Below are 55,675 nucleotides of genomic sequence, written 5' to 3' on the forward strand. Positions count from 1 at the left end.
GCGACCTCGACCGTATGACCGACTCCCTGCTTCGTCAGGGTCCGCGGCTCATGCCCGTCGACCTCTTCCGTGACGGCGACCACTATGTCCTGTCGGCCGACCTGCCCGGTGTCGACCCGGGGTCAGTCGACATCGACGTTGACGGCCAGCTGCTGACCATTCGTGCCGAGCGCACCCTGACCGCTGGGGACGGCATGAAGTGGCTGTCCCGCGAACGAATGACCGGTTCGTTCCTGCGCCAGATCAGCCTTGGCCAGGGAATCGACACCGAGCGCATCGAGGCCAGCTACACCAACGGTGTGCTGACGGTCACCATCCCGGTGTCCGAGCGCGCCAAGCCGCGCAAGATCGAGGTGTCGCTGGCGAACGAGCCGCAAGACACCCTTCAGGTGTCCGAAACGCAGGGCGCCGTCGCGAGCTGAGTTGCTCGAAAGGAAGGGCCGGGACTTCTGTCCCGGCCCTTTTTCCTTAACGGATGGCTATTGTCCGTGAACGGATGCCTGGGGCTGAGCTGGCTGCGCACCCTCGACACCCAGCGCGACGGCGACGCGAGCGGCGATGGCGCGCCGATCCGGTTTGCCCGACGGCAGCACAGGCATCGCATCAAAAAGCATCACGTGTGCGGGACGTGCGGGTTTTCCGAGAACCGAGCCGACGGCATCCGCTATTTCTGTCAATTCGGGATGCGGACCGACGGTAACGACAACGGGCACCTCTCCCCACCGATCGTCTCTGACCGGAACGACGACGGACTCGGCCAGGCCGGGCAGGCCACGCACGATCCGCTCGACGCGATCGAGAGAAACATTGACGCCGCCCGAGATGATGACGTTGTCTGAGCGACCGGTGACGCGGAGAACGCCGTTCTCGAACTCACCGATGTCGCCTGTGCGATACCACCGCAGGCCATCGTCGACCACGAAGGTGCGCTCTGTCAGGGCATCGTCGCCGAGGTAGCCGTCGGCGAGCATCGGCCCCGCGAGTTCGACCACGCCGTCCACAATGCGAACGCGAACACCGGGGAGCGGAGAGCCGTTGTAGACGCAACCGCCTGACGTTTCGCTCGACCCGTAGGTGCGGTAGATGGGCAGGCCCAGTTGCTCGACCCGGCTGAGCAGGGACAGCGGCATGGCCTGACCGCCGACGAGGATGCCGTCAAACCGGCGCAGGGCCATCAGCCCGGCACGTGATTCAAGCAGTCGCGCCACCTGAAGCGGAACGAGCGAGGTGTAGTGGCTCTCACCGGTGAGCCGTTTGGACGCGTCGGCGAACGCGAGCGGGTCGAAGTGGCCATCCGGCAGCGCGACCGGTGTCGTTCCAGCGGCGATCGAACGGACGAGGACCTGGATTCCGGCGATGTAGTGCGATGGCAGGGCGAGGAGCCACTGGCCCTGGCCGTTGAGGACCGTCGCTGAGGCGGCGGCGCTCGCGAGGAGCGCGTCGCAACTGAGCGCGACACGTTTGGGAACACCGGTGGATCCGGAGGTCTCGACCACGACGCCGACGGGCTGTGGAACCTCCTCGCCTGTTGCGCCGAGGTCACCCCCACCAGCGACAGGGGTGACGGCTGGTCCTGATCGATCGAGTGCCCGTCGCAGGTCGACCATGAGTTCGAGCGGGTCGACCGCTGACACCCGGGTGAGTGGCCTCGTCATGGTTTCAGTGTATGCGCGTGCCGTCGCGCCGGGTCGGTGTGCCTGGCCGCACCACCCCGTTGACAGCCGCAACCCTCGGCGTACTGTGAAACGCATGGGACCCACAACGGAAGTGATCATCGTCGGCGGAGGGTTCGCCGGCGTCGCCTGCGCGAGAGAACTCAGCCGACGAGGAATCCGGACGCTGATCTTCGACAAGAACAGCTATCACCAGTTCCAACCCCTGCTGTACCAGGTGGCGGCGTCGCAGATCGGCGTCTCAGAGGTGACGCGCCCCCTCCGGGCGATCTTCCACCGCACGAACAAGGTCAAAGTTTTCACGGCCGAAGTTGCGTCAATCGACACAGCGAACCACAGTGTCACGACGACGGACGGGCACAGCTACCGCGCCAGGGTGCTCGTCCTGGCGAATGGCGCCGAGCCGAACTTCTTCGACACGCCTGGAGCGCGAGAGCACACGTACCCGCTGTATTCAGTTCGCGATGCAACCCGACTGGGAACGGCACTTGTCGCCGCGCTCAACACCGCCAACAACGAGCCCGAAATGGAACACGGTGTTCGGGTCGTAGTCGTCGGCGGAGGGCCAACCGGTGTTGAGATTGCCGGGGCGATCGCCGAGAACTTCCGGTACATCGTGCCCGGCTACTTCTCACCGGAGGTCGCGGAGAAGTGCTCGGTGCACCTTGTCGACATGTTGCCCAACCTGCTCACCCCGTTCGACGACAAATCGAAGGCATACGCGGTCAAACGGCTGACCCGAATGGGAGTGAAGCTCAAGCTGGGTTCGGGGGTCACCGAGGTCACCCCGGGGAGCCTCACCTTTGCGGACGGTGCACATCTCCCCGCGGACATTGTGGTGTGGGCCGGCGGGCTGAAAGCAGGCAAACTCGTCGGCGACTCCGGACTGTCACTCGGGCGCGGTGGCCGCGTCGACGTAACCGCCGACCTGAAGGCGCCAGGCGCTGGGGGTGTCTACGTTCTCGGCGACACTGCCAATATGACCGATGCACGCGGGAACACACTGCCTCAGCTCGGCTCGAGCGCCCAACAGGCTGGCAAGTGGGCGGCGAGAAACATTGCCGCCGAACTCACCGGTAATCCGACGAAGCCGTTCAAATACGTCGATAAGGGCTACATGGCCATGATCGGGAGAGGTGCGGCCGTCGCCGAGCTTGGACCGAAGCGGCGCCTCGTGCACGGGCCCATCGCGTTCGCCGCGTGGCTCGCCGTTCACCTCGTTCTCCTGTCCGGCTGGCGTCAACGTGCGTCTGCGCTGTTCTCCTGGGCGGAGGATTTCCTCAGCCACAGCCGTTCACACGTTGTGCTCGGCCGCGCTGATTGAGAAGAGCTTTGCAGTCAGCGCGCCCGCCACGGTATTGCCGTGAGCTCCGTGGCATCCGCTCAAAAACCGGATCGAGGAGTTACTGTTCGTTTCGTCGCGCAGAGATCGCTCTCTGCAACGGCTTGTAGTGCTCAACGACCGCCCGGCGATAACCCTCAACGTCGCCTCGCAGTGCGGAAGCGAGCATGTCTCCATGCGCCTCTGCCGTGCGCTGGATGTCGGCGGGCACCGTTATGCCCAGTTGCGGAATGACCGCGGTGTGGATGTCCCAGAAGGCGCCAACCAGCTGAGCGGCGAGGCGATTGCCGGTCACAGCGAAAAGTTTTGTGTGGAAAGCGCGGTCGGCTTCCAGGAACATTTCACCGCGCGACGCCTTGTCGACCATGTCATCGACCAGGGCGGACAGTTCGTCCGAGTCATCGTCAATCGCGCCGTCGACGATGTTGTCTGCCATCGCAAGGTCAAGCGCGAGCCGCACATCGACGACCTCTCGAAGCGCGGCTAGCGAACCGTCAGGCGAGAGCACGCCACGAAACACGAGGGCCTCGACCATGGGGTCGAGCGACATTGCTCCAACGTAGGTGCCGTGTCCGTGCCTCACGTCAACGATGTCGAGGGTTGAGAGCGTGCGGATTGCTTCGCGAACCGATGAACGCGATACATCCAGCGTCTCGCAGAGCTCGGTCTCGGTTGGGAGCAGATCGCCTGGTTTGAGTTCGCGAGTGAGAATGAGTTTCTTGATCTCATCCGCCACTGTGGTTCGCCGCATACGCGATGCACGCCTGTCTGACTCAGTCACGAAGCCCCCTCCCTTCGACCGCTCAAATGTTACGAGTCGGTTTCTCTCATTGCGTTCCCGCTCAACTTGTGTTTATAGTACATCGGACGTCTGATGTCCTGCAAGGCCTTCACCTAACTGGAGAATTCATGAATCGAACACTCACCCGCCGCCGTGTGGCTCGCCTCACGGGCGCGGTTGCTGGCACCGTCGCCACCGCTATGGTGCTCGTCGGTTGCGGCGCAACCCCCAACAACACAGAGAAGGACACCGCTGCTGCGGAGGTCGACCCCAATGGCGTCATCGAGGCGGGAATTTCCTACGCCCTGAGCGGAAGCTTCGACCCGATGATCGCTTCGGGAGCCGTCACGGTCTCTGCCAACTGGCACGTCTTTGAGGGACTGGTCGACCTCGACCCGGTCACCAAGAAGCCTTACGCCGCACTCGCAGCTGAGATGCCGACGAAGGTCGACGACACCACATTCGAAGTTGATCTTCGTGAAGGAGCGACGTTCCAGAACGGCGACCCCGTCACCGCGGAAGACGTCGTCTACAGCTACGAACGCGTCCTCAACCCGGAGAGCGGATCGCTCTTCACCACCTACATCGACTTCATTGACACGGTCACGGCCGTCGATGAAGACACGGTGCAGATCACCACCGACTTCCCCTTCTCGCTGACCAACGATCGTCTTGGCATCGTGAAGATCGTCCCGAAGGCCCTGGTCGAGGCAGACCCTGAGGCGTTCGGAACGAACCCCGTCGGTTCGGGCCCGTACTCGCTGACCTCCGCTGTCCCCGAGGACAAGCTGGTCTTCGAGCGAGCTGACACATACAACGGTCCACGCCCGGCCCTCGCGGCAGGCATGAACTGGAACCTCCTGTCTGATGCAGCCGCACGCGTTACGGCCATGTCCTCCGGCACGATCCAGGCCATGGAAGACGTCCCGTACATCGACGTCGACACACTCGCATCGGCATCGGACGTTGAAAGCGTCCAGTCGTTCGGCCTGCTCTTCATGATGTTCAACACGAAGGCGGCTCCGTTCGACGACCCCCGCGTGCGTCAGGCGTTCTTCTACGCGCTCGACATGGACAAGATCATCGAGACCGGCATGCTCGGAAACGCTACGGCTGCCACCTCGTTCCTTCCTGAGGACTACGAGAACTACAACGAGGCATCCACCGTCTACGAATACGACGTAGACAAGGCGAAGGACCTCCTCAAGGACGCTGGCGTCTCCGATCTCTCGATCACGCTGCTGACAACCGACACCGGCTGGGTGAAGGAAGTTGCGCCGCTGATCAAGGAGTCTCTTGACGCCATCGGTGTCGACGTGACACTGGACATCGGCCAGTCGGCCGCCGCGTACGCCAAGGTCGACTCAGGTGACTACACAGTCATGGTTGCACCAGGTGACCCGTCTGTCTTCGGTAGCGACCCGGACCTGCTCATGAACTGGTGGTACGGCGAGAACGTGTGGACCAAGACCCGCACCAACTGGGCAGACAGCCCTGAGTACGCCGAGCTGAAGGGCCTGCTCGACTCCGCTGTGCAGACCGAAGGCGAAGAGCAGCAGAAGACCTGGAACGAAGCCTTCGACCTGATCTCCGAGCAGGCCGTGCTGTACCCGCTGTTCCACCGCAAGCTCCCCACCGCGTGGAGCAGCGAAGAACTGGTCGGCTTCAAGCCGGTGCCAACCACGGGACTGTCGTTCCTTGACGTTGGTGTAGCCGCGGGCTAATCCACCCCAACCACAAGTGCGGGAGGGGCGCCATAAAGGCCCCCTCCCGCATTTACGTTCAGAAAGGAGCGGCTCGTGTCTAACACTCTCCGCCTCATCGGTCGCCGGTTACTCCAGCTGCCGCTCATGATCCTGGGAATTACATTCCTTGTCTTCTTCGTAATGTCCTTTTCCCCGGTAGACCCCGCACGCACCGCTCTCGGTGAGACAGCGTCGCCGGAAGCGCTCGAGGCGTACCGCGAAGCACAGGGCCTCAACGAACCGTTGTTCGTCCGGTACCTCGACTTCCTGGCCGGCCTGCTCCGCGGCGACCTGGGAACCTACTCCGCTCGCAGCCTTCCGGTTGTTGAAGAAGTCGCTCGCGCTTTCCCCGTCACTCTCTCCCTGACTTTCCTCGGTTTGCTGATCGCCGTTGTTGTCGCCCTGATCCTCGGCGTCGTCGCCGCGGTCTACCGTGACCGCTGGCCAGACAAAGCGATCCGCATTCTGGGTGTCGCGTCACTCTCGACCCCATCGTTCTGGCTCGCCATCCTCCTCATCCAGCTCTTCACACTGCAGTTGGGGATCCTTCCCGCCTCTGGCCGACTCCCCGACTTCGCGTCGGACCCCGCCGGGTGGCTCGCCCGTATGGCCCTTCCTGCCATCGCTCTCGCTGTGCCGGTCATCGGTCAGCTGTCTCGAGTCGTTCGCACCTCCATGGTCGAGGAACTTGACCGTGACTATGTCCGGACGGCGCTCGGCGCCGGCGTTCCGCGCAGCGTTGTGGTCTCCCGGAACGTGCTTCGCAACGCGTTGATCACCCCGGTCACCGTGCTCGGCCTCCGTGTCGGCTACCTCATTGGTGGCGCTGTCGTGATCGAGGTCATCTTTGCCATCCCCGGCATGGGAACCCTGATCCTCAACGGCGTGACCAACAACGAACCAAACCTCGTGCAGGGGGTGACCCTCGCGGTCGCCCTGGCGTTCGTCGTGATCAACATCATCGTTGATCTCCTCTACGTGCTCATCAATCCCCGAATCAGGGCGGTCTGAAATTATGCGACGCAATCTGACCCAACGACTCTCTGCACCGGGCCTTCGGCTCGGGGCTTTGTCCCTCGGATCGAAAGTCTGTCTGGCGATCATCACGGTGATCACGCTGGCCGCGGTTTTCGCACCGTTGGTCGCACCATACGATCCGCTCGCTACCGGCGCGCCGGTGCAGCCGCCTAGTGTCGACCACTGGTTCGGCACCGATCGTCAGGGCCGCGACATCTTCTCGCGGCTGGTGTACGGCGGGCGCTACTCGCTCGCGATCGGTCTCGGCGCGACACTGAGCGCCCTCGCGGTCGCCTCTGTGCTCGGAGCAGTCGCCGCAACGGCGCCCAAGTGGATCGCCGAGACGCTCATGCGGGTCATGGACGTCGTCATGTCCTTCCCCGGCATCGCGCTGGCCGCAGTGTTCGTAGCGGTCTTCGGCAAGTCCCTGCCCGTACTGATTCTGACCATCGCCTTCCTTTATGTTCCCCAGCTGACTCGCATCGTGCGCGCGAACATTCTCGACCAGTACGGCGATGACTATGTCGCAGCTGTGCGAGTCATGGGATCGTCCACACCGCGGATCATCGTCAAGCACGTGGCCCGAAACACCATGGCACCCGTGCTGGTGTTCGCCACGGTCCTCGTCGCAGACGCCATCGTCTTCGAAGCGTCACTGTCGTTCCTGCAGGCCGGCGTCCCGGACCCTGAACCCTCGTGGGGCAACGTGATCGCCGCTGGGCGGAACCTGCTGATGAGCGGCGCCTGGTGGGCAACGTTCTTCCCCGGCCTGCTCATCATGATTTCGGTGCTCTGCCTGAACATCCTGTCTGAGGGCATGACCGACGCCATGCTCACCCCGAAGTCTCGCAAGGTCACGGCCGACGCCGCAGCCACCGAGGAGTCCACCAGCGCTCTCGAGGCACAGCAGGCTGCAACCGGTAACGACTCATCAGCTGCCGCTCTCAGTGATGGCAGCGCTTTTGACCAGGTCGAAGTGCCCGTTGTCACGGTTTCGATGCCCGTTCTCGAAGCGACAACAGCGGTTGTACCGCTGGAAGAGCGGCTCGCAGCTCTGCGCACCGTGGAACTCGCTCGTACCGATCGACTTCAGTACACCCTCGACGCGGAACCGTTGCTCCAGGTGAAAGACCTGTCAATTTCGTTCCCCCGTCACGGCGATGTCAATGTCGTGGACAACGTCAACTTCACGGTGCGCCCGGGCGAGACGATGGCCATCGTCGGCGAGTCAGGATGCGGTAAGTCGATCACGTCGCTCGCGATCATGGGCTTGTTGGACCCCCGCGCCAAGATCAGCGGCGAGATCCTCTTCGACGGGAAGAACCTGCTGGAGATGCCGCAGAAGGAGCGCAACGCGCTGCGCGGCAACGACATTGCAATGATCTACCAGGACGCGTTGAGCTCTCTGAACCCTGCGATGCTCATCCGTTCGCAGATGAAGCAGCTCACCTCGCGAGGCGGAACCCGCACAGCGGAAGACCTGTTGCACCTGGTGGGACTCGAGCCGAAACGCATCCTCTCGTCATACCCGCACGAGCTGTCAGGCGGCCAGCGCCAGCGCGTACTCATCGCGATGGCACTGACCAGGGACCCGCGTCTTGTTATCGCGGACGAGCCAACGACAGCCCTCGATGTGACAGTTCAGGCTCAGGTCATCGACCTGTTGAACTCGTTGCGTGAGGAACTCGGTTTCGCCATGGTGTTCGTGTCCCACGACCTCGCCCTGGTGGCTGAACTCGCGCACCGCGTCACGGTGATGTACGCCGGCCAGGTTGTCGAACAGGGTACGACTCGTGAGCTGCTCACCCAGCCTCTGCACGAGTACACCCGTGGTCTGCTCGGCGCGGTGCTTTCGATCGAATCCGGTTCAGACCGGCTCCACCAGGTGCCGGGCACCGTTCCCTCGCCTCGGGACTTCCCTGCTGGTGACCGCTTCGCACCCCGGTCGTCGAACCCTGCCAGGGGCCGCGGGGTCACCCCGGTACGCCGTCGCCTCGAAGGCACAGACCACTACTACGCCGCCCACCCGGACGACGCACCGATCACCTCAGTCGGAGGTACACGATGAACGAAACAATCGTCGAGCTTCAGGATGTCCATGTGCGCTTCAAAACGCGGTCATCAGGGCTCTTCAAGAAGAGCTATGTTGACGCATTGGCTGGAGTCTCACTGACCGTCAAGCGCGGACAAACGCTTGGCATCGTTGGTGAGTCGGGATCCGGCAAGTCCACCGCCGCCAAGGTGCTCGTGGGGCTTGAGCAACCGACATCAGGTCAGGTGATCTTCGATGGAAAGCCGGTGCGGACCTTCAACACTCGCATTCGCCGTGAGCTCGGCAGCATCCTCTCTGTCGTCTTCCAGGACCCCGCGACCGCGCTGAACGCACGAATGACCGTGCGGGACGCGCTGATGGATCCCATGCAGGTGCACCGGGTTGGTGAGCCATCTCAGCGCGAACGTCGGGTGAAGCAGCTCATCGGGCTGGTCGGACTCCCCACTTCCGCCCTGGATGCGCTTCCTGCGCAGCTTTCTGGCGGCCAGCGTCAGCGCGTCGCAATCGCTCGCGCGCTTGCACTCGACCCGCAGATCATCGTCGCCGACGAGCCGACTTCAGCCCTCGACGTCTCGGTGAGAGCTCAGATCCTGAACCTGCTCACCGACCTCAAGAACGAGCTGGGCCTCGGGATGGTGTTCATCTCGCACGACATTCAGACCGTGCGCTACCTCTCGGACGAAATCGCCGTGATGAACAAGGGGCGCGTCGTCGAATTCGGTAACGCGGCACGCGTCTTCGACGACCCGGCTGATCCGTACACCCGCAGCCTCCTGGGCGCTGCACCCTCCCTGCTGCACCCGTAACCTCTTCCGCTTCACACAATTTTCGCTAGGAAACACACATGACAATCTCTGCCTCCACCGCCACCGTCCGTTTTGCGGGAGTCGTTCCTCCAGTGGCAACGCCGCTGAACCAGGACGGCACCGTCGACCACGCGTCCCTGGCGCGCCTCGTCGAGTACCTGATCGGCGCGGGCTGCTCCGGCCTGTTCGCTCTCGGTTCGACCGGCGAGACCGCGTACTTCACGGACGCACAGCGCGTCGAGATCGCACGCACCATCGTCGAAACCACCGCGGGCCGCGTGCCCATCATCGGCGGCGCCATCGAACTGACTTCTGTACGCGTCATCGAAATCGCCCGCCAACTCGTTGAGGTTGGAATCGATGCGATTGTGGCGACCGCGCCGCTGTACACGCTGAACTCCCCCACCGAGATCGCCACGCACTTCCGCGCGATCGCTGCTGCCATCGACGCGCCCCTCTGGGCGTACGACGTTCCGGTCCGTGTGCACTCCAAGCTCGGCGTTGACCTGCTCATGCAGCTTGCGTCAGAGGGTGTGCTGCACGGCGTGAAGGACTCCTCCGGTGACGATGTCGGATTCCGCCGCCTCCTCGCCGCCAACGCAGCTGCCGGGCACCCGCTGCAGCTGCTCACCGGTCACGAGATGGTCGTCGACGCCATGCTTCTCGCCGGTGCAGACGGAGTTGTCCCTGGGTTCGCCAACGTTGAGGCTGAAGGATACGTGCGCCTGTACGAGGCCGCCGCCAAGGGAGACTGGGACACCGCTCGCACCGAGCAGGAGCGCATCAACCAGCTGTTCGAGGTTGTCTTCCAGCCGTCCGGTCTTTCCGGCGACGCAACAGGGGTTGGCGCTTTCAAGGCAGCAATGGCTGCGCGCGGTCTGATCGACAACGCCACTGTGGCAACTGGCGTCGAGTCCCTCGACGAGGCTGCGGTCACCAGCATCCGTGCGATCCTCGATTCGCACGGCCTCCTGTCGGCGCGATAGCCGTCGCGGCCTCTCCGGCGTTGTCGGCGAGGCAAGATTTGCCGTTGGCCCGGGCCGACGTTGATGTGATTCTCGAGCTTCCCGCCCGCGCGGTACATCCGCAGGCGGGACCGCACGGGACTACGCCTCAACGTCGGCCCTGGCCGCTTTGAAAAGGACAACCATGAGTACACTTTCCTCAGACATTTCCGACCGGCTCGCCGGGGGACTCATCGTCTCCTGCCAGGCATACCCAGGCGAGCCCATGCGCGACCCGCGCACGATGGCGCAGATCGCCCGCGCCGCTGTGATCGGCGGAGCCGTCGCCGTGCGCCTGCAAGGAATTGAGGACATTCGTGCCGCCGCCGGTCTCGATGTTCCGATCGTGGGACTGTGGAAGGACGGTGATGCCGACGTCTTCATCACGCCGACTCTCGACCATGCCCGCGCAGTCGCGGATGCTGGTGCGGATGTCGTCGCGATCGACGGAACCCGCCGGCCACGTCCCGATGGTTTGACTCTTGCGGCGACCGTTGCCGGCCTGCGCGATACGCATCCGCGCGCACTGATCATGGCCGACTGCGGGTCACTCGATGACGCTATCGCCAGTGAAGAGGCAGGCGTTGACTTCCTCGGAACAACGCTCTCGGGTTACTCGGGTGAACGAGAGAAGACGGTCGGCCCCGACATCGAACTCATTCAGCAGATAGCCAAACGCTGCACCCTGCCCGTCATTGCGGAGGGACGCATCCATTCACCGGCACATGCCGCCTCAGCCAGGCAGGCAGGAGCTCACGCGGTGTGCGTCGGTACGGCGATCACCCACCCATCAACCATCACGGGCTGGTTCGTTTCGGCTCTCGCGGATGTGTCAGGAGAGCTGGCCTGATGGAAGTCATCATCACCCGGGAAGACCAGATTGGCGAGCTCGTTGCCGAGGAGATAGCCGCGCTGATCGCGCGCAAGCCCAACGCGGTACTTGGCCTCGCGACCGGCTCGAGCCCGTTGCGGATCTACGACGCAGTGGCGGCCCGTGTCGCCAGCGGAGAGTTCTCACTCGCGCACGCCAGCGCGTTCACCCTCGATGAGTACGTGGGGCTGCCAGACGGCCACCCGTGCGGCTATCGAACGGTGATCGAGGAAGACTTCGTCTCGCGGGTGGATCTGCCCACTGAAGCCGTGCAGGGCCCCGACGGTGGCTCCTCTGACCTTGACGGGGCTTGCGCGTCATACGAGGAGGCGATTCGCAAGGCGGGCGGTGTCGATCTGCAGATTCTCGGGATCGGAACCGATGGTCACATCGCCTTCAACGAGCCAGGTTCGTCGTTCGCATCGCGGACCCGGCCAAAGACCCTGACCGCTCAGACGCGGCGGGACAACGCGCGTTTCTTCGACGGGAACATCGACGCGGTTCCCGTGCACTGTTTGACCCAGGGCCTTGGCACGATCATGGAAGCTCGTCACGTCGTTCTTGTGGCGACGGGCGAGGGCAAGGCCGAAGCCGTGAAACATCTCGTTGAAGGTGCCGTCTCTGCCTTCTGGCCAGGCACCATCCTCCAGCACCACCCTCACGTGACAGTTTTCGTCGACGATGCCGCAGCCTCGAAGCTGCAGCTGGCCGACTACTACCGTCACACGTATGCCCACCGGCACCTGGTGACCCGATGACGATCGCAGTGCAGGCGGGATCCGTCGGGCGCGAGGGGATCCTCATCAGCTCGTACGCGGCGTCACCCGCGCACAGCAGCTGGGATCCGGAACTCGAGGGTGAACTGCTCCCGGCGCTGTGCTCCCTGCCCGGTGTCGTCGGGCTTGAGGTGCCCTGGCTCGGTCGGGTGCACCCGCACGACGATGCCTGGTTCCTGCGAAATGTCCCCGCTGGCGCTCGGCTGGCTCTTACCCCTCTGCCTTACGTCATGCGGCGGTGTGCCGCAGATCCTCAGTATGGGATCGCCTCTCGGAACGCGGCTGGGCGGGCGTCCGCCCTTGAAGATATGCAACGCCTCGCCGCCGACGTCCGGATGCTCACCGAGCAGTCGGGAGCGGAGGTAGCCCTCGTCGCCCTGCACACTGCCCCATCCGCGGCAGCCGACGGAGCAGCTCTGCAGGATTCGCTGCACGAGATCGCGGGCTACGACTGGTCTGGCGCACAACTCGTCATCGAGCACTGCGACACCATCATGCCGGATCGTCCCTTTGAGAAGGGTTTTCTGCCTCTCGCGGACGAGATCGAAGCGATCAGCGCGACGAACACACCGATCGGTATGTGGTTGAACTGGGGACGCTCAATCATCGAACTGCGTGACGCGGATGCGGTGACCGCGCAGATCTCCGCTGTGGCCGACTCGGGCTACCTGACGGGTCTCACCTTCTCGGGCGCCGCTGCGAGCGACGGCCCATACGGCGCAGCCTGGCTGGATGCACACCTGCCAGTGCTCAGCGCTGACCCGGAGTCCGGCTCCCTTCTCGATGACGCTCACGTCGGAACGGCGATTTCCGCGGCGGGTGCCGTTCCGTGGCTGGGAATGAAGGTCAGTCGGCGACCCTCGGACCGTTCGGCGGCAGACGTGACCCGCACGGTGGCCAGCAACCTCGGGGTGCTCGAGCGGATGCGAGCGGCCGGCTCACGCGCCTGAACCTTCGCATCACCGCGCCACTGAGTGCCCTGATTTGAGACGAGCCTCCGGGCGCCGTGGGATTGTTGGAATTCCGCGCACCCGGAGGTTCAGTTCAGCGTGTCGCAGCCTGGCCAGGATGCCCACTCGCGGTGAACACTACTCGGTCGGCGCTGCCCCGGTCCCGCCTGTGCCCGCGTTCCCGCCCGGTTTCCCTCTACGCGGTCGTATCAGATCGCCGAGAATCAGCACGAGTGCCGCGGCCTTCCACCACATCGAACCGAAGTCCTCACCGGCCGCGAAGCTCAGTGCGACGTTCGCTCCGAGCAGGACAACCGCCGTGCCGTTGATGGCCAGGTAGACAGCGGATCGACGCTGCCGATGTCCTTCCCACTTCGTGAGCGGGCTCGCCCAAGCGGGATATTCCGTCGGACGCTGCACCTCATCGCGAACGACCTCTTTCAGCGATCCCCACAGCGTGTCCGGTTTCACGAGCTTCGCGCCCTCTGCGTCAGTGATGGACACACGCTCTGTGGCCACGTCCGCGAGCAACGAAGGCAGGCCAACCGCTCGAACCAGCCGATCAAACGACCTATCGTCGCTCGATTCGGCGCGAAGAACAACCCGGAGCTCCTGAGCCTGCGCCCCGTCCAACCGGAAATTTGTCGTCCACGGTTCGGTTTCCACCTCCGGCTCAAAGAACTGCAGATAGTCGCGAACGTGCCGCCCCTCGCCGTCCATCTCCCAGCGCTGAGAAGGATCGACCAGCCGAATCTTCTCGTCCCACCAGTGGACGACGAGCGGCTCGTCCTTCGAGTGGAACCCCGCACCCCTGCGCTCACCGGACCGGGCCAAGAAGAGGCCTCCCCTTGCCGCCCATGCCCCGCTCTCAAACACGGCTTCCGGAGACATCGATGCTTGCCCGATGATTCCGCGCCCGGCTCGGCAGATGTGGAGGCTCTCCCCCGCCCGAGCAGCCGAGACGCTCAGACCGTCGGAGTTGCCTGGCTGGTACCAGGTCAGCGTGTCAAGCGAGAAAGCGCCGCTCAGCGCTGCGCGCTCCTCCACTGTCAACGGATCTGCACCGGGTTTCTCATCCCTGGCCGCTGACCCGCCGAACAGCCCACCGTTTGCATCCACGACGGCACCGAGCTCGGCACTGAGTTCAGCCATCAGATCGACCGGCCGCACCGGTTCCCACCCGTGTTGCCCCGGCCCGAACGAAACCCAGCGCAGCGGCGACAGGTCCTCGTCCGTAAGCAGCCGCGCCATTATCGCCTGACGGCCGTTTCGCGGGGAATCCTCAAGCAGCAGGCCGGGCAGCCCTCGCCGGATCAGCGCCGCCTCCAGGCGAGACCGGAAGCTCTCGCCTGACCCGACGAGAAGAACGGGCAGCAGGTCAGTCGGCTCCACCGTCGTCGGCTTTCTTTCTGTCGACATCGGCCCATACTGTCAGCAGTGCCGCGCCAGCGGCGAACAAACTCGCCCCCAGTTACGGCGTCACGTCGCCCGTGCTCGCGCTAGTACTGCCAGGGGTACGGACCCCAGTCAGGATCACGCTTCTCCAGGAAAGAATCACGCCCTTCGACCGCCTCGTCAGTGCCATAGGCGAGGCGGGTCGCCTCTCCCGCGAAAACCTGCTGACCGACCATGCCGTCATCGACGGCGTTAAATGCAAATTTGAGCATACGGATGGCTGTGGGCGACTTGGTCAGGATGGTACGAGCCCAGTCCAAGGCCGTCGACTCCAACTCCTCGTGTGGGACCACAGCGTTCACAGCACCCATTTGGTGGGCGCGATCGGCGGAATACTCTTCGGCCAGGAAGAAGATTTCCCGAGCGAACTTCTGCCCGATCTGGCGGGCGAAGTAAGCACTTCCGTAACCGGCGTCGAAAGAGCCGACATCGGCATCCGTCTGCTTGAATTTGCCATGCTCACGGCTCGCGATCGTGAGGTCGCAAACGACATGGAGTGAGTGCCCACCGCCGGCAGCCCAGCCGGGAACAACGGCGATGACAACCTTGGGCATGAACCGAATCAGCCGTTGCACCTCGAGGATGTGCAACCGCCCACCGCGCGCAGGATCAACTCCGCCTGCCGAGTCAGTGTCGGAGTACTTGTAGCCGTCCCGACCACGAATGCGCTGGTCTCCGCCGGAGCAGAACGCCCACCCGCCGTCTTTCGGGCTCGGACCGTTGCCCGTGAGCAGAACAACCCCGATACGCGAGTTGGTTCGAGCGTCTTCGAGCACCCGATACAGCTCGTCGACGGTGTGCGGACGGAAGGCGTTGCGAACCTCGGGCCGGTTAAAGGCGACCCGAGCGACCCTGCCCGCAGTGTCGTGGTGGTAGGTCACATCTGTGAGGGAATCGAACCCGGGCACGTCGGCCCACTGGGTCTCGTCGAAGATTTCTGACACGGTCATGACTCCAGCCTAACGACGGCGAGAACCGGTGCCAGACTGGAGGTATGCGTCCAGAGCTGAACGACCTCCTCGACACGGCGCGCGTCGTCGCGCTTCCCCTCGCCACGCGGTTTCGCGGTATCGAAGAACGTGAGGCGCTCCTTTTCGAAGGCCCAAACGGCTGGAGCGAGTTCTCACCGTTTGTCGAGTACGGCGACGCGGAGAGCGCTACCTGGCTTCGCGCGGCTATCGAATTTGCGTTCGGTGACCTGCCAACTCCCCTGCGCTCGAGCATCCCGGTGAACGCCACGGTGCCGTCGGTGCACGTCGACCGCGTCGCCGGCATCCTCAAGCGATTCGACGGGTGCCGCACCGCGAAAGTGAAGGTCGCCGAGCGCGGCCAGGGGCTCGCCGAGGACGTCGCCCGTGTTCGCGCTGTCAGGGAGCTTCTCGGCCCCGAAGCCCGCATTCGCATCGACGCGAACGGTGGCTGGAACATCGATGAGGCCGAGCGCGCTATCCACGCTCTCGCGGAATATGACCTCGAGTACGTCGAGCAGCCGTGCGCCTCTGTCGGCGAGCTGGTCGAGATCCGGCGCCGCACCAAGTACATGGGTGTGCCGATTGCCGCAGATGAGAGTGTGCGCAAGGCAGCCGATCCGATTCTCGTTGCGCGGGCCGGTGCCGCAGATATCCTCGTGCTGAAAGCGCAGCCGCTTGGTGGCATCCGTCGTTCCCTTGACATCATCGAAGAGGCCGGCCTGCCGGTCGTGGTCTCGAGTGCGCTGGACACCTCGGTTGGCCTGTCGATGGGAGCGTGGCTCGCCTCGGTCATTCCTGAACTGGAATACGACTGCGGGCTGGGAACGGCGTCCCTGCTGTCCGCAGATGTAACGGATGCTCCGATGCAAGCTTCAGGGGGATCGATCGACGTGCGTCGGGTCACCCCTACCCCGCGCATGCTCGACGGCTACGCGGCATCCGCATCGCGACGCCAGTGGTGGCTTGAGCGCGTTTCGCGCTGCTACGAGGTGCTCGCCGAGGCCGATGCGTCGCCGGCCACGATGTGACTCTCGCCGAGCTGTCGCTGGCCGAACGTAGTTGCGGATTGGCTACTGTCGACCCGAGCGGTCGCTGTTACCGGCGACCCAGGCGTCAGACCCAGCCGCGATGCTCCGCAGTGCCCTGACGTGATCGTCGAATGCCTCTCGACCCGCGGCAGTGAGTCGCAGCCAGGTGATGCGCCGGGAATCAGCGCGGGCCTCTGACGCCACCTTCACGGTCTCGAGAAGACCGGCCGCTGCCAGCACTTTGAGGTGCTTCGACAGGGCAGCATCGCTGATGCCGATGGTGTCACGCACGACCGCGAAGTCGAGCTCATCCACTCCGCGCAGCATCCCGCAGATCCGCAGCCGCACTGGCTCATGCACGACGGGGTGAAAGACCCCGTCAGGCGACATCACGAAGGCGTTCCCGCAGTGAGGCCGTGATGCGGTTCACGAGTCCGGCCACGACGACGAATCCTGCCAGCGCTGAGGCGAGGACCCACCAGCTGAGTCCTGACGCCGCGAGACCGAGTGAGACGCTGAAAAAGAATAGCGAGGTCACGATGGCCGCGACGAACAACGCACCCTCGACGAATCCAAAGCGGGAGAGCTTGACGCCCGTGACGCGCCGATATTCACCTAGCAGGAGCACACTCGCCACGATGGCCGCGACTAGGACCAAGCTTCGACCGCCCTCCCCGGGAAGAATCGGCGTCGCAATGTACGCTGCGGCGATCAGTGCGAACGCCGGTGCCAACCAACGCGCCCTGTCGAGACGCTGGGCGAGGTGGTTGCGGTCGGATTCGAGCTCGTTCAAGAGTTCCGATGCGTGCGCGCGTTCGGCGCCCACCGAGTGAAAGTCGTTTTCCATAGAGGCAACTCTATGATTAACTTCCCTCAGAGGCAAGTCAGTTTGAAACGCCGGTTTCTACAGGCCCGAGTAGGCGTGCAGGCCCTTGAAGAAGAGGTTCACGACGGAGAAGTTGAACATCACGGCCGCGAAACCGATGATCGACAACCACGCCGAGCGGGAGCCGCGCCAGCCGCGGGTTGCGCGCGCGTGAATGTAGCCGGCGTAGATCACCCAGATGATGAAGGTCCACACCTCTTTGGTGTCCCAACCCCAGTAGCGGCCCCACGCGCGCTCCGCCCAGATCGCACCGGCGATCAGCGTGAAGGTCCAGAGGATGAACGCGACAATGTTCGCACGGTACGCCAGGTTCTCGAGGCGCGCAGCGGACGGCAGCGTTGCGACAAACTTCAGTTTGAGCTTCGAGAGGTCGGCTCCGATCGACTCTCGGCGGTGCTGGACCAGTTGGAGCACAGAGAGCGCGAAACCGAGAGCGAAGAGGGCGGTTCCGATGGACGCGACGAACACGTGGATGACCAGCCACGCCGACTGCAGGGCCGGCGGAAGCGGCACGATCTCGACATAGAAGTTGACGGCTGCGATCCCGAGGAACACCAGCACGAGGCCCACAATGAAAGTGCCGAGGAAACGCAGGTCGACGCGAGTGAGCACGACCAGGAAGGTGGCGATGATGAGCATGGCACCCGTCATGGCGAACTCATACATGTTGGCCCACGGCACACGCTCGGCGGCGACACCACGGGTGATGGTCGCTGTCAGGTGGAGCAGGAAGCCCAGGACGGTGAGCGCAACGGCCACTCGAAGCACAGCTGATCGCTTTGGTTGCACCTGGGGCGCGTCAGGGTCTGCCCGGGTGAGGGTCGTGACGCCGGCACGTCCCGCGGCCGCTGTCGTGTTTGCCGCAGCGCCAGCCGTCGCGCTCGCGGATGCCGTCAGTTCACTTGCGGCGCTCACCTCGGCGGAGCGCTTGGCCAGGTCGATCGCGAACGCGATGAACGCGATCGCGTAGATCGCCATGGCGGACCAGAGGGCGAGGACGGACAGTTCGTTGAGATCCACGGTTTAACAGTACCTCTCGGGGTTCACGCTGAAGGCGTGCTGGTCAGGGTGCGACGGCGGACAAGAGTGGCGATCGCGCGCCACCCGATCAGCAGAATGCCGAGCGCGATGGTCGCGACGATCACGAAGGCCAGGGCCGTTCCCTGGCCGGACAGGGTGCGGAAAAGCATGCCACCGCCTACAGTGACGATCCACAATCCGACGCCGGGCCAGAGCGGACCGAACGGCCTGCGCCAGGCAACCGTGAGAATCCAGCCGAGCGCCAGCGCCGCAAGGAACGGCCACCAGCTGGAGAGCAGCCCGGCCAGCGTTGGGTCCGCGTTGTGAGTTCCGCGGCCGATGACCACAAAGACCAGCGTCGCGACCACATCGATCGCAACCGCGGTTGCGACGGTTCGAACGCTGGCGGTCATCGTTCGAGGCCAAGCGCCGTGCCGTGGCGGTACGCGATAGCGTCGACGGCCTCCACCAGCCCCGGGTCCTCACCACGCGCCAGGCCGGCGTACTGTACGCGCACGGTTCCGTCGGGATTGTCCGTCGCCTTGATCCAGACCCGGCGTCGTGGCACGAACAGGGAGGTGAGCAGCCCGCCGAGGATCAGCATGGCGAAGAGGAACACCCAGCCCTGCGTCGGGTCACGGTGCACGTCGAACGACGCAAATCGGGGAACCGCCTGATCGAAGCTTGCGGTACTGACTGTTGCAGGTCCGTCGCCAGCCGTGGCATCCGTTGGAAGTGGTTCTGCATTCGGGTTTGCGTTTTCGAAGGTGATGCTGCCGTACCCGCCGGGGAGTTGCTGGCTCTGCCCAGGCATCAGCTCGATCGAATCGACGCCGGTGTCGCCACCGGTGAGCTGGGTCATGTCGTCTGTGTTGAGCTCGTAGACCGACTTCGGTGCTCCATCGTCGATGCCGAGATCGCCCTTGTACACGTTGAGGGTGAGCACAGGGAAAACCAGGTCGGGGTAGGTGGAGGTGTACGCACCGTTGTCGAGGAGCTGGGCCGTCGGGTAGAAGAAGCCGATCATGCCGAGCTGCTCTTCCAACCCGTCGGGGATCTTCACGACGCCGAGCGATGTGAGGTTCGCGTCCTGCGGGAGGAACGGCACAGAGTCGGTGAAGACCACGGTTCCGTCGGAGTCCCGCACGGTGATCGTTGGTGCGTATCCGTTTCCGAGGAGGTACACGTCTGTGCCCTCGTATCGAAGGGGATCGTTCACCTTGACGGTGCGTTCAGCGAGCTCGCCACCAGGCGTTTGGGTTGTGACGTATGCCGTGAAGTCGATCGGCTGGCCGTAAGCATCGAGGTTCGTCTGCTCGTACTTCACGTCGAATCGGTCGAGCGACAGCGAGTACGGCGCGAGGTCGTCCGGGTTGTAGAAACGCCCGGGATTGAAGGAGTTGTAGTCGAGCAGGGTGTTGACGAAAGTCTGCCCTTCGACAACGACACGTTGCCCGGCGTAGCCGAGGCCACCGCCGACCGCGACGGTGACGAGCATTCCAACCAGTGCGGAGTGGAAAACGAGGTTTCCAGTTTCGCGCAGGTACCCGCGTTCGGCCGAAATCGAGATGTCGCCGTTTTTGCCCTGGTAGAGCTCGGTGCGGTAGCGGGACTTCTTGAGGAGCGATTGTGCTGCATCGATGGCGGCTCCGGCATCACCGCCCTCGAGCGTCTGCTCGGTGTGCGCCGGGAGCCGTTCGAGCCGGGCTGGTGTGCGCGGCGGACGAGCGCGCATGGCATCGAAGTGGTGCTTGGTGCGCGGAATCACGCAGCCGATCAGCGAGATGAAGAGCAGAAGGTAGATGCTCGAGAACCAGACGGAGCCGTAAACGTCGAACATCTGGATGTTGTCGAGGACCGGCGCGAGCTTGGGGTTGTCGCTGAAGTACTGGATGACACCGTTGGGATCGGAGCTGCGCTGCGGCACGAGTGATCCGGGCACCGCGGCAATAGCAAGCAGAAGCAGCAAGAGCAGCGCGGTGCGCATGCTGGTCAGCTGGCGCCAGATGAACCGGAGGGTTCCGGCGAAGCCGAGCTTGGGCTGCTGAATGTTCGAGTTCTCAGCGTCGGGGCGCTGCCGGTCGCTTTCGGGGGCTCCTGCGTCGACGTAGTCAGATGGCCGGGACAAATCCGCTGATCACCACCCCGAGCTTTGACATGAGAACTCCCCATATCCCGGTGACCATGAGCGCGCCGATGATTACGAGCAGGATGCCGCCTCCGATATTGATTGCGCGAATATGCCGTTTCAAGAATGCGACGGATCCAGTGACCCAGTTGAGGCCGGCGGCCACGAGCAGGAAGGGAATTCCGAGCCCGAGACAGTAGAACAGGGCCAGGATGGCACCGCGACCGGTCGAACCGGTTTCAAAGCTCAGCGCGTTGATAGCGATGAGCGTTGGGCCGAGGCACGGGGTCCACCCGACGGCGAAAACGATGCCGAGGATCGGCGCTCCCGCAAGGCCAGTTGCCGGTCGGAAGTTTGACTTCACCGTGCGCTGCAGGAAGGAGAGCTGGCCGATGAAGACCAGGCCCATGACGATGACCACGACCCCGAGCACCCTCGTGATGATGTCTTCCCACCGCACAACAAAAGCGCCGACGGTGCCGGCGAACGCTCCGATGAGCACGAACACGAGCGAGAAACCGAGTACGAACAACACAGCACCGAGCATCACCCTTGACCGTGCCGGAGCGGTTTTTCCCCTGGCACCGTTCGACATTCCACTGACATAGCCGAGGTACCCGGGAACAAGAGGGAGCACACACGGAGACGCGAATGACACAAGACCGGCAAGCAACGCGATGGGCACGGCCGCAAGCAGTTGGCCGTTGAAGATGATTTCGCCGGGGTTCACGAGAGGTTACTCAGCGATCGTGTCGCGGATGAGAGTGCCGAGAATCGACGCTTCTTTCACCTGGCCGAGGATGCGCGCAGCAACGCGGCCTTCCTTGTCGAGCACGAGCGTGGTTGGAACAGCCTTCGGCGGCACGCTTCCGGTAAACGCGAGCTTCACAGCTCCGTCCTGCACGTCCATGATCGACGGGTATGTGATGCCGTAGGTGTCGTTGAACGACTGCGCGGTGTCTGCCTGGTCGTAGACGTTGACGCCGATGAACTGCGCGTTCTGGCCCTCATATTCGACACTCAGCTCCTGAAGCAGCGGTGCTTCCGCACGACACGGTGCGCACGCGGCGTACCAGAAGTTGACGACGAGAACGTCGCCAGCGAAGTCCTCGGACGAGACCTCTTCGCCGGTGTCGGCGATGCCAGCAAAGCTGATCGATTCGCCCCGCTCGCTCTCGGCAATCTCGGTGACGCTGCCGTCGCCCGCGATGTATCCCTTGTTGCTGCCCTCTTTGTATTGCTCAGCCAACGGATCGCTGGAACACCCGGTCAACAGTAAAGCCGTGGCGATCATGGCCGCGACCGCAGGCATCCGTCGTCTCATACCGCACCCACGTCCGTCGCATCCGATGCCAGAGCAGCTGCCGGGTCTGTGTAGCCCACCTCAACAAACACACCGTCGCGACGCTCAAGCGTCGTGATGCTCGAGAGCGCACAGCGGCGGTGGCGAGGGTCGTGCGGAAGCGCGGTTCCGGTCAGGGAGGAGTGCACCATCCAGATCGGCAACTGGTGACTCACGAGCACAACATCACCACTCTCGGTCGTTTCCCACGCGTCGCGGACAGCGTCGAGCATGCGGGCGACGATCGACACGTATGGCTCGCCCCAACTGGGCCTCTGCGGGTTGCGAAGCGCCGGCCAGTTCAGCGGGTTGCGCAGCGCAACACGCATAATCTTTCCCTCAAAGTGATTGGTGGGCTCGATGATGCGCTCGTCAGTTGCGATGTCGAGGCTGAACCGCTCGGACACCGGGGCCGCTGATTCCTGCGCACGCTGAAGAGGGGATGCCACGAGGCGCGTGATCTCTCGATCTCGCGCTGCGAGGTCATCAGCTGCTGCGGCTGCCATGCGGGCGCCCAGTTCGGAGAGTCGGAAACCAGGGAGTCGACCATAGAGGACTCGTGAAGGATTGTGCACTTCGCCATGACGGACGAGGTGTATCTGGCTGGCTACCACACGTCCCAGTCTACGTTCGGTAGAACTCCGAAAACGCCGAGAGCCGGGGAGCCGCTTCGTTCCCGATGTTCAGCTGTTTCCGAACGGGCGGGATGGGAGCACCCGGGGTCAGGAGATGCGCAGCGGGACGCGGGTAAGCTTGTCCCTCGTGACCACACGCGTATTGATCAAGAATTTGGCTGACCTTCCCGAGGGTCCCGTCTCCGTCTCCGGATGGGTCGAGACTGTCCGTGACCAGAAGAAGGTGCAGTTCATCGTCGTGCGCGACGAGTCCGGCGCTGCGCAGCTGGTCAATCCAGCCACCAGGGAGCTGAACCCGGAAGATGAGGCATCGGCCTCAAAGCTCGCCATTACCGAGTCAATCTCGGCCTTGGCGCACGGTTCGTTCATTACCGTGACCGGCACCCTGAAGCACGACGAGCGCGTCAAGCTCGGTGGACTAGAGATCAAGCTCGAGTCGCTCGAGGTCGTCGGCGAGGCACTGCCCGAGACGCCCATCGCCGCGGATTCCAGCCTGGACAAGCGCATGGACTGGCGCTTCCTCGACCTGCGCAACCCCAAGCAGAACCTGATCTTCCGCATCCAGACCACGTTCGAGCACGCGCTGCGCACCTACTGGATCGACAACGACTTCATCGAGATTCACACCCCGAAGCTGATGGCCTCGGCAAGTGAGTCGCGCGCCGAACTCTTCGAGGTCGATTACTTCGACACGAAGGCGTACCTGGCGCAGAGCCCGCAGTTCTTCAAGCAGATGGCCCAGCCGGCCGGCTTTGGCAAGGTCTTCGAAGTCGGACCCGCTTTCCGCGCCGACCCGTCGTTCACGTCCCGTCACGCCACCGAGTTCACCTCGATCGACTCAGAGGTCAGCTGGATCGATTCGCACGAAGACGTCATGAAGCTGCACGAAGACCTGATCGTCGCCGGCTTCAGCGCGGTCAAGGAGAAGCACGGGGAGGAGATTAAGGCCCTGTTCGATCTCGACGTCGTTGTGCCTTCGACTCCGTTCCCCCGTATTCCTCTCGCCGAAGCCAAGCAGATCGTCGCCGACCGCGGCTACGAGGTTCCGCGTGCCGATGACGACATGGACCCTGAGGGTGAGCGCCAGATCGCTGCATACGTAGCCGAGAAGTTCGGGCACGAGTTCGTGTTCCTGACGGACTACGCATCCAGCATCCGCCCGTTCTACCACATGCGCCACGAGGGCGATGGGTCGATCACCAAGAGCTACGACCTCATCTTCAACGGTGTGGAGATCTCGACAGGAGCCCAACGCGAACACCGCGTTGACGTTCTCATTGAGCAGGCGAAGGAAAAAGGCCTCGATCCTGAGGAACTCGAGTTCTACCTCGACTTCTTCCGCTACGGTGTGCCGCCGCACGGTGGATTCGGAATGGGGCTCGCTCGCGTCCTGATGCTCATGCTGCACGAGACATCGATCCGCGAGGTCACCTACCTCTTCCGCGGCCCAACCCGCCTGCTGCCGTAGGGTTTCGACACTTTCGATATCACCAGAGTCACTGGTTCCCGCAGGGCCGCTTTGCGGATTCCTGATTGAACTAGTGACTTTGGTGTATCTCCGGCAATAGGATTCGGCCAGACGGCCGCGCTGCCGAGCTCGACCGCATCGGGAAAGGGAACCGCTGTGGACTTCATTCGGAACATCTGGGACCTGTTGTGGGTCTTCTTCTGGGGTTTCGCGTTCATCGCGTACCTCGTCGCCCTTTTCTCGATCATCGCAGACATCTTCCGCGACCGGCACCTCAATGGCTGGTTGAAGGCGATCTGGCTCATCTTCCTGGTGTTTTTGCCGTTTCTCACAGCCCTCGTCTACTTGATAGCGCGGGGTCGAGGAATGGCTGAGCGATCTTTGGAGCGAGCGCAGAGCGCACAAGTCGCAACTGACGCTTATATCCGTGAAGCGGCAGGTAAGACGTCGCCGAGCGATGAGATTGCGACAGCGAAGTCACTTTTGGACTCAGGCGCGATCTCGCAGCCCGAGTACGAGACTTTGAAGGCCAAGGCACTGGCGCGAGCATAGCCCGCAATCAGGGGCGGCTGCGGGGTCTGAGAACTCGGGGTCTGAGAACTCGGGGTCTGAGAACTCTCAGACCTCGAAGTCGACGGCGACCCGATCTGAGCGAACTTCGCCGATAAACTTTCCGACCCTCTGGTGTTCGGGGTGCGCCGCATAGCGTTCAAGCGCGGCGGCATCCTCGAAGTCAGCGATCAGGACCAGGTCCCAGTTAACCTCGGAGTACAGCGCGTTGGTTCCCACCTCAAGGGAGAGAATCTCCGGGATGAGAGCGGGCAGCTCCGCCATTTCCCTTGAGATGCGGGCGGCATGTTCAGCTTTGACGGCTTCATCCGTTGCGGAAAGCTTCCAGCAGACAATGTGACGAATCATGAGAGCTCCAAAAGTGCTGATGTCAGGCGAGTCGGGTCGATGCGCCAGTAGTTGTGGACACGTCCGTTGATCAGGAGAACGGGAATCTCTTCGGCATATCGCTCGTGCAGCTCGGCGTCGTCGAGGATCGACACCTCGTCAAGGGTGACTTCGGGCGCATCGGCACTCGTGCTGATATCAGCCATCACACGGGCAACCACGGCTCGGGCGTCATCGCAGAGATGACAGCCCGGTTTGGAAATGAGGGTGAGGGATGCCGTTGCCACAGTTCCAGCCTAATCGGCTAGCCGAAGTGAGCGACGAGAGAGTCGCTGACGTTGTGCCAGTGTCCAAGCATCATTCGACGTTCGTCGCGGTCCGCGAGCTCTTCCTGGCGGAACTCGATCGTCGCCCCCGCACCGGCGGGCGCGTTGGCTACAGTCACCTGAAGCGTGGTCTCGTGCGGCCAGTCTTCCGGCTGCCACGTCATTCGAACCTGCTTGCCGTTTGTGAATGAGCGGATCGTTCCCCTCACTCCATCATTCGTCCGGTAACGGACGCCCTTCTTCGAAGGCAGAGACTCAATTTCGCCGAGCCACATCGGAAGTCCGTCACCGAGAAGGAACTTCCACACCGCGTCGGGAGAGGCGGCTACCGTCTTGCGTACGCCCACGTCCCAGCCTGCGTCGTTCTTCTGGGCGGGGGTGCTGCGCGATTCACTCATGAGGTCAAGAGTACGCGTCCGGCGATGTCCCAATCTCTCCTGGGCGCTCGGTCTCTACTGGAAGTAGGGTTTGCGGCGGAGCCATGCGGCGATGGTGACCTTGGGTTTCCTGTTGACCATCTCGACGGTGAACGCACCGGTTTGGATCGCGCGGTGGTGGTACCAACAGAACAGTGCCCCGTTGTCGATATGTGTGGGGCCGCCCTCGCTGTACTCGATGACGTGATGCGCTTCACAACCGGTGGCCGGGATCTGGCAGTCGGGCATGGAGCAAGTCGGGCCGTCCCTGGCGATCATGCCCATGCGCTGGGTGCGGTTGAAACCTCGCTGGGTGTTACCGAGGGCAACGATCGCGCCATCGGGGTCCAAAAATATCGGGACGATATCGGCGTCGGAGAGGATTTGTTTGATGGTGGAATACGCCACCGGGGTGTTGATGCCGACAATCTGTCCGGTGCCCTTCTGCCGTTCCAGAACATCAGCGGTCACGGACACCACAACGGTGGGCGATGCTCCGGTCACGGTAGGGACGTCGTCGGAGCGGGCGAGAGCGTCGATCATCGCCGCGAACACGTCCGCTCGCTTCTGCCCGGCCGTGCGACGGTCCCGCGACTGGACCTCTTCGCCCTCATCCACGGCACCCTCAACGGCGGGACCTGCCGGGTCGGCGCCGTCGACTGCGGGACTTGCATGGCCGGTGTCCGTGTCGGTGGGCAGGTAACGGTCGTCGGTTCGGGGGCTGAGGATCGCGTCGAGTAGGGCGTGTAGTTTGCCTCCGACGTCGACGGTGACCTGGCCGCCGAACTTCACGAGTCCGTCGGGGGTGGTGGTGCGGGAGATCCAGAAGTCGCGTTTTTGGAATGCTTTCTCGGTGCGGGGTTCGATGCCGTCTTCGTCGAGCCGTTCTCGCCACTGCCGTGCTTGTATCGCGATCAGGTCCGCTGAGAGTGGGAGTCCGTCACGCCATCCTGCGCCGGTGGCCTGTTCCACGAGCGCGGTTTCCGCGATCGCGAGGTGCTCCACCTCGGCTCGGGGTGCGGCGAGAGAGAGTTCACGGGTGATGTTCTCCGCAGCGTCCACTCCGATCAAACCCTCATGCAACGCTTTGCTGACGGCCGGGAACAGGGGCGGCAGCGGCAGTCCGGCGTCGCTGACGCGTTGGGTGGTGCGTTGCCCGACCCGGATCAACCGGCCCGCTGTCGCTGACGACAGCCCGGTGATCACCTCGATCAACTGCGACGGACGCTGATAGGTGTGCTTCGCGGCAAGGCCCTCCCCACCCCGGACCGGGTCGGACCGCACCGCCACTTCCGCGCTCATCGCCGCGAGCGCGGCTTCACTGCCGCGCAGCACATGAGCAACCTGACTCATCTGCGTCAACAACTGGTCCCCGCTCAACCGGTCCAGATGATCCAAATCCAGAACAGTGAGCACATCACCGACGTGCTGCAACAGGCTGGTGAGCGCAGCCTCTCCCTCCGACCCTAAGGCCGGGAGAAGATCACTCACCGCGAGAGTCATAACACCCGGTCACCACCGAACACCGAACCCGCAGCACAACCCGGAAAGCAGCGGCACGGCGGGGCGCCCGCGAAGGTGCGGAACCCTGGGTGTCGAACTGCTTCGTTCATGACTTCAGTACACCACCCACCTCCGACATTGACGTCGGCGTCGGCGTCGGCATCGGCATCGGTATCGACCCCGACAGTTGTGAGCAGACGAGGGAGCGGCCGCCAGTCGCGGACCAGAAAATCCTGCCCAGAGCCCTCATGGAAAGAGTGAAACACCCATCACCGACATCAATACTGAGGAGTCCTCGGTTGCCCCAGAAGCCGCCAAGGAAGCCGGGCATCGGGTAGCCTCGAAGCAAAACAGCCCTACCCGAGGAACCGATGCGAGCGATTCACAAGAACCTGGTCATGGTCTTGACCGTGTCGTTCCTTGTGCTCGCTGTTGCTCAGGCCGAGCCATCAGCGATGCTCGTGGCGGTAGTCGCCGTGCTGGCAGCATCCGCTCTTCTTGGAGCTCGCTACCTCGCCGTCACCATCATTGCGCTACAGCTCATGGTGGGTTCGCGCTCGCGTGAGCACCGGGAATCGCTCACCCGCATTCCCGCGCCGAGCCATCCAAACACAGCTGGACGTCCACAGCCCCGAGCACCCGGCCTGGCAGAGGCGGTCGCGTAGCCCTGCGGTAACGGAGGGGTTCGCGACCATTCGCGACCTTTCCCTCTGACCGTAAGGACTCCCCTGTGGACATCTATTCGTTCGCGCCCGTCGCGATCGTGCTCGACTTCGCCTACTCCCTCGTCTCCGGCATCGCCGACCTGCTACTCCCGCTCACCGGTTCACTCAGCACCGCTGTAGCAATCGTCGCCATCACTCTGCTCGTGCGCACTGCACTGATGCCGGTCGGTCGCTCCCAGGTTCGAGCCGAGTTCACCCGCCGTCGCCTCGCACCACAGCTCGCAGAGCTGCAACGGCGCTACAAAAAGAAACCAGAACTGTTGCAGCAGAAAACCATGGAGCTGTACACAGCCGAGAAGGCATCGCCGCTGGCCGGCTGCTTTCCCACTCTGCTGCAGGCTCCGGTGATCTCAACGGTGTACGGCCTGTTCATCCTTCAGGTCATCAACGGACACCCCAACTCGCTGCTCACCGAACAGGTATTTGGGGTGCAACTCGGTACACCGCTCGTGGCGTTTCTCACCGCCGGCACCGCGTGGCCGGGCGTGCTCGTCTACGCCACCTTCCTCGGCATCATCGCGACCGTGGCATGGCTCTCGCGTCGTGCTGCATTGCGCAACGCACCTCCCCCGGCTGAGGGCCTGCCAGCCAATATGCAGAACTTGACAGGAATTTTGAGCTGGATGCCATTTATCACCGTCATATTTGCGGCTATCGTTCCGCTCGCCGCAACCCTGTACCTCGCGGTGACGACAAGCTGGACACTCGTCGAGCGCGCTGTCCTTCGGCGCCGTTACGAGAAAACGACGACGGGATAACCCGGGAACGGGCCCCCGGGAACGCCAAAAAGCGCCAGTCCCGAGGGCCCGGCGCTTAACTGGTGCGTTTCGCTACTTCTTGTTGCGACGCTGGTGACGAGTCTTGCGAAGCAACTTGCGGTGCTTCTTCTTCGCCATACGCTTGCGGCGCTTCTTGATTACAGAACCCACTAATACCTCACAGAGATCGGCTGTGGCCGCGAATGCCACGGCCGGCAGAAAAAAATGCCTCGGGAAAGTCTACCCGATACTGAGGCTCCACGTTCCCACGCGGGATCAGGCGGTATCGGCCACGTGCGAATGAATCACCTGAGCAACAGCGGACTCCGGAACTCGAAACGATCGACCGAACCGAATTGCAGGCAACTCGCCGGCATGCACCATGCGGTACACGGTCATCTTCGACACCCGCATCATCTCGGCGACTTCGGCGACCGTCAGAAAACGGACGTCTCCCAAACCACTTGTCATGGTGTCTCCTGAGGCGGAACTGAGCGAATGAGTAGGAGTACTGGCTGAACTCCGACTGTAGTGCTCCGGCCCAGCGCTGTCGAGGGTCGTTACTTGCCCAACTTCTTGCTGACGGCTTGCACAGCGGATGTCACGCGGTGCGTTGTATCTGCAACTGCGTGACCGATAGCATCCGCCATCTGCCTCGCCTGATCGTTAAGCGCAGGATCAAGGCCGAGAGCCCCCGAAACGTCGAAGTCGACGCTCAGGAACGGAATGAGCCAGTCTTCAATGGTTTCGAGCGGCGAGCTTTCGAGACGGTAGTAGCGGTGCTGGCCTTCCTCACGAACGGCAACAAGGCCGGCCTCGCGAAGCACCTTCAGGTGCTTGGACACGGTGGGCTGGCTGAGGCCCAATGCCGTGACAATTTCGGAGACGCTTGTTCCCCCGTGGGAGCGTGTCGAGTCGCTCTCGTATCGGTCAAGGAGAATCTGCAGAATGTCGCGCCGGGTGGCGTCTGCAATCACGTCAAAAATGTCAGCCATGGCCCAAGGTTAGTGACTCTCAGCACGGAGTACCATGACAACGGTCCCAACTACCTCAGATCGGGGGAACCGTGGCAGGCAGCGCCACAGAGCCACGTCCGCATATCCTCGTCGCCACAGGCTTCGCACGCGTGCGCGAAGCCATGGAGGACTTCACCGGACGCTCGCCGTCGCGATTCGCGATTCTCATCTTCACGGCGCTCATCCTTCTCTTCACCCTGCTGTTCTCGCTGCCGATGGCATCCGCCGATGGCACGATGACCCCGCTGGCCGACGCCTTCTTCACGGCGGTCTCGGTCATTTGTGTCACAGGACTCGCGACAGTCGACATGGCAACGCACTGGTCGGTCGGTGGCCACGTCCTCATCTACATCGGTGTGCAGATCGGTGCCGTCGGCGTCCTGACCCTCGCCTCGATCCTCGGCATGGTGATCTCCCGCAAGCTCGGCCTCCGCGCGAAGCTCATGGCTGCGAGTGACACCAACCCCATGCGCGGCCACCGCGGCCCTGTCGCCGAGGGGCAGGCAGTGAGGCTCGGCGAGATCGGCAACCTTCTGGTCACGGTGGCGCTGAGCCTGATCGTCATCGAAGCGGCCATCGCGATTCTGTTGTTTCCTCGCATGCTGATTGATGGCATCCCACCAGGTGACGCCGTCTGGAACAGCCTCTATTACTCAGCCATGGCGTTCACGAACACCGGATTCACGCCCAACGCCGAGGGCATTGGGCAGTTCGCGAACGACTACTGGTTCCTCTCGATCCTCATGATCGGCGTCTTCCTGGGTGCGCTCGGCTTCCCAGTGATCTACGCCCTCAGGCGCCACCTCTGGCACGTGCGTTACTGGTCGCTTCACGTGAAGCTGACCATCCTCACCACCCTCATTCTGCTTTTCCTCGGTGCTCTCGCGATCTCGCTCCTTGAATTCGATAACCCGAAGACCTTCGGAACGTTGAACTTCAGTGACACCGTCTTCCAGTCCCTCTTCTTCTCGATGATGACGAGGTCTGGTGGGTTCTCGACGATCGCCATCGGGGAAATGAACGGCTCGAGCCTGCTCGTCGCCGACATGCTCATGTTTATCGGTGGCGGCTCGGCGTCGACGGGTGGTGGCATCAAGGTCACAACGCTCGCCGTGATTTTCCTGGCCGCAGCTGCAGAGGCGAAGGGCAGCCCCGACATGGAGGCGTTCGGTCGCCGGGTGCCGCCCGATGTTCTGCGGGTCGCCCTGAGCGTTGTGCTCTGGGGGGCGACGATCGTGGCGGTTTCGACGATCGTCCTGCTGCAGATGACCAAAGCGCCGCTCGACCATGTGCTCTTTGACGTGATCTCCGCGTTCGGCACCGTCGGGTTGTCCACTGGACTTACCGCTGAGCTCGACAATCCGGCCAAGTATGTGCTCGCCATGACCATGTTCCTCGGCCGTGTTGGTACAGTGACTCTCGCCGCGGCAGTCGCCGCGGCGACCAGCTCCAAGCTGTATCGACGTCCAGAAGAGAGGCCAATCGTTGGTTGACCGCATCAAGCACGATGCCCCCGTGCTCATCATCGGTCTCGGCCGCTTCGGCGCCGCATGCGCGGGAGAGCTCGATCGGCTCGACCGCGAGGTCCTCGCCATCGACGAGGGTGCCGAGCTCGTTCAGAAGTGGTCGGAGCGAATCACCCACACAGTTCAGGCCGACGCCCGCAACATCGAGGCGCTCAAGCAGATCGGTGCGCAGGACTTCTCCATCGCCGTCGTCGCTGTCGGTTCGTCGATCGAGGCCAGCGTGCTCATCACCGCAAACCTCGTCGACCTCAAGATCCCGCAGATCTGGGCGAAGGCCGTGTCCCAGTCACACGGCAAAATTCTCGCCAGGGTCGGCGCGAACCACGTCATCTACCCCGAGGCTGAGGCCGGGGAACGCGTCGCTCACCTGGTCAGTGGACGGATGCTCGACTTCATCCAGTTCGACGACGACTTCGCTCTGGTCAAGATGTACCCGCCGAAGCCGATTCGTGGCAAGAATCTCACCGAGAGCGGGGTGCGTTCGCGGCACAACATCACTGTCGTGGGCGTCAAGAGCCCGGGCAAGCCATTCACCTATGCCACGGCCGAAACCGTTGTCTCCGACCATGACCTGATCATCGTGTCGGGCACATCGGCCGATATCGAGAAGTTCGCTTCGCTCGGGAGCTAGCTATTCCAGGCCGCTTCGAGCGGTGCGGCGTGCTTCCGCTCTGAGGTCAGTCCCCCTGCGTTTGAGGAAGTCCTTCAACTGGCCGGGGTTCACGCGGCCGATCTCCCGAAGGGCGGTGCCGACCGCGGTCTGCACGAATCGTTCCGGATCCGCCGCAAGGAGCTCACACAGGGCGAGCGGATCGTCGATATCGCCGGCGCGGATGATCGCGTAGGCCGCGACGATGGCCGCCCGACGGTGCCAGCGGTTGTCGGACCTCGCGAGGTCGAACAGGACGTCACGGGGTCGATTCCGAAGATAAAACCCCACCACCCGCGGCGCCGACCGGTCAATGTAGTCCCAGGTGTCGATGCGATCGAGTCGTCGCATCCATAGTTCGTAGAGCGCAGCTCGTTCCTCGTCCGTGATTTTCGGCAGGCGGGCTCGAAAATCGAGCACACTCACCGCGACCATGCGCAACTCATAGATGTCGCTGTCGAGGAGGCGATCCACCTCGGCGAGTTCCATCCGGGTGTGCGCTTTGGCAACGGCGAACACCGTCGCCATTCGCACGCCCAGCACCTCGGTGATGTCGTCGGTCATACGCTTCAGGGTCTTCGCCCGCTCGGTCTCGCTGGCGGCGTTCACTAAGGTGGCCTTCACTGAGACCGCCGTGAGCTCGGTCATGATCTCGCCGCCCGTTTCATGGGGACAAGGCACCGAATGCGCGCGGAAAGGTCACGCACCCATCGAGTCAGCCCCTCGAGGGGAACACCCACGACGCGAGATGCTGAGTAGACGGGGTCGTGGCGCCACACACACTCCGCACAGTCAGCAACTCGCGGAAAAAGACATCCCACGGGCGAGCAACTCGTGAAGCACCCGCCCCACACGACGCGAGTTGCTGAGAAAACGGGGTCGTGGCGCCACACACCCCGCAGAGCCAGCACCTCGCGGAAAGCACCCACCGCACACAACGCGATTGCTCAGGTTGTTGTGGTTAGCCGGGCCACACACCCCGCAAAGTCAGCGGCTCGCGGAAGGAACCACCCCGGGCGACACGAGATGCTGAGGTTGTTGGGTTCGCCGCGTCATGCACCCCATGGAGTCAGCAACTCGCGGGACGGGGTGGAGGGGTGGAGGGGTGGAGGGGTGGAGGGGTGGAGGAGGGGTGGAGGGGGGCCCAGCCGAGGAGCGGCACCCGAGCCACGCACCGCCTTCGGCACCGCGCCCAGCTCAGGAACCGGCCGCGAGTTCCTTCGCTCGCTCGAGCGCAGCATCCGTTGCCTCATCAAACGTCCGGGAGAGTTCAGCCCTCTGCAACACCGCGACAGCCCGCTCGGTCGTACCCTTGGGACTCGTGACCTGGATGCGCAGCTCCTCAGGGGTTTTGTCGGACTGCGCAAGCAACTCAGTGGCACCACGGAAGGTGCCGTTCACGAGCACGGCCGCCTGCTCCGGGGTGAAACCCTTCGCAATGGCCGTCTTGGTGAACTCTTCGATCAGCAGGAAGACGTAGGCCGGACCCGAACCGGAGATCGTGCTGAGCGCGTCAATCTGGCCCTCGGGTACCTCGACAACGGTGCCGACGGTCTCGAAGATCGCGCGGCCGATGGCGAGGTCATCCTCTGTAGAGCGGGTGCCTGCCGAGAGGCCGGTCACTCCCCGACCGACGACGGACGGCGTGTTCGGCATCGACCGCAGCACGGCAACGGACTCGGGCAGCAACGCCTCGAACGTGGCAACGGTGACACCGGCCGCCACGCTGATCACGATGGTGCCGGGTTCGAGCGCGTCCCCGATCTCGCGCAGCAGGTCTGGCACGAGGGCGGGCTTCACAGCGACGAGCACCACCCGAGCGCCGGCGACCGCAATGCGGTTGGCGTCGGGTTGCTCCTCGAGGGCGAGGGACGTGACGCCGGGCAGCTTCGCAAGCTCGCGCGCCTTGGCAGCGGTGCGATTTGTCACACGGATGCTGTCGGTCACCGTCACACCCGGCTGGAGCAGCCCGGTCAGAATGGCAGATCCCATTGAACCGGTGCCAAGAATGGCAATGGTCGGGAGTGCGGTTTCGGGCTCTGTGCTGTTCTCGCTCACCCTTGTAAGTGTACGTCCGGGGTGTTCGGCAGCCGCGGCTCTGGCACAGGGAGCGTCGACGCGCGAACAACCAGGCGCGGCTGCTCGGCGACGCGGCTTGGATTCGGCACACCGTCGAGCACATCGAGCAGCACCATGGCGGTCTCGGCGCCGTAGGCCAGAAGGTCATGCATGAGAGCTGAAAGCGGAGGTGACGCGAGCTGGCAGTGCACCGAGTCGTCCCAGGCCAGGATGGCGACGTCGTCGGGAACCGTGAGGCCGGCTGCATGCACCACCTCGAGCCCGGCGAGCGCCATTAGGTCGTTGTCGAAGATCAGAGCGGTCGGCCGGTCGGATCGGGCGAGCAACTCGGCCGTCGCTTCAGCCCCGCCGATCGAGGTGTAGTCGCTGGTGACCGAGACCGTTTCAATGCCCAGTCGCACTCCAGCCGCGTCGAACGCGTCGTCACGCACGAGAGTGTGCATGAACTCTTTGGGCCCGGTCACCCTGCCGATGATGCGGTGTCCAGCCGATGCGAGAAACTCGACGGCCTCCCGCATCGAACTCGCATTGTCGGTCGACATGGTCGCGAAACCGGGCGCGAGCAACGGCTGCGCCATCACGACGGCAGGCATTCCGATCTCACGAAGCAGCTCAAGCCGTTCGTCGCCGCCCGAGGCCAGGTCGGCCACGATGACGCCGACCACCTGACCCGTTTCGTGCCAGCGTCGCAGGGTGGCGACCTCTTCGTCCGGGTCGGCGACGACCTTCAGCAGGAGCGTCCTGCCGCGATCGGCGAGCACGTCCTCCGCTCCGCGGAGAAACTGCATCCAGAACGGCTCAAGCGGAACGCGACTTCGAGGCTGGTGCAAGCACAGCCCAACAACGCTCGGTGCCCCCGTGTTACCCGGTGACAAGGTCATTGACCGAACATAACACCGGGAAACCCTCCACGGCTGCCCCATCGGTGACCCCAGTAAGAGTGAGAACGACGCTCGATCCGGCCGCGAGAGTGACCAACCCTTTATCAACGGATGCCTGCGGGTACAGTCGATCGGCCTGCAAGACCAGGTCCTTAACGAGGGACTTCGCCACGAGTGTCACCGCCAGGCCACCCTCGCTCGGGTCAACTGTGATGTCGAGGGCCGCCTCGATCGGTTCAAGGGCCAGCTCCGGGTCTTCCGCGAAGTACCAGAACGCGGGGTTCTCGGTTGCTGTGCGTGCCTCGACAAACTGGCGAGTGGCATCCGTCACCGAAAGAACATCGTCATCGAATGGAACCGAAACGATGTCGCGCGGTTCGACCTCAATGTCGATGTTCTGGGTGGCCAGCTTGGTGCCATCGAACTTCTGCCGTGACACGGCAACCGTCGTGGTCCAGCGCTCGGCTGAATCGTTGTGCGCGATGAGCGTCGGAACACCGTCACGCGGCTGGATGGTGAGGAGCCGGTCGGCGTATGCGTGCTTGAGCGCGTGCCAGAGCGGCTTGCGGTGACCGAAGTAGTCGACGGCTGCCCAGGAGATGACGGGCCAGTCGTCGTTCAGCTGCCAGATGATCGATCCGGTGTTGAGTGGCCAGAGCGAGCGGAAGTGCTCGATGCCGAACCGCAGGGCGCGGGCCTGGTTGAGCTGGGTGGCCCAGTGCCACTCGTCGATCGACCGAGGCTGCGGCAGGTGTGCGCCCAGCCCACGCTCGAGCTTGAGGTTGCCCTGGTCGGCCTTCTGGTGCACCAGCATCTGCTCGCCGTACGGCTCGAGCGGCTCGTCGTGGACCGCGCCGGTGAGGGTCGACCAGGCCGGTGGGCCCTGGAACCCGAACTCGCTGGCGAACCGGGGTGCGTAGTCGGCGTACACCGTGTAGTCCTTGGAGTTCCAGACGTCCCAGATGTGCACGGTGCCATTGCGGGGGTCGTTCGGGTGTGCGTACTTCGTGAACGAGAACGGGCTGCCCGGTGAATACGGAGTGCCAGGCGCGAGCTCGGCCACGAGCGACGGCAGCAGGTCGAGGTAGTAGCCCTCACCCCAGGTTCTGTCACCGAGTTGGCGACGCCAGTCCCACTCAAGGTAGCCCCAGATGTTTTCGTTGCAGCCGTTGAAGAGCGCGAGGCTCGGGTGGGTGCTGTGTCTCGTGATGTTCTGTCGAGCTTCGGCCTCAACCTCGCTTTTCAGCGGGTCTTCTTCGGCGTACGCGGCGCAGGCGAAGAGGAAGTCCTGCCAGACCAGAACGCCGAGTTCGTCGCAGGCATCGTAGAAGTCGTCGGACTCGTACATGCCGCCGCCCCACACCCGAAGCAGGTTCATGTTCGCGTCGACGGCGTCGGCAATGCGGGTGCGGTAGCGCTCACGGGTGATCCGGGTGACGAACGCGTCGTCGGGGATCCAGTTGGCGCCGCGGATGCCGATCAGTTGGCCGTTGACGAGAATCGAGAACGGCGAGCCGTGCCGGTCGGGAGCGGTGTCAATTTCAATCGTGCGGAAGCCGATGCGGCTCGACCACTCGGCGCCACCGACGGTGACCGTCACGTCGTACAGCGGCTGGTCGCCGTATCCACGCGGCCACCAGCGGTCGATGGATCCGGCGTCGACGCGCACCGTAACATCCGCTTGACCGCTCTTGATGACGGTGGATTCGGTGACGCCATCGATCGAGACGGAGAGTGTCTCGTCGGAGCTTGTTGTGGTTGCCCACTCGAGGTCGACGTGTGCGTGAAGGATGCCGGTGTCGCCGTCGATGTCGGTGAGCGGGCGGACCGTGGCGATGCGGACGCCTGACCACGACTCGATGCCGATCGACTTGACGATGCCTGAGCTTGAGATGTCGATGCCCCAGTCCCAGCCGAAGTTCGAGGCCACTTTGCGGATTGCGTTGAACGGGTGGTGCATCACGGTCGGGCGTGCGCCGAGAAGTGCTTCCTGCTCGCGGGCAAACTCAATCGGCGAACGGAAGTCGATGACGAGTTCGTTCTCGCCCGCGACCAGGAGGGTGGCAACGTCAAAACGGTAGCCCCGGTGCTGGTTCTGGGTGCGGCCGACCTCCGTGCCGTTGAGGGTGATCGTTGCAGCCGTGTCCAGTCCGTCCGCGACGAGGTCGTGGCGCTCGGCGCCGTCCGGCGTCCAGTCGAAGGTGGTGCGGTACTGCCAGTCGCAGTAACCGATCCAGGCCTGGATTTTCTCGTTGGCACCGTCGAAGGGGTCGTCGATGAGACCGGCGGCAAGGAGGTCGAGCTGCACTTCGCCTGGCACCGTTGCCGGCACGTCGAGGTCGGCGACGGGCGTGTCGATCGGGCCTGCGGTGGCGCGGAGGGTCCAGGTGAGACCGGTGGCGGAATTGAGGGAATAGGAGGTCACGGTGCGGTTCTCTTCTCTGAGGGCAGATTCGGGCGGGTCAACGGCGCTGAGCCTGCTCAGGCAGGCTGGCGCACCTCGGCCTCTTCCCACGATCCGGTGAAGTGATTGAAGCAGATGGAGTTATCAGGTGTCGACCGGTCGGGCGCTCCGAGCCAGCCGGCGCTGTGTTCGGGCACCTCGTTCACGCTTACGGCGCGTCGACGGTGTTCTCGTGCAACGGGGCGATCGTCGCGGCGAGGTGCCCGAGATCGTCCGGAGAGGCCTGGCCCAGATCGGCGCCCCAGTGCAGGATGGACGAAAGCGCTGTCGGTGTCGTGTCGAGGAGGAGGCTCACCCCGACGCTTAAAGGTAAATCTGGGTCGGAGCAATCGAATTCGTCATGGTCTCTTTCCTCGGCGACGTTGTCGTGGTAGAAGTATCTTAGGCGGGTTAAGTAAGTCGGACGCAATGGTGCCCCGCTCTTCCGCACGATCGATAGCACAAAGGATGATGAAGTCCATGCCGATATTCGACAACCCTTCGCTGCAGCTCTACACACTGAGGGACGCCATCGCGGCGGACTTCGCCGGCACCATGGATCGGGTGGCCGCGATCGGCTATCGCCGAGTCGAGCCGTACAACTTCGTGGCCTCGGTGGACGAGCTCGAGGCGGCGTTCGCGTCGACGGGGCTCGTGGCGCCTTCGGCACACGTCGGCCTCCTGTCGCTCGACGACCAGCGCCCCGCATTCAAGGCCGCTGCCCGCCTCGGCATCGGCATCGTGATCGACCCGCACGTCGACCGCGCCCGCTGGACCACAGCCGACGACATCGCCCAGACTGCTGCCCAGCTCAACAGCGCCGCGAAAATCGGCGCCGAGTTCGGCATCACTGTCGGCTACCACAATCACCACTTCGAGCTCGAGAACCGCATCGACGACCGGTTCGCGCTCGACCTGCTCATCGATGCACTCGACCCCGCCGTCGTTCTCGAGATCGACACCTACTGGGCACAGGTGGGTGGAGCGGATCCGGTCGAACTGCTGAAACGCCTCGGCGAGCGCGTCGTCGCCATCCACATCAAGGACGGCGACGGGACCCTGGACACGAAAAAGCAGGTCGCCGTGGGCGCCGGTTCACTCCCCATCGAGGCGATTGTCGCCGCAGCCCCGAGTTCGGCGATCGGGGTTGTCGAACTCGATGACACCTCAGGCGATGTCTTCGAGGCCATCACCGACAGCTTCACCTACCTCACCGGAAAGGCGTCGGCATGAGCGGCACGGGCCCTGTTGGCATCGGAATCATCGGTGCTGGCGTCATCAGCGAGACCTACCTGGAGAACCTCACGTCGTTCCCCGACGTGAAGGTACACGTGATCGGTGACCTCTTCGAAGAGTCCGCCGCGAGGCGCGCCGCCCAGTTCGGCATCGCGTCGAGCGGAGGTGTCGACGCCGTTCTGAACCACCCCGACGTCGAAATCGTCGTCAACCTGACCATCCCTGCCGCGCACGTTCCGATCGCATTTCAGGCGATCGAGGCAGGCAAACACGTCATCGGCGAGAAGCCGTTCTCACTCGACCGGGCCAGCGGCCAGGACCTTGTGAAACGAGCAGCGGATGCCGGTCTGCGCGTTGGCTGCGCACCTGACACCTTCCTCGGTGCCGGTTTGCAGGCGGCCCTCCGTGCCATTCACCGTGGCGATATCGGCACTCCACTGACCGGCCTCACACTGATGCAGTCCCCTGGGCCTGAGTCGTGGCATCCGAACCCCGCTTTTCTGTTCCAGGAGGGCGCCGGTCCGCTGTTCGACATCGGACCGTACTACCTGACAGCGCTCGTTCAGGCGTTTGGCTCGGTGTCACGCGTCGCGGCATCGGGGTCGACGGCACACCCCAAGCGCGTCATCGGCTCAGGCCCGAAGGCCGGCGAGGAGTTCGACGTCACGGTGCCGTCCCATGTTGGCGCGCTGCTGCAGTTCACCGAGGGAGCGTCCTCGCAGAGTGTGTGGAGTTTCGACTCGGCGGTGCCGCGGCACGGCTTCGTTGAGATCGCCGGAACGGAGGGCACTCTCGTTCTGCCAGACCCGAACAACTTCGACGGTGACCTTGTCATTCACCGTCGGGGCGCGGAAACCTCCGAGGTGCTCGAGTCGACCGTTGCCAGCTCCACCCGCGGAACCGGTGTGCTCGATCTGGCCCGCGCGATCCGTGAGGACCGCCCGCACCGAGCCTCCGGCGAACTGGCGTTCCACGTCGTCGACACGATGGTGTCGATCAGCGAGTCGATCAGCACAGGCGAATTTGTGTCGGTGACCAGCACGGCGCCGTCCGTGACGCCGCTGCCAGACGACTGGGATCCGCACGCCGCAACCCTGTGATGCCCGCGTGGGGGCTGTGGATCTCTGCAGCCCTCACCGCGCCGGCGGCTGGCTCGGCGCTGGAACGACTCCGGTCAGAAATTCGGCAATCACCGGCGCGATGACCTCGGGCGCGACGTCGTGCCCCTGTCCGCCGATGGAGTGGTGGGTGCCCGCGCTCAACGCATCGGCGAGGTTCCGCGCCGCGGTCGACATAAACGGCACGGCCCCGCCGTCGACAACGAGCGTCTGTTGGGTCACCCGACCGAGCAGGTCGATCGGCAGTGTGCCATCGCCCATGAACGCGTTATCGTACGCGAGTGTTGGCGCGAGGGCCTCTGACGCTGACCACCCGGGCGAGCTCCGCATGCCGGCCACAGCCTGGGCTGGGACCCCGACGCGAGTGAGAAAGAGTTCGACAGCGTCCCCGCGCTTGCCCTCATCGAGCAGCCGCGACAGCTTCGCCGTGTAGGCCAGGGCATCCTCACGCCCATCCGGCCCGAGGTACGGCGGCTCGAAGATCACCAGAGCGCTGATCCGCTCCCCCAGTTCGGCCGCAGCCGCGAGTGCGAGCGCCGCGCCAGACGAGACAGCGTAGAGCGCAGCCGAACCGCCGACAGCGTCGATAACGGCGGCGAGGTCCTCAACTTCCCGCTCGGCAGACCACGGAAGGGTGTTCCCGCTCGCGCCCCGACCACGTCGGTCGTACAGGGTGACGGTGAACCCGGACGAGAGCTCATTCGCAAGCGGCCGCATCGGCCCGGCGTCGCGCCAGCACAGCGCCCCGTCAACGAAAATCAGTGCCGGCCCAGCGCCGTGAGTCTCGCAGGCGATTTTTGTCCCGTCGGGTGATTCAACTGTTCTCATGTCTGTCCTCCGCAGCGGCCGTCTCGCAGGAAAATACGACTCGAGTTCGCTCCCGTCAAGAGTAGAGTGGACAACCTCCCCAAAACGAGGCAAAACCACTAACTTCATGCACTTTATAAAGCGAAGTAAGTTATCGTGTCCTCATGACTGAGAAAACGCGGCGTCGAGCGAACTCGAAGGGCAGAACGCTCGACCTTATCCGGTCATCTGGCCCCATCAGCCGCGTCGAACTCGCTGAACTCACGGGCCTCACGCAGGCCACCATCTCAACGGTAGTCCGTGAACTTCTCGCCGACGGCGTCATCAGCGAAACCGGCAGGGGTGAATCCACGGGCGGCAAGCCCCGAATGCGCCTCGAGATCAACCCGGCCTCCCGCCTCGGCATCGGCGTGCACATCGGCCAGGACTACATCACCTATGTCGTCGCCGACCTCGCAGGAACCGTCGTCGGTCGCAAGCGCGTCGATGGGCCCGGCGAAGCGTCACCGGTCTCCGTCGTCGCACGGATGTCAGAGGACATCGAGTCACTCATCGTCGGGATCAACCTCGACCGCACCTCGATCGTCGGCATGGGCATCGCCATTCCCGGCCCTGTCGACCGCGTGGCAGGCACGGTCCGCGGCGTTCCAGCCCTCCTGGGGTGGACCGACTTTCCCCTCCGCAAGGCACTCGCGACAACGACGGGCCTGCAGGTCGAGTTCGACAACGACGCGACAGCCGCAGCCATCGGTGAATACTGGCTCGGCGCGACAGTCGGTTATGGCAGCTACGCCTCCGTGTATATGGGATCAGGCATCGGCTCCGGCATCGTGATCGACGGCACGATTTACCACGGCCTCTCCGCCAACGTCGGCGAAATCGGGCACGTCACTGTCGACGCTCGCGGGCCCGCCTGCCCGTGCGGAAGTTTTGGCTGCCTCGAACTCTTCGCCGGCCCCCGAGCGATCATGGCGAAGGCGACGGATGCTGTCGCTCGCGGCGACCTGGACATCCCGTTGACAGGAAAAACGTCTGTCGACTTCGCGACACTCGGCGCGGCAGCGACCCGCGGTGACGTGATAGCGGTCGCCCTGATCCAGGAGTCTGCGGACTATCTGGCCAGTGCGCTGGTGTCCATGGTCAACCTCTTCGACCTGCCGCTTATCGTTCTTGCGGGGAATGCATTCTCAACGGCGGGGTCGATCTACGTCAGGACCATTTCACGGGTGCTCGGCGAGCGCGCCATGGTGCGCGATATCCACCCCATCGAGGTGCGCATGTCTGTCAACGGCAATGACGCCGCGGCGCTCGGCGCAGCGACGCTCGTCCTGCAGGACCGCCTCTCCCCTCGCTCCCTGCGATCCGTCGCCTTTTCCTGAGTTCCACTCCCAACCCTGAAAGTTCCCATGACGACTCCTTCCCCCACGCGCCTCTCCATTGACGGCGGCCAGTCCGGAATCCGGCTTCGACTCACCGACGCCAGCGGCATTCTGGCCGAGGTCGAGCGACCCGGCGTTCTCACCGACCGCCCGGTGGTGGACCAGCTCGCTGACCTCACCGTGCAGCTCTCTGGCGAGACAATGCGAAGCATCGACGAGCTCGCCGTCGGCACGTCTGGCCTCACGCCCGCCGGCGCGAACCCTGAGGGCCTGCTCGCCGCAACGGCACAGGTCGGTGTGCGCCGGGTAGCCCTCGCTCACGACTCCATCACCGGTTATCTGGCCGCGAACGGCGTTGAACCCGGCGTCATGCTCGCGGTAGGCACCGGTGTGGTGGTTCTTGCCCTGTCCGAAACCAGCGTTGCCAAGGTGGACGGCTGGGGATCACTGCTCGGCGACGCCGGCAGCGGATACTGGATCGGTCGCGCCGGACTCGACGCCGCCCTCCGCGCCTTCGACGGCAGGTCAGGCGCAACCACCCTCGAGGCCACAGCTGCCGCCCGGTTCGGGCCGCTCGACGAGCTGTACATGAGAGTGCAGAGCGACCCCAAGCGCGTCTCGATCATCGCGTCGTTCTGCAGGGACGTTGTCGACGCGGCCACGGCCGGCGACGAGATCGCGCGAGGAATCGTCGCGGCCGCAGCGGCCGAATTGGCCCACTCGGCCGCGAGTGCGCTGGTCCGCGCCGGCTGGCAGCCCGGGCAACCCGTCCGGGTGGGCGCCGTCGGTGCCCTGGCGACGCACGCTGTGATCATGCGGGAACACCTGGCGATCGAGCTCGCTCGACAGGCCCCCGGGTCGGTCCTGGCCTCGCCGCTTGGAGCCCCCCTCGACGGCGTTCAGTCCCTGCTCGACCTCGTCCCATTGCACCCGCTTCGCCCATTTGTCTACACCGCGCAGGCAAAGGATTTCACTGGCTAAACTGCCCGCAGGATCGAAGGAGATCGACTGTGAGCGCAACCGGTGGAAACAAGGCAATCATCGCGGCGTTCCTCGCGAACATGGGAATCGCTCTCACCAAGTTCATCGCGTTCGTCTTCTCGGGGTCGTCGTCGATGCTCGCCGAGAGTGTGCACTCACTCGCCGACTCGGGCAACCAGTTGCTTCTGCTTCTCGGCGGCCGCAAGGCAAAGCGCCTGGCCGATAAGGAACACCCGTTCGGCTACGGCCGCGAACGATACGTGTACGCGTTTGTCGTCTCCATCATCCTGTTCTCGGTCGGCGGCGTGTTCTCCATCTACGAGGGCATCCACAAGTTGCAGGACCCCCACCCGATCGACCTGCCCTGGCTGCCGCTCACGGTGCTGGGAATTGCCATGGTGCTCGAGTCGTTCTCCCTGCGAACGGCGATCCGGGAGTCGAGCCACGTCCGTGGGAAGCAAACCTGGGTGCAGTTCGTCCGCAGATCGAAAGCACCTGAACTGCCCGTCGTTCTTCTCGAAGACGTCGCCGCGCTCCTCGGACTCGCGTTTGCCTTCGTCGGGGTCTCTCTCGCGGTGGTCACAGGCGACGGGAGCTGGGATGCCATTGGCACCCTGTTCATCGGAACACTGCTCATTGCGGTGGCCGTTGTGCTTGGCATCGAGACCAAGAGCCTGCTCGTCGGCGAAGGGGCCACCGAGACGGAGGCGGCCGCCATCACCGCGGCGATCGAGACCGGCGATGAGGTCGAGAAACTCATCCACATGAAGACGCTGTACCTCGGTCCGGACGAACTGCTCGTCGCCGCGAAGCTCGGCTTCCGCACGGATCTTCCGCTCCAGGTGGTGTCGAGCCACATCGACACGATCGAACAGCGCATCCGGGCCGCCGTTCCGACGGCACGTGTCATCTATCTCGAACCCGATGTGTATCGGCAGCCGGCCGAGCAGTTCCCCCCGGCCGCAGCGGACGCACCCGGGTCCGACTAGTCCTCCCGAGTCCACATTCCGGCGGCGAGACTCGCCGCCCCCGCGCGCTCTGGTAACCACGGTCGGCCTGCGGTACCGTGTGGACAACGGAGGCATTCAATGAAGAATCGAATCCTGGTCGGCGTCAAGGACCCCGACGTCAGCAGGTCAGCGGTGCTGTGGGCAGCCGAGCGGGCCGCGTCTCGCGACCTCGGTCTCTCGCTCGTGCACATCGTCGACGAGGGCATCCGCCGAGCCGGGAGCCAGGACCTTCTGCAGGCAACCGGCTCTGCCGTCGAGCGAGTGCTGACGGCGAGCGCCGAGCTCGCGCGGTCCGTGGCATCCGGTGTCGATATCTCCACCGATTCAGTCGAGGGCAACCCGCTGACCGAACTCGTCGCCCGCTCGGCCGAGGTCGACATGGTTGTTGTCGGAAGTGACGCGAGCGCAAATGGTGCCTCCCGCCACGGCACACGCGGTTTCCGGATCGCCGCCGCCAGTACAACTCCGGTCGCCGTGATTCCCGGACTCGATCCGCGCGGTCGCAAGGGCATCGTTGTCGGCGTGGATGGCTCAGAGGGCTCACGCCATGCATTCGCGTTTGCGGCGGACGAGGCGGAAAGACTCGGCGAGGAACTCGTCGCCGTGTACGCGTGGCCGAACCCCGTCGTGTACGGCTACGACCTCGCTTTCCCCGTCGACTATGTCGAAGACCTCACTGAAACCGGGCACGAGGCCATCACCCGCGCGATCGAGTGGGTCAGTGCCGACCACCCGAGCCTCAACGTGCGGCGCGTGGTCAGCCAGGGTGACCCGGTCACGATCCTGAACGGCGAGGCCGCGAACGCGTCACTCGTCGTCGTCGGCAGCCATGGACGCGGCGCCGTCGCCCGATTCCTGCTCGGTTCGGTCAGCCACGGCGTACTGGCACGCCTCGGCGCTCCGACGGTGATCGCCCGCTAGGACTCAGCGCCGCGGAAGAAGTCGGTGAGCAGGCGAGCGCAGGCATCCGCCTGAACCCCCGCATACACCTCGACGCGATGGTTGAGCCTGCGGTCGCGGAGCACGTCGTAGACACTTCCGGCGGCTCCGGCCTTCTCATCCCACGCACCAAAGACCACACGCGGAATCCGCGCGGAGAGAATAGCTCCAGCGCACATGACGCATGGCTCGAGGGTCACGATGAGCGTCGCGTCGGTCAGGTGCCAGTTTCCGGATGCAACGGCCGCCTGGCGAATCGCCTCGACTTCGGCGTGAGCAGTAGGGTCCTGTCGGGCTTCGCGCGCGTTGCGCCCGATTCCGAGCACGTCGCCGTTCGCGTTCACGACGAGCGCTCCGACCGGCACGTCCGCAGTCTCAAGCGCCAGCCGAGCTTCGGTGAGCGCGGTGTTCATCCACTCGATGTGCTTTGGCAGTTCGGGAAGTGGCACGGATTCCTCGGGGTGATCGACGCCGGATCGGCAACGGTATCGGCGGGAGTGGGGGAACGGTAGATTAGAGCCTATGCGAGTGCACGTAGCGGACCACCCCCTCATCACCCACAAACTCACGGTGCTGCGTGACAAGACGACGCCGTCGCCGGTCTTTCGTGCACTGACCGAGGAGCTCGTCACGCTCCTCGCCTACGAGGCAACGCGCAATGTGCGCACGGAGCCCGTGCAGATCGAGACCCCTGTGACCACCACAACGGGTCTCGCGATCAGCACACCGCGTCCACTCGTCGTTCCCATCCTTCGTGCGGGCCTCGGCATGCTCGAGGGAATGGTCAAGCTCCTTCCGACCGCGGAGGTCGGGTTCCTTGGCATGCTGCGCAACGAGGAGACCCTCGAGCCGGCGACGTACGCCGAGCGCCTCCCGGACGACCTGTCCGACCGGCAGTGTTTCGTACTCGACCCGATGCTGGCCACAGGTGGCTCGCTCGGCGCGGCCATCGAGTTCCTCTTTGCCCGCGGCGCCATCGATGTGACAGCGATCTGTCTGCTCGCAGCCCCCGAGGGAATCGCAGCCCTCGAAAAGGCAACCGAGGGTCGCGACGTCACGATCGTCCTCGGCGCTCTCGACGAACGACTCGACGAGAACGGCTACATCGTGCCTGGTCTCGGCGACGCAGGCGACCGCCTCTACGGCCTCGTCTAAGCCTTTCGCGCTGTAGAACATCCTTCGGCGCGCGTCGCCGCGCTCGAAACTGCGCCGAAGATCCTTCGGATGGAGCCAACGCGCTCCACATAATCTGCACTTTTCTGCAGTAAATCGTCACACAGTGCAAAGATTTGACACGTGCTGACACAGTGGGGTTAACTCATGCCCATGACTGATAACGCGCAACTCCTGGGCTCCTCCGAGCGTCATGGAACTGCCGGCTTGATGATGGCCAGCAGCGCAGTCATGTGTTGTCGAATGTGTCGCTGACCGCGAACCCCTCGCCCCACTCGCGCTGACCCCTCCGGTTGCCGAGTGACCGAATGCCACACCCCGCATTCGCACAGGCCGTAGCACCGGCCGCCACAAACACGACTCCCCGTCGAAGATCCTTCCGGCGTACCCGGATTCGACGAACCCCATCATCCAAGGACTTCTCTCATGTCACTCGTACACGCAACCTCCTTCGCCCCGTCGACAGCTTCCCCGGCGACCGCAGCAGCTCCCGCCGCTCGGAACCGCAACCTCCGTGCCGTTCCCGAAGGAACCGAAGCTCGCGGATTCGTACTCTACGTCGGCATCGACGATGCCAAGGCCGCTGCGGCCGGCACCAGCCTCGGCGCCATCGTGAACGCGCTCAAGGCGCTCACGGCCGAGCTCGCGCCGGAGTCAGAAACCTACGCCGCCGTTGCGCTCGCACCGGAGGGAGCCGGCGGTCGCGACGTCGATGTCGTGCGGCTCGCGCTGCAGGACCCGTCAGCACTCGCGAAAAACCGTGACGTCGAGGCGGACGAAGAACTCGACCGCGCCCACTCCGGCGTCGTCATCGACATCTCGCGCAAGCGCCTGGTCCTCGACAACGACTCGGTCGGCCTCACCTACAAGGAATTCGAACTGCTGCAGTACCTTGTGCTTCGCGAGGGCCGCACCATCGACCGAGCCGAACTCATCTCCTCGCTCTGGAAGGCCGGCGACGACGAGGTACCCAACGAGCGCACCATCGATGTGCACGTTCGCCGCCTGCGTGCCAAACTCGGCCGGTACGAAGACATCGTGCGCACCGTGCGCGGCGTCGGCTACCGTTTCGACCGCCACGCTGACGTATCCATCCGTCACGCAGCAGCGCAGTCCCCCGACTTCATCTAGCAACGTCATTCCCGAAAAAAAGGGGAGACGGATGGCTGGGCATGGTGACGACCCTGTAACGGATCGCATCCGGGAGTTCGCCGCTCTTCCGAGTGGCGAAATCACACTGCGCGACGCAAGGACAGGGTCCAAGCGGACGGTGCAACTCGAGTCATTCGAACTCGCGCGAGTCACGGTGACGAGGAGTGATGCGGACGCGACGCCGTGGCATCCGGTGGCCTGGAAACAGGCGATCTCATACTGCAACGCGGCATCGGTCGCAGAGAACCTTTCTGCGGCGTACTCGGTTCTCGACGACGGCACCGTCGAGTGGGATGTCAGCGCAGACGGGTTCCGGCTGCCCACCGAAGCGGAGTGGGAGTGGGCCTGCCGGGCAGGAACGACGGCATCAACCTACGGACCGCTCGGCGAGATCGCATGGACGGCGGCCGACGAAGTTGCCGACCCACAACCGGTGGGGCGAAAGGCGCCAAACGCGTTCGGCCTCTTCGACATGATCGGCAACGTGTGGGAATGGTGCTGGGACTATGCGGATCCGGCTCGGTACGGCGATTACCGCAGCCTGCGCGGTGGCGGCTGGGCCGATCAGGCGTGGAGCTGCCGAGCCTCTGTTCGCCGAGGCAATGCGCCAGACGCCGTGCTCGAGGACGTCGGGTTTCGGATGGCCCGCGGAGCCGTCGGGGAGGCCGGAGCGGGTGAGGCGCAGGGCTGGTCAGCGGAAGCGGACGCCAGGCGCGCGAACATTGCCGGCCCGTTACCTGTCGGCTGGACCCCGCTCGGCAGACCTCACAGATTCGACAGCCGCTCGGCCAGGTAGGGCGCCGTGCGGCTGCCCTCGTGGGCGGCGACAGTGGCTGGCGTGCCAGAAACGAGCACACGGCCTCCCGCGGTTCCTCCCGAGGGGCCCATGTCGATGATCCAGTCGGCCGATGCCGCAACACCCATGTCGTGTTCAACGAGCACCACAGTGTTTCCGCCGTCGACGAGCTTGTTCAGCTGTGTCAGCAGCAGTTCGACATCGGCGGGGTGCAGCCCGGTGGTCGGCTCGTCGAGCAGGTAGAGCGTGTGGCCTCGACGGGCACGCTGCAGTTCCGTGGCGAGTTTGATGCGCTGCGCCTCGCCGCCGGAGAGTTCCGTGGCCGGCTGGCCGAGCCGCAGGTAGCCGAGCCCGACGTCGCGCAGGGTGTCGAGGCCGCGGGCCGCGGACGGGATGTCCGTCAGAAACTCCGCAGCCTCGTCGACGGTCATCGCCAACACATCGGCAATGTTCCTGCCGCGATACTCGATCTCGAGCGTTTCGGCGTTGTATCGCTTGCCACCGCAGTCAGGGCAGGCGGCGTAACTCCCGGGGAGGAACAGGAGCTCGACGGCCACGAAGCCTTCACCGAGACAGGTTTCGCAGCGCCCACCAGCCACGTTGAACGAAAAGCGACCGGCGTCGTAGCCGCGACCCGTGGCATCCGCTGTCGAAGCGAACGTGGAACGCACCGCGTCGAAGAGGCCCGTGTATGTGGCGAGGTTTGACCGCGGGGTGCGACCAATCGGCCGCTGGTCAACCCGAACGATGCGATCGACTGACTCGAGCCCCGAAACACCAGCGATGGTGGTTGGCGGCGCGGCAGCATCGTCGGCCTCGACGTCCGGCTGCGCCGGTTCGGTGTGCGCCCGACCGGCGCGAAGCCCCTCACGCACGGCATCGCCGAGCACGCCGCTGACGAGCGTCGACTTACCGGAACCGGACACACCGGTTACAACCGTGAGCACACCGAGAGGAACATCGACATCCAGGTCAACGAGGTTGTACCTGGACACCCCACGCAGCCCAAGCCAACGGGTGGCCGTCCGCCGGTCGCGCGGCTTGGTCGGGGTTTCGGCTTTCGGGTGGAGGAACCGCCGTGTCACAGATTTCTTGACGGACGCCAGCCCGTCGACGGCTCCACTGTAGAGCACGCGGCCGCCCTGGGCTCCCGCGCTCGGCCCAACGTCGACGAGCCAGTCGGCACGACGGACGATGTCCATGTTGTGTTCGACCACGAAGACGCTGTTGCCCGACGCCTTGAGCTGCTCGAGCACAACCATCAGCGGTTCGGCATCGGCGGGGTGCAGCCCGGCGGACGGCTCGTCGAGCACATAGATCACACCGAACAGGCCCGAGCGCAGCTGCGTCGCGATGCGCAAACGCTGCATCTCACCGGGCGACAGGGTCGGCGTTTTGCGGTCGAGGCTGAGGTACCCCAGCCCGAGCCCGAGGAGCACCTCGATCCGACCGAGCAGGTCGCTCGAGATCGTCACGGCGACCTCGGTCATTTCACCAGATGAAGCGGATGCCACGGCGGCCGTTGCGGTGCTGAGCTTGGCAGTCGGTCGAAGCACCTCGGCGAGCTCAGAGAGCGGCAACGCGTTCAGCCCGGCGACGGTGTGCCCGGCGAAGGTGACGGCGAGCGCCGCTTGAGTGAGACCACTTCCGCCGCACAGGTCGCACGGACCGGACTCGACGAACCGCGCGGCACGCGCCCGGGAGGTCTCACTCTTGGAGTCGGCGAGCGCGTGCAGGATGTGGCTCTTCGCGCTCCAAAACCTGCCCTTGTATGGCTTGGCCACCCGATCGCGCTGGGGTGTGACCTCGACGACGGGCTGCTCTTCTGTGAACAGGATCCAGTCACGGTCGGCGCGCGGCAGATCACGCCACGGCACGTCGATGTCGTAGCCGAGACCGGCAACGACATCACGCAGGTTCTTGCCCTGCCAGGCGCCAGGCCACGCGGTGATCGCGCCATCGCGGATGCTCAATGACGGGTCATGCACCGCCGACGCTTCGGTCACGGTGTGGGCGATGCCGAGCCCGTGGCAGCGCGGGCAGGCTCCGACGGCCGTGTTCGGTGAGAACGAGTCCGACTCGAGTCGCGGTGCTCCGGCCGGGTACGAACCGGCTCGCGAGAAGAGCATGCGCATCGAGTTCGACAGGGTGGTAAGCGTGCCGACCGTCGATCGGGTGCTCGGGGCTCCTCGCCGCTGCTGCAGCGCGACCGCTGGTGGCAACCCGGTGATGGAGTCGACGTGCGGGTTGTGGCCCTGCGCGATGAGCCGGCGCGCGTACGGCGCGACCGACTCGAGGAACCGGCGCTGCGCCTCGGCGAAGATCGTGCCGAAAGCCAGCGACGACTTTCCGGACCCGGACACCCCGGTGAATGCGACGATGCACCCGCGGGGAACATCGACGTTCACGTCGACGAGGTTGTTCTCCCTGGCACCCCGAACACGAACGAAACCGTCGTCGGATACATCGGGAAGTGGGAGGGCTGGATGCATCAGAGAAGTCGACATCATGACCATGCTAGGCGTGGAACCCGAGTGCGCTCAGAGGGTCGCGGCCCGCGAAAGACCGCCCTAGAATGACGCTCGCTGTCCTCGTGCCGCGCCACAGGCATCCGTCTGAAAAAGAGAAGCATGACTATCGACGACATCGTGACATTCGTGACCGGACTCGGCGGAGTTGTTGCTCAGACCCCGAGCGAGGGCGATGGTTCACCTGAACTTGCCTGGGGTGACACGTTCTTTTACTACTCGCCGGACGGGACGATTCCCGCGGCGCAGCCCGTTGCCACGATCGTCACGAAGACCTATCCCGGTGAGGAACAGTCAAGGCTCGACCGCCCAGGGGCGTTTCGGGTGAACATTGCGGCTGGGCGCGAACTCTTCACGGAGTACGTGGGTGTCGCGCCACGCGAACTGACCGCCGGAACGGGCGAAGCGCCGGATGACACGGTGGTCCCCCACCCGACATACGGGTCGCTCGGCTGGCTCGCTGTCGTCAATCCGGGTCCGAACTCCGAGAAAGATGTTCACCGACTGTTGCGGCACGCCTGGCTGGCGGCCTGCGGTCGCTTCGAACGCCGTCAGGAGTCGTCGGACGGTTCCAGCTAGCAAGACGGCCGGCACCTGGCCGGCCGCCTCGCGTCTGTTCGAGACGCTCCAGCAGCGAGCGTCCCGAACCCGTCAGGGGGTGCCGGGTGCGGACGCAGACTCGTCCGCGCTCTGGTGCTCGACGGGGGTGTTCATTTCAGTTCCCTTGCGCTCCAAAACCACGACCGAGGCGCGGTAGAGCACGAGACCCAGAGCGGAGACCCCGGCCAGGATGAGGAGCACCGATCCGTAGACCGACGCCTGACCGCTCCCGACGATGCCGTCGATCAGTTGGGGTTTCAGCTGCACCAAAGTCGCTGTGTATGCGATACCCACAGGCACAGCGATGTTGATGGTGAGGTTGTAGAAACCAATGGCGATGCCGGAGTTCTGGACAGGCACCCGCAGAATGGCGGTGGACAGGAGCGGTCCGTACATCAGCGCAAAGCCCATTCCGAACAGGACCATTGAGATCACGAAGATCCCAATCCACTTCTCGACGACAAGCGCGGGCACCAGCAGCGACAGGATGATCACGATCAGTGCGAGGGTGATGGCCTGCTTGGACGTCAGGAACCGGGCGATTTTGCCGGTCGCCGAGCCAACGATCACGGCGGCGATATAACCGGGGACCAGCAGCAGGGACACCTCGCCCAGGTTGTAGCCATAGAGGTCAGAAACCAGGAAGGGGAACACGAAGGTGTAACCCAACTGGACCGAGTAGATCACGAACACGACGAGGAGCATCAGCGAGTATTGAGCGTTGCGGAAGAATGCACCGGTGATTACGGCGTTGTCGTGGGCACGAATGTGCCAGATGAAGAGGGCAAGGCCCGCCGCGATCGGCAGGAGGTACCAGGGATTGAAGGCCTGCATGAACAGGATGACCCCGGTGGCGAAGACGGCGATGAGGAACAGGCCGAACACATCCACATGTCCGGCGCCCGTCGTCTCTTCGGGGACCGTGCGCAACACAACAGGGATGGCCAGCAACGACAGCAGGGCAACCAGGAAGAAGGCGGCCCAGCCGATGTAGGTGGCAATGAAGCCACTGCCAACGGCACCGATCAGCAGCGATAGCTGGAATGCCGCGGTGCTGAAGCCCAGGTACTTCTTCTGTTCGTCACCCTTGAAGTGCTTGGTGACGTAGATCACGTAGAGGGTTTCGGCGGCTGCAAGACCCGCACTCTGGATGAGTCTCCCGACCAGGATCAGCCAGAAGCTGCCCTGGAAGATGAAGCCAACGAGCGAGCCGACCGTCATCACGACGATCGCGAAGATGATCAGCTTTCGAATAGGGATCGTGTCAGCGAGCGCTGCGTAAACCACGGCGCCGATACCGATCAGGACGCCCGCCAACGTGGCCTGCAGGCTGACAGTGTTGACCGGGAGGCTGAGACTCTCGGCCAGTGCTGGCGACATGAACTTGAAGCCGTTGTCGAGCACCAGGGAGAAGACGAAGAGGGACAGGAGGATGGGGATGGCCCGGCTTGGTTTGACGACCTGGGCCAGGTTTGCTGTTCGAGTTGCGGCGCTCATCAGGCGAGTTCCAGCGCGATCTCGATCATCCCGGTGAAGGCTTTCTGTCGTTCTTCCGGTGTGGTTTTCGCGTTTGTGACTATGTGATCGCTGACCGTGAAGAGGGCGAGCGCGTCGACGCCCGCCGCCGCCGCGTTGGCGAACAGCCCTGCCGACTCCATTTCAACGGCGAGGATTCCCATCCGCGCCCACTTCCCCATGGCGTCCGGATCCGCACCATAAAAGACGTCAGAGGAAAGCACGTTGCCGACATGGGTGCGTTGACCGCGCTCGTCCGCGACCCGCTTGGCCTGCTCGAGCAACCGGTACGACGACAGCGGTGCCCAGTTCCCGGGCAGGTTGAACTGCTGCAGGTAGTTAGAGTCGGTGGACGCGCCCTGGGCGATGACCACATCGTAAAGTTCCATGTTTTCCTGCATGGCACCGCAGGTCCCAACACGGATCAGGTTCTTGACTCCGAAGTGGTGGATCAGCTCGTAGCTATAGAGCGAGATAGATGGGATGCCCATTCCGGTTCCCATGACGGACACGGGGCGTCCGCGATAGGTGCCCGTAAAACCGAGCATGTTTCGGACCTCGTTGAAGCAGCGAACATCGTCGAGGTAGGTCTCGGCGATGAACTTGGCGCGCAGCGGGTCACCGGGAAGAAGGATCGTCTCCGCAATCTCTACCCCTTTGGGGTCGATGTGCGGGGTCGGCGTGGACGTTGATCCGACTTCGGTCGGGGTGGAACTCATGTGGACTCCCTTGTCTGGTCGGTAGTATGAGGTTATACCTCTCGAATCAGATGTCAAATGTGCTAGCGTCGGGGCGACAAGGAGGTCCTGTGACGACCCTTTTGGAACCCCAAGTGTTCTTACAGAAGCAACTCCCTCTGGCTGCCGGCCAGCCGATCCGGGTCGCGGTCTACGCGCGGATCGCCGAGGGGATCCGCTCTGGCGTGTTCCCGCTTGGCGCAATGTTGCCCAGAGAGACAGAGTTGTCCACCATGCTTGGCGTCAGTCGCACGCCCGTCCGCGAGGCGCTCATGCTCCTCGAGGAAGACGGCCTGCTCGTCACCCGTCGCGGCGTCGGCCGATTTGTCACGAACTCCATCCCGCGCGGCGGCCTCGAGCAGTTGCGCCCATTTGAAGTCACCCTGGCGGCCCCGAACGTGACGATGACGGTGGAGCCGGTGCGCTTCGCACTGGAAGGGATTACCGACTTCCTGTCCAGCAGGCTCGCGCTTGACCCGGCCGCCAACGCCTGGATTCGGGAGAGTGTTTTGCTTCACGACGGCCTTCCCGTTGCCACCGTGCAGGAGCATCTGCCGGCTGGACGCTACCTCAGTGATGTGAGCGAAAGCATCGCGTTTGACCTGGAAGCAATGGCCACCGAGCCACGGACCCTCCTGGCGTCCATGCAGGCCAAGGGCCACATTTTCACGAATGGCGTGTGCCAGATCGTCGCGGCGGACGCCGGTCCGACTCGCGCACAGTTGCTGGACATGGAGCCAACAGGACCGGTCCTCGTCCTGACCCAGACAGCGGAGTACGGCGGAGTGCCGCTTTACGCAGCGAAGTGCATCGTCGCGCCTGGCCTGGGCCCGTTGTCGGTCATGCAACACAACCCGAATTAGTCGAGCCGCACCTGCGAACACCACGAAGGGTGGCGTCTGGTAAGCCGTATTGTCGGAATGTGGGGCGGCAGGCGGGCCTATCGCAGGCGGAATCGCCCGCTGGAGACCGCGTCCAGGACGGCCAGGAGCGTGTCGTCCGGACGGTGTCGACTCGTATCGATCACGTGCTGCTCCAGATCGCCGAGATCACTGAACTGGTCCCACAGTGACAGGATCGGAGTCTCGTCGACGAGCGCATCGGTGGCGGTGCGTTGTTGGGCACGCTCGAGCGCAATGCCGCGGGTCGGTCGAAGCACAATGTAGTCGCAGCGTGGATGCCCATGGTTCGCGCGCGCCCGGTCGAAATGAGGGAGCATCCACGGTCCGACGATTCCGTCCACAATGACGGCGAACCCACCCTCCGCATACGTGCATGCGGCACCGGCGATGACATCGAGGACAGTGTGATTCTGCGTGTCTGACTCGGGCAGAAATGGGGGCAGGCCGCCCGAAACTATGTAGTGCCAAAAGTCATCGGTGTGAAGGTGAACCGCCCGGTCGAAGGTCGCCGCGAGCTTGCGCGCGATTGTCGACTTGCCTGCACCTGGTGGGCCGGTCAGAACGATGAGCTGGCCATCCATGCGAGAAAACTAGCAGGACGGCCAAAAGAGGAGCAAGGGATCCAGCGGTGGCCGCGATTGCGTGCATGGCCGCGATACGGCGACCTACGCTACGCGTTCAACGTATCGTCCTTCGCTGTCTGGTCACTGCCCCACAGACCGTTCAGGGTCGCGATGGAATCCTCGAGGCTGATGCCGTGTCGAAGAGCGGCGTCGTGAAGGGAGCGAGCAGCAATGAGGAAGTCCGGTGGGAGGCTCTGCGGCGATGCAATCACGGTCGTGCCACCACGTGCACGCGTTTGGACGAACGACTCCGCTTCCAATTGCTTATAAGCGCGGGCGGCCGTTCCAGGTGCAACGCCAAGGTCTCGTGCGAGCTGCCGCACTGTGGGCAGCCGCTCGCCGGGCGCGAGACGGCCGGTTAGGATCATGCCGCGTAGCTGTTGGTAGATCTGCTCCGAGGGCGGCGCTGCGCCGCTGAGGTCAATTGCGACCATCAGCGATCTGCTGTTCCCGCAGCGACTGGCACCTGGCCAGGTATCGAGCTGATCAATGCCCCCTTCCGCTGGAAGAGCGGCAGCAACGCCAGGCAGAGCCCGAAACCCTGAAGGATCAGGCCAGCGGCGAGGAACGGCGTTCGGAGTGCGGCGAACGACGTCCCCAGCTCCACCCGAACTCCGTCGGCCGCGGGAAATGAGGCGACCATACCCGCGGAGCCAGCGACGAAGAGCAACACGGCTCCGAGAACGAACGCGGTGGCGCCAGCAGCAACCGCAACTATCGTGCGTATTTCGGCACACCGGCTGGCGATGTCGAGAGCCCGCTGTTTTGGATCGGCTGAAACCGCAGGGCGCACGGTCTGGCTTATCGCGAGATGGCCGATCACGAGGAGAAGAACCGAAGCTACCAAGACCGGCACCCCGAAGGCCCAACCGAAGAAACTTGTTCCAGCCTGATGGCTTCCAACATCGAGCACCAGCATGGTGTGGCGGCCCAGTTCGTCTGTGCTCGAGGTCAGGCCGCAGACGACAGCTGTCGCGAGAAGCAGCGCAGTCAATGTGTACCAACCGGC

At 64.0% G+C, this 55,675-nt stretch carries 60 protein-coding genes (2 of these 60 running past the window's edge); 28 read left to right on the forward strand and 32 right to left on the reverse strand.

Annotation, left to right across the window (positions count from 1 at the left end; translation table 11 throughout):
- Positions 1-422: the 3' portion of an Hsp20/alpha crystallin family protein gene (locus D9V28_RS15085; protein ID WP_121660536.1), read on the forward strand. Its footprint begins 25 nt before the window's first position; 422 of the gene's 447 nt are visible here — the last part of the coding sequence; its start codon lies beyond the left edge, outside the window; it ends in the stop codon at positions 420-422.
- Positions 423-479: 57 nt separating this feature from the next.
- Here the strand turns inward: D9V28_RS15085 and D9V28_RS15090 are convergent, their stop codons facing one another.
- Complete coding sequence (locus D9V28_RS15090; protein WP_121660537.1) at positions 480-1,655, reverse strand: AMP-binding protein; 1,176 nt, start codon at positions 1,653-1,655, stop codon at positions 480-482.
- Between the two features lie 94 nt (positions 1,656-1,749).
- Here D9V28_RS15090 and D9V28_RS15095 point away from each other — a divergent pair, with 94 nt between their 5' ends.
- A complete protein-coding gene (locus D9V28_RS15095) occupies positions 1,750-2,997 on the forward strand; it encodes an NAD(P)/FAD-dependent oxidoreductase (protein ID WP_121660538.1) in 1,248 nt (415 codons plus the stop codon).
- Between the two features lie 79 nt (positions 2,998-3,076).
- On the opposite strand, the gene D9V28_RS15100 is transcribed toward D9V28_RS15095, so the two are convergent.
- Positions 3,077-3,796 (reverse strand): FadR/GntR family transcriptional regulator, encoded by a 720-nt coding sequence (locus D9V28_RS15100; RefSeq protein ID WP_229728175.1) that lies wholly within the window; start codon positions 3,794-3,796, stop codon positions 3,077-3,079.
- Positions 3,797-3,924: 128 nt separating this feature from the next.
- Between D9V28_RS15100 and D9V28_RS15105 the strand changes: the two genes are divergently transcribed.
- The 8 genes from D9V28_RS15105 (at position 3,925) to D9V28_RS15140 (ending at position 13,018) form a co-directional block, all read left to right on the forward strand.
- On the forward strand, positions 3,925-5,520 hold the full coding sequence (locus D9V28_RS15105; RefSeq protein ID WP_220700516.1) for an ABC transporter substrate-binding protein: 1,596 nt from the start codon (positions 3,925-3,927) through the stop codon (positions 5,518-5,520).
- A 75-nt stretch (positions 5,521-5,595) separates the two neighbouring features.
- On the forward strand, positions 5,596-6,552 hold the full coding sequence (locus tag D9V28_RS15110) for an ABC transporter permease (RefSeq protein WP_121660540.1): 957 nt from the start codon (positions 5,596-5,598) through the stop codon (positions 6,550-6,552).
- A gap of 4 nt (positions 6,553-6,556) precedes the next feature.
- Complete coding sequence (locus tag D9V28_RS15115; RefSeq protein WP_121660541.1) at positions 6,557-8,626, forward strand: dipeptide/oligopeptide/nickel ABC transporter permease/ATP-binding protein; 2,070 nt, start codon at positions 6,557-6,559, stop codon at positions 8,624-8,626.
- Complete coding sequence (locus D9V28_RS15120; protein WP_121660542.1) at positions 8,623-9,417, forward strand: ABC transporter ATP-binding protein; 795 nt, start codon at positions 8,623-8,625, stop codon at positions 9,415-9,417. The genes D9V28_RS15115 and D9V28_RS15120 overlap by 4 nt, the downstream gene beginning before the upstream one ends.
- Positions 9,418-9,455: 38 nt before the next feature.
- Positions 9,456-10,403, forward strand: a complete 948-nt coding sequence (locus D9V28_RS15125; RefSeq protein ID WP_121660543.1) for a dihydrodipicolinate synthase family protein — start codon at positions 9,456-9,458, stop codon at positions 10,401-10,403.
- 163 nt (positions 10,404-10,566) lie between these two features.
- Positions 10,567-11,271, forward strand: coding sequence for an N-acetylmannosamine-6-phosphate 2-epimerase (locus D9V28_RS15130; protein WP_121660544.1), 705 nt, complete (start codon positions 10,567-10,569; stop codon positions 11,269-11,271).
- Positions 11,271-12,050 carry a glucosamine-6-phosphate deaminase gene (gene nagB, locus D9V28_RS15135; RefSeq protein ID WP_121660545.1) on the forward strand — a complete coding sequence of 260 codons (780 nt, stop codon included), beginning with the start codon at positions 11,271-11,273 and terminating at the stop codon, positions 12,048-12,050. The genes D9V28_RS15130 and nagB overlap by 1 nt, the downstream gene beginning before the upstream one ends.
- A complete protein-coding gene (locus D9V28_RS15140) occupies positions 12,047-13,018 on the forward strand; it encodes a DUF4862 family protein (RefSeq protein WP_121660546.1) in 972 nt (323 codons plus the stop codon). The genes nagB and D9V28_RS15140 overlap by 4 nt, the downstream gene beginning before the upstream one ends.
- Before the next feature lie 138 nt (positions 13,019-13,156).
- Here the strand turns inward: D9V28_RS15140 and D9V28_RS15145 are convergent, their stop codons facing one another.
- Both D9V28_RS15145 and D9V28_RS15150 read right to left on the reverse strand, forming a co-directional pair.
- Positions 13,157-14,437, reverse strand: a complete 1,281-nt coding sequence (locus D9V28_RS15145; RefSeq protein ID WP_147441025.1) for a hypothetical protein — start codon at positions 14,435-14,437, stop codon at positions 13,157-13,159.
- Positions 14,438-14,517: 80 nt separating this feature from the next.
- On the reverse strand, positions 14,518-15,423 hold the full coding sequence (locus D9V28_RS15150; RefSeq protein ID WP_121660548.1) for a 1,4-dihydroxy-2-naphthoyl-CoA synthase: 906 nt from the start codon (positions 15,421-15,423) through the stop codon (positions 14,518-14,520).
- Positions 15,424-15,467: 44 nt separating this feature from the next.
- On the opposite strand from D9V28_RS15150, the gene D9V28_RS15155 reads away from it, so the two are divergent.
- Positions 15,468-16,472 carry an o-succinylbenzoate synthase gene (locus D9V28_RS15155; protein ID WP_121660549.1) on the forward strand — a complete coding sequence of 335 codons (1,005 nt, stop codon included), beginning with the start codon at positions 15,468-15,470 and terminating at the stop codon, positions 16,470-16,472.
- A gap of 42 nt (positions 16,473-16,514) precedes the next feature.
- Here D9V28_RS15155 and D9V28_RS15160 read toward each other — a convergent pair whose 3' ends face one another.
- The 8 genes from D9V28_RS15160 to D9V28_RS15195 form a co-directional block, all read right to left on the reverse strand.
- A complete protein-coding gene (locus tag D9V28_RS15160; RefSeq protein WP_121660550.1) occupies positions 16,515-16,862 on the reverse strand; it encodes a transcriptional regulator in 348 nt (115 codons plus the stop codon).
- Positions 16,852-17,319 (reverse strand): hypothetical protein, encoded by a 468-nt coding sequence (locus D9V28_RS15165; protein ID WP_121660551.1) that lies wholly within the window; start codon positions 17,317-17,319, stop codon positions 16,852-16,854. Before D9V28_RS15165 ends, D9V28_RS15160 begins: the two co-directional genes overlap by 11 nt.
- A 57-nt stretch (positions 17,320-17,376) precedes the next feature.
- The gene (gene ccsB / locus D9V28_RS15170; protein WP_121660686.1) at positions 17,377-18,336 is read right to left on the reverse strand and encodes a c-type cytochrome biogenesis protein CcsB; all 960 of its coding nucleotides are present in this window, start codon (positions 18,334-18,336) and stop codon (positions 17,377-17,379) included.
- Between the two features lie 65 nt (positions 18,337-18,401).
- A complete protein-coding gene (locus D9V28_RS15175; RefSeq protein WP_121660552.1) occupies positions 18,402-18,791 on the reverse strand; it encodes a DUF3054 domain-containing protein in 390 nt (129 codons plus the stop codon).
- A complete protein-coding gene (gene resB, locus D9V28_RS15180; protein WP_121660553.1) occupies positions 18,788-20,506 on the reverse strand; it encodes a cytochrome c biogenesis protein ResB in 1,719 nt (572 codons plus the stop codon). Before resB ends, D9V28_RS15175 begins: the two co-directional genes overlap by 4 nt.
- The gene (locus tag D9V28_RS15185; RefSeq protein ID WP_121660554.1) at positions 20,490-21,236 is read right to left on the reverse strand and encodes a cytochrome c biogenesis CcdA family protein; all 747 of its coding nucleotides are present in this window, start codon (positions 21,234-21,236) and stop codon (positions 20,490-20,492) included. Before D9V28_RS15185 ends, resB begins: the two co-directional genes overlap by 17 nt.
- Before the next feature lie 6 nt (positions 21,237-21,242).
- Complete coding sequence (locus D9V28_RS15190; RefSeq protein WP_229728176.1) at positions 21,243-21,818, reverse strand: TlpA family protein disulfide reductase; 576 nt, start codon at positions 21,816-21,818, stop codon at positions 21,243-21,245.
- An 8-nt stretch (positions 21,819-21,826) separates the two neighbouring features.
- On the reverse strand, positions 21,827-22,462 hold the full coding sequence (locus D9V28_RS15195; protein ID WP_121660556.1) for a histidine phosphatase family protein: 636 nt from the start codon (positions 22,460-22,462) through the stop codon (positions 21,827-21,829).
- A gap of 115 nt (positions 22,463-22,577) precedes the next feature.
- Between D9V28_RS15195 and aspS the strand changes: the two genes are divergently transcribed.
- On the forward strand, positions 22,578-23,951 hold the full coding sequence (aspS, locus tag D9V28_RS15200; RefSeq protein ID WP_121660557.1) for an aspartate--tRNA(Asn) ligase: 1,374 nt from the start codon (positions 22,578-22,580) through the stop codon (positions 23,949-23,951).
- A gap of 156 nt (positions 23,952-24,107) precedes the next feature.
- Complete coding sequence (locus tag D9V28_RS15205; RefSeq protein ID WP_121660558.1) at positions 24,108-24,503, forward strand: SHOCT domain-containing protein; 396 nt, start codon at positions 24,108-24,110, stop codon at positions 24,501-24,503.
- A 66-nt stretch (positions 24,504-24,569) separates the two neighbouring features.
- Here the strand turns inward: D9V28_RS15205 and D9V28_RS15210 are convergent, their stop codons facing one another.
- Genes D9V28_RS15210 through D9V28_RS15225 form a run of 4 tightly spaced genes read right to left on the reverse strand, consistent with a single transcriptional unit; the run spans position 24,570 to position 27,081 of the window.
- Complete coding sequence (locus D9V28_RS15210; protein WP_121660559.1) at positions 24,570-24,869, reverse strand: Dabb family protein; 300 nt, start codon at positions 24,867-24,869, stop codon at positions 24,570-24,572.
- The gene (locus tag D9V28_RS15215; protein WP_121660560.1) at positions 24,866-25,135 is read right to left on the reverse strand and encodes a glutaredoxin family protein; all 270 of its coding nucleotides are present in this window, start codon (positions 25,133-25,135) and stop codon (positions 24,866-24,868) included. Before D9V28_RS15215 ends, D9V28_RS15210 begins: the two co-directional genes overlap by 4 nt.
- A gap of 17 nt (positions 25,136-25,152) precedes the next feature.
- Complete coding sequence (locus D9V28_RS15220) at positions 25,153-25,572, reverse strand: SRPBCC domain-containing protein (protein ID WP_121660561.1); 420 nt, start codon at positions 25,570-25,572, stop codon at positions 25,153-25,155.
- 54 nt (positions 25,573-25,626) lie between these two features.
- The gene (locus tag D9V28_RS15225) at positions 25,627-27,081 is read right to left on the reverse strand and encodes an HNH endonuclease signature motif containing protein (protein WP_183086558.1); all 1,455 of its coding nucleotides are present in this window, start codon (positions 27,079-27,081) and stop codon (positions 25,627-25,629) included.
- Between the two features lie 383 nt (positions 27,082-27,464).
- Here D9V28_RS15225 and D9V28_RS15230 point away from each other — a divergent pair, with 383 nt between their 5' ends.
- Both D9V28_RS15230 and D9V28_RS15235 read left to right on the forward strand, forming a co-directional pair.
- On the forward strand, positions 27,465-27,758 hold the full coding sequence (locus tag D9V28_RS15230) for a DUF6412 domain-containing protein (protein WP_121660563.1): 294 nt from the start codon (positions 27,465-27,467) through the stop codon (positions 27,756-27,758).
- A gap of 65 nt (positions 27,759-27,823) precedes the next feature.
- On the forward strand, positions 27,824-28,576 hold the full coding sequence (locus tag D9V28_RS15235) for a YidC/Oxa1 family membrane protein insertase (RefSeq protein ID WP_121660564.1): 753 nt from the start codon (positions 27,824-27,826) through the stop codon (positions 28,574-28,576).
- A gap of 72 nt (positions 28,577-28,648) precedes the next feature.
- Here D9V28_RS15235 and D9V28_RS15240 read toward each other — a convergent pair whose 3' ends face one another.
- From D9V28_RS15240 to D9V28_RS15250, 3 genes are all read right to left on the reverse strand, one after another.
- Positions 28,649-28,747: a 30S ribosomal protein bS22 gene (locus D9V28_RS15240; RefSeq protein ID WP_003792170.1), complete on the reverse strand. Its 99-nt coding sequence runs from the start codon at positions 28,745-28,747 to the stop codon at positions 28,649-28,651.
- 105 nt (positions 28,748-28,852) lie between these two features.
- Positions 28,853-29,047, reverse strand: a complete 195-nt coding sequence (locus tag D9V28_RS15245; protein ID WP_121660565.1) for a helix-turn-helix domain-containing protein — start codon at positions 29,045-29,047, stop codon at positions 28,853-28,855.
- An 89-nt stretch (positions 29,048-29,136) separates the two neighbouring features.
- Positions 29,137-29,571: an ArsR/SmtB family transcription factor gene (locus tag D9V28_RS15250; protein ID WP_121660566.1), complete on the reverse strand. Its 435-nt coding sequence runs from the start codon at positions 29,569-29,571 to the stop codon at positions 29,137-29,139.
- Positions 29,572-29,642: 71 nt separating this feature from the next.
- Here D9V28_RS15250 and D9V28_RS15255 point away from each other — a divergent pair, with 71 nt between their 5' ends.
- Entirely contained in the window at positions 29,643-31,085 is a 1,443-nt protein-coding gene (locus D9V28_RS15255) for a TrkH family potassium uptake protein (protein WP_371870014.1), read from the forward strand.
- Positions 31,078-31,749 carry a potassium channel family protein gene (locus D9V28_RS15260; protein WP_121660567.1) on the forward strand — a complete coding sequence of 224 codons (672 nt, stop codon included), beginning with the start codon at positions 31,078-31,080 and terminating at the stop codon, positions 31,747-31,749. Before D9V28_RS15255 ends, D9V28_RS15260 begins: the two co-directional genes overlap by 8 nt.
- On the opposite strand, the gene D9V28_RS15265 is transcribed toward D9V28_RS15260, so the two are convergent.
- The 5 genes from D9V28_RS15265 to D9V28_RS16155 all read right to left on the reverse strand — a co-directional run bounded on the left by D9V28_RS15265 (position 31,750) and on the right by D9V28_RS16155 (position 37,486).
- On the reverse strand, positions 31,750-32,415 hold the full coding sequence (locus D9V28_RS15265; RefSeq protein ID WP_121660568.1) for a DNA alkylation repair protein: 666 nt from the start codon (positions 32,413-32,415) through the stop codon (positions 31,750-31,752).
- A 549-nt stretch (positions 32,416-32,964) separates the two neighbouring features.
- Positions 32,965-33,825 (reverse strand): pyrroline-5-carboxylate reductase, encoded by an 861-nt coding sequence (gene proC, locus D9V28_RS15270; RefSeq protein ID WP_268234441.1) that lies wholly within the window; start codon positions 33,823-33,825, stop codon positions 32,965-32,967.
- Entirely contained in the window at positions 33,822-34,727 is a 906-nt protein-coding gene (locus D9V28_RS15275; protein ID WP_183086559.1) for a LacI family DNA-binding transcriptional regulator, read from the reverse strand. Before D9V28_RS15275 ends, proC begins: the two co-directional genes overlap by 4 nt.
- Entirely contained in the window at positions 34,708-37,152 is a 2,445-nt protein-coding gene (locus tag D9V28_RS15280; protein WP_220700517.1) for a glycoside hydrolase family 2 protein, read from the reverse strand. Before D9V28_RS15280 ends, D9V28_RS15275 begins: the two co-directional genes overlap by 20 nt.
- A gap of 187 nt (positions 37,153-37,339) precedes the next feature.
- Positions 37,340-37,486 (reverse strand): hypothetical protein, encoded by a 147-nt coding sequence (locus tag D9V28_RS16155; RefSeq protein WP_183086560.1) that lies wholly within the window; start codon positions 37,484-37,486, stop codon positions 37,340-37,342.
- 164 nt (positions 37,487-37,650) lie between these two features.
- On the opposite strand from D9V28_RS16155, the gene D9V28_RS15285 reads away from it, so the two are divergent.
- A complete protein-coding gene (locus D9V28_RS15285) occupies positions 37,651-38,403 on the forward strand; it encodes a sugar phosphate isomerase/epimerase family protein (protein ID WP_121660690.1) in 753 nt (250 codons plus the stop codon).
- Positions 38,400-39,506 carry a Gfo/Idh/MocA family protein gene (locus D9V28_RS15290; RefSeq protein WP_121660570.1) on the forward strand — a complete coding sequence of 369 codons (1,107 nt, stop codon included), beginning with the start codon at positions 38,400-38,402 and terminating at the stop codon, positions 39,504-39,506. The genes D9V28_RS15285 and D9V28_RS15290 overlap by 4 nt, the downstream gene beginning before the upstream one ends.
- A 33-nt stretch (positions 39,507-39,539) precedes the next feature.
- Here D9V28_RS15290 and D9V28_RS15295 read toward each other — a convergent pair whose 3' ends face one another.
- Positions 39,540-40,352 carry an alpha/beta fold hydrolase gene (locus D9V28_RS15295; RefSeq protein WP_121660571.1) on the reverse strand — a complete coding sequence of 271 codons (813 nt, stop codon included), beginning with the start codon at positions 40,350-40,352 and terminating at the stop codon, positions 39,540-39,542.
- A gap of 143 nt (positions 40,353-40,495) precedes the next feature.
- Here D9V28_RS15295 and D9V28_RS15300 point away from each other — a divergent pair, with 143 nt between their 5' ends.
- From D9V28_RS15300 to D9V28_RS15315, 4 genes are all read left to right on the forward strand, one after another.
- Positions 40,496-41,710 carry an ROK family transcriptional regulator gene (locus D9V28_RS15300; protein ID WP_121660572.1) on the forward strand — a complete coding sequence of 405 codons (1,215 nt, stop codon included), beginning with the start codon at positions 40,496-40,498 and terminating at the stop codon, positions 41,708-41,710.
- 27 nt (positions 41,711-41,737) lie between these two features.
- Entirely contained in the window at positions 41,738-42,691 is a 954-nt protein-coding gene (locus tag D9V28_RS15305; protein WP_121660573.1) for an N-acetylglucosamine kinase, read from the forward strand.
- Positions 42,692-42,720: 29 nt separating this feature from the next.
- Positions 42,721-43,680: a cation diffusion facilitator family transporter gene (locus D9V28_RS15310; RefSeq protein WP_121660574.1), complete on the forward strand. Its 960-nt coding sequence runs from the start codon at positions 42,721-42,723 to the stop codon at positions 43,678-43,680.
- Between the two features lie 99 nt (positions 43,681-43,779).
- Positions 43,780-44,622, forward strand: a complete 843-nt coding sequence (locus D9V28_RS15315; RefSeq protein ID WP_121660575.1) for a universal stress protein — start codon at positions 43,780-43,782, stop codon at positions 44,620-44,622.
- Here the strand turns inward: D9V28_RS15315 and tadA are convergent.
- Positions 44,619-45,089 carry a tRNA adenosine(34) deaminase TadA gene (gene tadA, locus D9V28_RS15320; protein WP_342353050.1) on the reverse strand — a complete coding sequence of 157 codons (471 nt, stop codon included), beginning with the start codon at positions 45,087-45,089 and terminating at the stop codon, positions 44,619-44,621. The two genes, D9V28_RS15315 and tadA, sit on opposite strands and share 4 nt — an antisense overlap.
- Positions 45,090-45,162: 73 nt before the next feature.
- Here tadA and upp point away from each other — a divergent pair, with 73 nt between their 5' ends.
- The 3 genes from upp to D9V28_RS15335 all read left to right on the forward strand — a co-directional run bounded on the left by upp (position 45,163) and on the right by D9V28_RS15335 (position 47,761).
- Positions 45,163-45,795: a uracil phosphoribosyltransferase gene (upp, locus tag D9V28_RS15325; RefSeq protein ID WP_121660576.1), complete on the forward strand. Its 633-nt coding sequence runs from the start codon at positions 45,163-45,165 to the stop codon at positions 45,793-45,795.
- 444 nt (positions 45,796-46,239) lie between these two features.
- Positions 46,240-46,944, forward strand: a complete 705-nt coding sequence (locus D9V28_RS15330) for a winged helix-turn-helix domain-containing protein (RefSeq protein WP_121660577.1) — start codon at positions 46,240-46,242, stop codon at positions 46,942-46,944.
- 31 nt (positions 46,945-46,975) lie between these two features.
- Complete coding sequence (locus tag D9V28_RS15335) at positions 46,976-47,761, forward strand: formylglycine-generating enzyme family protein (protein WP_121660578.1); 786 nt, start codon at positions 46,976-46,978, stop codon at positions 47,759-47,761.
- Here D9V28_RS15335 and D9V28_RS15340 read toward each other — a convergent pair.
- Complete coding sequence (locus D9V28_RS15340; protein ID WP_183086561.1) at positions 47,731-50,271, reverse strand: excinuclease ABC subunit UvrA; 2,541 nt, start codon at positions 50,269-50,271, stop codon at positions 47,731-47,733. The two genes, D9V28_RS15335 and D9V28_RS15340, sit on opposite strands and share 31 nt — an antisense overlap.
- A gap of 120 nt (positions 50,272-50,391) precedes the next feature.
- Here D9V28_RS15340 and D9V28_RS15345 point away from each other — a divergent pair, with 120 nt between their 5' ends.
- Positions 50,392-50,868, forward strand: coding sequence for a DUF6194 family protein (locus tag D9V28_RS15345; protein ID WP_121660579.1), 477 nt, complete (start codon positions 50,392-50,394; stop codon positions 50,866-50,868).
- 72 nt (positions 50,869-50,940) lie between these two features.
- Here the strand turns inward: D9V28_RS15345 and D9V28_RS15350 are convergent, their stop codons facing one another.
- Both D9V28_RS15350 and deoD read right to left on the reverse strand, forming a co-directional pair.
- Positions 50,941-52,386, reverse strand: coding sequence for an MFS transporter (locus tag D9V28_RS15350; RefSeq protein WP_121660580.1), 1,446 nt, complete (start codon positions 52,384-52,386; stop codon positions 50,941-50,943).
- Positions 52,386-53,123: a purine-nucleoside phosphorylase gene (deoD, locus tag D9V28_RS15355; RefSeq protein WP_121660581.1), complete on the reverse strand. Its 738-nt coding sequence runs from the start codon at positions 53,121-53,123 to the stop codon at positions 52,386-52,388. Before deoD ends, D9V28_RS15350 begins: the two co-directional genes overlap by 1 nt.
- A gap of 89 nt (positions 53,124-53,212) precedes the next feature.
- Between deoD and D9V28_RS15360 the strand changes: the two genes are divergently transcribed.
- Positions 53,213-54,004: a GntR family transcriptional regulator gene (locus D9V28_RS15360; protein ID WP_183086562.1), complete on the forward strand. Its 792-nt coding sequence runs from the start codon at positions 53,213-53,215 to the stop codon at positions 54,002-54,004.
- A gap of 77 nt (positions 54,005-54,081) precedes the next feature.
- Here the strand turns inward: D9V28_RS15360 and D9V28_RS15365 are convergent, their stop codons facing one another.
- From D9V28_RS15365 to D9V28_RS15375, 3 genes are all read right to left on the reverse strand, one after another.
- Positions 54,082-54,624, reverse strand: a complete 543-nt coding sequence (locus D9V28_RS15365; protein ID WP_121660583.1) for an AAA family ATPase — start codon at positions 54,622-54,624, stop codon at positions 54,082-54,084.
- Positions 54,625-54,713: 89 nt separating this feature from the next.
- On the reverse strand, positions 54,714-55,100 hold the full coding sequence (locus tag D9V28_RS15370; protein WP_121660584.1) for a GntR family transcriptional regulator: 387 nt from the start codon (positions 55,098-55,100) through the stop codon (positions 54,714-54,716).
- On the reverse strand, positions 55,100-55,675 hold the 3' portion of the coding sequence (locus tag D9V28_RS15375; RefSeq protein ID WP_121660585.1) for a hypothetical protein. The gene runs 357 nt beyond the window's last position; only the last 576 of its 933 coding nucleotides appear in the window; the start codon falls outside the window, past its right edge; it ends in the stop codon at positions 55,100-55,102. Before D9V28_RS15375 ends, D9V28_RS15370 begins: the two co-directional genes overlap by 1 nt.

This window comes from Mycetocola zhadangensis (assembly GCF_003668565.1).
In the GTDB taxonomy this organism is placed as follows: domain Bacteria; phylum Actinomycetota; class Actinomycetes; order Actinomycetales; family Microbacteriaceae; genus Mycetocola_A; species Mycetocola_A zhadangensis.

Coding starts and splice junctions, on each gene's coding strand:
- D9V28_RS15090 (WP_121660537.1), bottom strand. CDS start 1,655: ATGACGAGGCCACTCACCCGGGTGTCAGCGGTCGACCCGCTCGAACTC.
- D9V28_RS15095 (WP_121660538.1), top strand. CDS start 1,750: ATGGGACCCACAACGGAAGTGATCATCGTCGGCGGAGGGTTCGCCGGC.
- D9V28_RS15105 (WP_220700516.1), top strand. CDS start 3,925: ATGAATCGAACACTCACCCGCCGCCGTGTGGCTCGCCTCACGGGCGCG.
- D9V28_RS15115 (WP_121660541.1), top strand. CDS start 6,557: ATGCGACGCAATCTGACCCAACGACTCTCTGCACCGGGCCTTCGGCTC.
- D9V28_RS15120 (WP_121660542.1), top strand. CDS start 8,623: ATGAACGAAACAATCGTCGAGCTTCAGGATGTCCATGTGCGCTTCAAA.
- D9V28_RS15125 (WP_121660543.1), top strand. CDS start 9,456: ATGACAATCTCTGCCTCCACCGCCACCGTCCGTTTTGCGGGAGTCGTT.
- D9V28_RS15130 (WP_121660544.1), top strand. CDS start 10,567: ATGAGTACACTTTCCTCAGACATTTCCGACCGGCTCGCCGGGGGACTC.
- nagB (WP_121660545.1), top strand. CDS start 11,271: ATGGAAGTCATCATCACCCGGGAAGACCAGATTGGCGAGCTCGTTGCC.
- D9V28_RS15140 (WP_121660546.1), top strand. CDS start 12,047: ATGACGATCGCAGTGCAGGCGGGATCCGTCGGGCGCGAGGGGATCCTC.
- D9V28_RS15145 (WP_147441025.1), bottom strand. CDS start 14,437: ATGTCGACAGAAAGAAAGCCGACGACGGTGGAGCCGACTGACCTGCTG.
- D9V28_RS15150 (WP_121660548.1), bottom strand. CDS start 15,423: ATGACCGTGTCAGAAATCTTCGACGAGACCCAGTGGGCCGACGTGCCC.
- D9V28_RS15155 (WP_121660549.1), top strand. CDS start 15,468: ATGCGTCCAGAGCTGAACGACCTCCTCGACACGGCGCGCGTCGTCGCG.
- D9V28_RS15160 (WP_121660550.1), bottom strand. CDS start 16,862: ATGTCGCCTGACGGGGTCTTTCACCCCGTCGTGCATGAGCCAGTGCGG.
- D9V28_RS15165 (WP_121660551.1), bottom strand. CDS start 17,319: ATGGAAAACGACTTTCACTCGGTGGGCGCCGAACGCGCGCACGCATCG.
- ccsB (WP_121660686.1), bottom strand. CDS start 18,336: ATGGCGATCTACGCGATCGCGTTCATCGCGTTCGCGATCGACCTGGCC.
- D9V28_RS15175 (WP_121660552.1), bottom strand. CDS start 18,791: ATGACCGCCAGCGTTCGAACCGTCGCAACCGCGGTTGCGATCGATGTG.
- D9V28_RS15190 (WP_229728176.1), bottom strand. CDS start 21,818: ATGCCTGCGGTCGCGGCCATGATCGCCACGGCTTTACTGTTGACCGGG.
- aspS (WP_121660557.1), top strand. CDS start 22,578: ATGCGCAGCGGGACGCGGGTAAGCTTGTCCCTCGTGACCACACGCGTA.
- D9V28_RS15210 (WP_121660559.1), bottom strand. CDS start 24,869: ATGATTCGTCACATTGTCTGCTGGAAGCTTTCCGCAACGGATGAAGCC.
- D9V28_RS15220 (WP_121660561.1), bottom strand. CDS start 25,572: ATGAGTGAATCGCGCAGCACCCCCGCCCAGAAGAACGACGCAGGCTGG.
- D9V28_RS15230 (WP_121660563.1), top strand. CDS start 27,465: ATGCGAGCGATTCACAAGAACCTGGTCATGGTCTTGACCGTGTCGTTC.
- D9V28_RS15245 (WP_121660565.1), bottom strand. CDS start 29,047: ATGACAAGTGGTTTGGGAGACGTCCGTTTTCTGACGGTCGCCGAAGTC.
- D9V28_RS15250 (WP_121660566.1), bottom strand. CDS start 29,571: ATGGCTGACATTTTTGACGTGATTGCAGACGCCACCCGGCGCGACATT.
- D9V28_RS15265 (WP_121660568.1), bottom strand. CDS start 32,415: ATGACCGAGCTCACGGCGGTCTCAGTGAAGGCCACCTTAGTGAACGCC.
- D9V28_RS15275 (WP_183086559.1), bottom strand. CDS start 34,727: ATGACCTTGTCACCGGGTAACACGGGGGCACCGAGCGTTGTTGGGCTG.
- D9V28_RS15285 (WP_121660690.1), top strand. CDS start 37,651: ATGCCGATATTCGACAACCCTTCGCTGCAGCTCTACACACTGAGGGAC.
- D9V28_RS15290 (WP_121660570.1), top strand. CDS start 38,400: ATGAGCGGCACGGGCCCTGTTGGCATCGGAATCATCGGTGCTGGCGTC.
- D9V28_RS15295 (WP_121660571.1), bottom strand. CDS start 40,352: ATGAGAACAGTTGAATCACCCGACGGGACAAAAATCGCCTGCGAGACT.
- D9V28_RS15300 (WP_121660572.1), top strand. CDS start 40,496: ATGACTGAGAAAACGCGGCGTCGAGCGAACTCGAAGGGCAGAACGCTC.
- D9V28_RS15305 (WP_121660573.1), top strand. CDS start 41,738: ATGACGACTCCTTCCCCCACGCGCCTCTCCATTGACGGCGGCCAGTCC.
- D9V28_RS15315 (WP_121660575.1), top strand. CDS start 43,780: ATGAAGAATCGAATCCTGGTCGGCGTCAAGGACCCCGACGTCAGCAGG.
- upp (WP_121660576.1), top strand. CDS start 45,163: ATGCGAGTGCACGTAGCGGACCACCCCCTCATCACCCACAAACTCACG.
- D9V28_RS15330 (WP_121660577.1), top strand. CDS start 46,240: ATGTCACTCGTACACGCAACCTCCTTCGCCCCGTCGACAGCTTCCCCG.
- D9V28_RS15335 (WP_121660578.1), top strand. CDS start 46,976: ATGGCTGGGCATGGTGACGACCCTGTAACGGATCGCATCCGGGAGTTC.
- D9V28_RS15340 (WP_183086561.1), bottom strand. CDS start 50,271: ATGATGTCGACTTCTCTGATGCATCCAGCCCTCCCACTTCCCGATGTA.
- D9V28_RS15345 (WP_121660579.1), top strand. CDS start 50,392: ATGACTATCGACGACATCGTGACATTCGTGACCGGACTCGGCGGAGTT.
- D9V28_RS15350 (WP_121660580.1), bottom strand. CDS start 52,386: ATGAGCGCCGCAACTCGAACAGCAAACCTGGCCCAGGTCGTCAAACCA.
- deoD (WP_121660581.1), bottom strand. CDS start 53,123: ATGAGTTCCACCCCGACCGAAGTCGGATCAACGTCCACGCCGACCCCG.
- D9V28_RS15365 (WP_121660583.1), bottom strand. CDS start 54,624: ATGGATGGCCAGCTCATCGTTCTGACCGGCCCACCAGGTGCAGGCAAG.
- D9V28_RS15370 (WP_121660584.1), bottom strand. CDS start 55,100: ATGGTCGCAATTGACCTCAGCGGCGCAGCGCCGCCCTCGGAGCAGATC.